Annotated in this window: 59 protein-coding genes (1 of these 59 cut by a window edge); 54 read left to right on the top strand and 5 right to left on the bottom strand. The window is 42.1% G+C overall.

The features are described 5' to 3' along the window. Positions 1-13: 13 nt before the first annotated feature. Both BN3910_RS05400 and BN3910_RS05395 read right to left on the bottom strand, forming a co-directional pair. Positions 14-1345 (bottom strand): relaxase/mobilization nuclease domain-containing protein, encoded by a 1332-nt coding sequence (locus BN3910_RS05400; RefSeq protein ID WP_066925067.1) that lies wholly within the window; start codon positions 1343-1345, stop codon positions 14-16. Between the two features lie 2 nt (positions 1346-1347). Continuing rightward, entirely contained in the window at positions 1348-1704 is a 357-nt protein-coding gene (locus BN3910_RS05395; protein ID WP_000013381.1) for a plasmid mobilization protein, read from the bottom strand. 289 nt (positions 1705-1993) lie between these two features. On the opposite strand from BN3910_RS05395, the gene BN3910_RS05390 reads away from it, so the two are divergent. From BN3910_RS05390 to BN3910_RS05240, 32 genes are all read left to right on the top strand, one after another. Then, positions 1994-2608, top strand: a complete 615-nt coding sequence (locus tag BN3910_RS05390; RefSeq protein WP_066925065.1) for a TetR/AcrR family transcriptional regulator — start codon at positions 1994-1996, stop codon at positions 2606-2608. A gap of 107 nt (positions 2609-2715) precedes the next feature. Next, entirely contained in the window at positions 2716-4485 is a 1770-nt protein-coding gene (locus BN3910_RS05385; RefSeq protein WP_066925064.1) for an ABC transporter ATP-binding protein, read from the top strand. Continuing rightward, positions 4482-6206, top strand: a complete 1725-nt coding sequence (locus tag BN3910_RS05380; RefSeq protein WP_066925062.1) for an ABC transporter ATP-binding protein — start codon at positions 4482-4484, stop codon at positions 6204-6206. Before BN3910_RS05385 ends, BN3910_RS05380 begins: the two co-directional genes overlap by 4 nt. Before the next feature lie 25 nt (positions 6207-6231). Next, positions 6232-6822 (top strand): MptD family putative ECF transporter S component, encoded by a 591-nt coding sequence (locus BN3910_RS05375; RefSeq protein WP_002836898.1) that lies wholly within the window; start codon positions 6232-6234, stop codon positions 6820-6822. Then, the gene (locus tag BN3910_RS05370) at positions 6822-7550 is read left to right on the top strand and encodes an energy-coupling factor transporter transmembrane component T (protein ID WP_066925060.1); all 729 of its coding nucleotides are present in this window, start codon (positions 6822-6824) and stop codon (positions 7548-7550) included. The genes BN3910_RS05375 and BN3910_RS05370 overlap by 1 nt, the downstream gene beginning before the upstream one ends. Continuing rightward, entirely contained in the window at positions 7547-8938 is a 1392-nt protein-coding gene (locus BN3910_RS05365; protein ID WP_066925059.1) for an ABC transporter ATP-binding protein, read from the top strand. Before BN3910_RS05370 ends, BN3910_RS05365 begins: the two co-directional genes overlap by 4 nt. 207 nt (positions 8939-9145) lie before the next feature. Then, positions 9146-9562 carry a sigma factor-like helix-turn-helix DNA-binding protein gene (locus BN3910_RS05360; protein ID WP_066925057.1) on the top strand — a complete coding sequence of 139 codons (417 nt, stop codon included), beginning with the start codon at positions 9146-9148 and terminating at the stop codon, positions 9560-9562. A 472-nt stretch (positions 9563-10034) separates the two neighbouring features. After that, positions 10035-10199 carry a hypothetical protein gene (locus BN3910_RS07800; RefSeq protein ID WP_003062685.1) on the top strand — a complete coding sequence of 55 codons (165 nt, stop codon included), beginning with the start codon at positions 10035-10037 and terminating at the stop codon, positions 10197-10199. An 86-nt stretch (positions 10200-10285) separates the two neighbouring features. After that, positions 10286-11962: a recombinase family protein gene (locus tag BN3910_RS05355; RefSeq protein ID WP_066925054.1), complete on the top strand. Its 1677-nt coding sequence runs from the start codon at positions 10286-10288 to the stop codon at positions 11960-11962. A gap of 322 nt (positions 11963-12284) precedes the next feature. Continuing rightward, positions 12285-12605 carry an ArsR/SmtB family transcription factor gene (locus BN3910_RS05350; protein ID WP_066925052.1) on the top strand — a complete coding sequence of 107 codons (321 nt, stop codon included), beginning with the start codon at positions 12285-12287 and terminating at the stop codon, positions 12603-12605. Positions 12606-12703: 98 nt separating this feature from the next. Continuing rightward, positions 12704-13744: an ACR3 family arsenite efflux transporter gene (arsB, locus tag BN3910_RS05345; RefSeq protein WP_066925050.1), complete on the top strand. Its 1041-nt coding sequence runs from the start codon at positions 12704-12706 to the stop codon at positions 13742-13744. Between the two features lie 32 nt (positions 13745-13776). Continuing rightward, on the top strand, positions 13777-14742 hold the full coding sequence (locus BN3910_RS05340; RefSeq protein ID WP_454184745.1) for a permease: 966 nt from the start codon (positions 13777-13779) through the stop codon (positions 14740-14742). Positions 14743-14862: 120 nt separating this feature from the next. Beyond that, positions 14863-15090: a thioredoxin family protein gene (locus tag BN3910_RS05335; RefSeq protein ID WP_066925047.1), complete on the top strand. Its 228-nt coding sequence runs from the start codon at positions 14863-14865 to the stop codon at positions 15088-15090. A 100-nt stretch (positions 15091-15190) separates the two neighbouring features. Beyond that, positions 15191-15586 (top strand): winged helix-turn-helix transcriptional regulator, encoded by a 396-nt coding sequence (locus tag BN3910_RS07795; RefSeq protein WP_066925045.1) that lies wholly within the window; start codon positions 15191-15193, stop codon positions 15584-15586. Positions 15587-16227: 641 nt separating this feature from the next. Continuing rightward, positions 16228-16506, top strand: a complete 279-nt coding sequence (locus tag BN3910_RS05325; protein ID WP_066925043.1) for a type II toxin-antitoxin system RelB/DinJ family antitoxin — start codon at positions 16228-16230, stop codon at positions 16504-16506. Further along, complete coding sequence (locus BN3910_RS05320) at positions 16499-16777, top strand: type II toxin-antitoxin system RelE/ParE family toxin (protein WP_066925041.1); 279 nt, start codon at positions 16499-16501, stop codon at positions 16775-16777. Before BN3910_RS05325 ends, BN3910_RS05320 begins: the two co-directional genes overlap by 8 nt. A 138-nt stretch (positions 16778-16915) precedes the next feature. Then, entirely contained in the window at positions 16916-17506 is a 591-nt protein-coding gene (locus BN3910_RS05315) for a TetR/AcrR family transcriptional regulator (RefSeq protein WP_187367692.1), read from the top strand. 85 nt (positions 17507-17591) lie between these two features. After that, the gene (locus BN3910_RS05310; RefSeq protein ID WP_066925037.1) at positions 17592-19331 is read left to right on the top strand and encodes an ABC transporter ATP-binding protein; all 1740 of its coding nucleotides are present in this window, start codon (positions 17592-17594) and stop codon (positions 19329-19331) included. After that, positions 19331-21052, top strand: coding sequence for an ABC transporter ATP-binding protein (locus tag BN3910_RS05305; protein ID WP_066925035.1), 1722 nt, complete (start codon positions 19331-19333; stop codon positions 21050-21052). Before BN3910_RS05310 ends, BN3910_RS05305 begins: the two co-directional genes overlap by 1 nt. 888 nt (positions 21053-21940) lie before the next feature. After that, positions 21941-23239: an ATP-binding protein gene (locus BN3910_RS05300; RefSeq protein ID WP_066925033.1), complete on the top strand. Its 1299-nt coding sequence runs from the start codon at positions 21941-21943 to the stop codon at positions 23237-23239. A 204-nt stretch (positions 23240-23443) separates the two neighbouring features. Further along, positions 23444-23980 carry an LOG family protein gene (locus BN3910_RS05295; protein WP_066925031.1) on the top strand — a complete coding sequence of 179 codons (537 nt, stop codon included), beginning with the start codon at positions 23444-23446 and terminating at the stop codon, positions 23978-23980. A 35-nt stretch (positions 23981-24015) separates the two neighbouring features. Next, entirely contained in the window at positions 24016-24333 is a 318-nt protein-coding gene (locus tag BN3910_RS05290; RefSeq protein ID WP_066925029.1) for a hypothetical protein, read from the top strand. A 36-nt stretch (positions 24334-24369) separates the two neighbouring features. Then, entirely contained in the window at positions 24370-24543 is a 174-nt protein-coding gene (locus tag BN3910_RS07790; protein ID WP_156469878.1) for a hypothetical protein, read from the top strand. A 291-nt stretch (positions 24544-24834) separates the two neighbouring features. Beyond that, the gene (locus BN3910_RS05285; RefSeq protein ID WP_066925027.1) at positions 24835-26367 is read left to right on the top strand and encodes a YcxB family protein; all 1533 of its coding nucleotides are present in this window, start codon (positions 24835-24837) and stop codon (positions 26365-26367) included. 45 nt (positions 26368-26412) lie between these two features. Next, positions 26413-27150 (top strand): carbon-nitrogen hydrolase family protein, encoded by a 738-nt coding sequence (locus BN3910_RS05280; RefSeq protein WP_066925025.1) that lies wholly within the window; start codon positions 26413-26415, stop codon positions 27148-27150. A 224-nt stretch (positions 27151-27374) separates the two neighbouring features. Beyond that, positions 27375-27692, top strand: a complete 318-nt coding sequence (locus BN3910_RS05275) for a hypothetical protein (protein ID WP_082790321.1) — start codon at positions 27375-27377, stop codon at positions 27690-27692. A 106-nt stretch (positions 27693-27798) separates the two neighbouring features. Next, positions 27799-28041, top strand: a complete 243-nt coding sequence (locus BN3910_RS05270; RefSeq protein WP_066925023.1) for a prevent-host-death protein — start codon at positions 27799-27801, stop codon at positions 28039-28041. An 85-nt stretch (positions 28042-28126) separates the two neighbouring features. Continuing rightward, positions 28127-28429: a type II toxin-antitoxin system death-on-curing family toxin gene (locus BN3910_RS05265; protein ID WP_197457228.1), complete on the top strand. Its 303-nt coding sequence runs from the start codon at positions 28127-28129 to the stop codon at positions 28427-28429. 25 nt (positions 28430-28454) lie between these two features. Then, a complete protein-coding gene (locus BN3910_RS05260; protein ID WP_066925021.1) occupies positions 28455-29129 on the top strand; it encodes a DNA alkylation repair protein in 675 nt (224 codons plus the stop codon). Between the two features lie 635 nt (positions 29130-29764). Further along, positions 29765-30289 carry a methyltransferase family protein gene (locus tag BN3910_RS05255; RefSeq protein WP_066926243.1) on the top strand — a complete coding sequence of 175 codons (525 nt, stop codon included), beginning with the start codon at positions 29765-29767 and terminating at the stop codon, positions 30287-30289. Positions 30290-30412: 123 nt separating this feature from the next. Next, on the top strand, positions 30413-30634 hold the full coding sequence (locus BN3910_RS05250; protein WP_231862188.1) for a hypothetical protein: 222 nt from the start codon (positions 30413-30415) through the stop codon (positions 30632-30634). Positions 30635-31117: 483 nt separating this feature from the next. Next, the gene (locus BN3910_RS05240) at positions 31118-32635 is read left to right on the top strand and encodes a DUF438 domain-containing protein (protein ID WP_066925017.1); all 1518 of its coding nucleotides are present in this window, start codon (positions 31118-31120) and stop codon (positions 32633-32635) included. Positions 32636-32769: 134 nt separating this feature from the next. Here BN3910_RS05240 and BN3910_RS05235 read toward each other — a convergent pair whose 3' ends face one another. Further along, positions 32770-33138, bottom strand: coding sequence for a DUF488 domain-containing protein (locus BN3910_RS05235; protein ID WP_066925015.1), 369 nt, complete (start codon positions 33136-33138; stop codon positions 32770-32772). Further along, positions 33131-33802, bottom strand: coding sequence for a Crp/Fnr family transcriptional regulator (locus BN3910_RS05230; RefSeq protein ID WP_066925013.1), 672 nt, complete (start codon positions 33800-33802; stop codon positions 33131-33133). Before BN3910_RS05230 ends, BN3910_RS05235 begins: the two co-directional genes overlap by 8 nt. 183 nt (positions 33803-33985) lie before the next feature. Between BN3910_RS05230 and BN3910_RS07985 the strand changes: the two genes are divergently transcribed. After that, entirely contained in the window at positions 33986-34312 is a 327-nt protein-coding gene (locus tag BN3910_RS07985) for a cupin domain-containing protein (protein WP_075967996.1), read from the top strand. Positions 34313-35722: 1410 nt separating this feature from the next. Here BN3910_RS07985 and BN3910_RS07785 read toward each other — a convergent pair. After that, positions 35723-35902, bottom strand: a complete 180-nt coding sequence (locus tag BN3910_RS07785; protein WP_148417331.1) for a hypothetical protein — start codon at positions 35900-35902, stop codon at positions 35723-35725. 173 nt (positions 35903-36075) lie between these two features. Between BN3910_RS07785 and BN3910_RS05215 the strand changes: the two genes are divergently transcribed. The 21 genes from BN3910_RS05215 to BN3910_RS05130 all read left to right on the top strand — a co-directional run. Then, positions 36076-36837, top strand: a complete 762-nt coding sequence (locus tag BN3910_RS05215; RefSeq protein ID WP_066925009.1) for an N-acetyltransferase — start codon at positions 36076-36078, stop codon at positions 36835-36837. 501 nt (positions 36838-37338) lie between these two features. Further along, the gene (locus tag BN3910_RS05210; RefSeq protein ID WP_066925007.1) at positions 37339-44238 is read left to right on the top strand and encodes a Rib/alpha-like domain-containing protein; all 6900 of its coding nucleotides are present in this window, start codon (positions 37339-37341) and stop codon (positions 44236-44238) included. A gap of 262 nt (positions 44239-44500) precedes the next feature. Then, positions 44501-44761 (top strand): hypothetical protein, encoded by a 261-nt coding sequence (locus BN3910_RS05205; protein ID WP_066925005.1) that lies wholly within the window; start codon positions 44501-44503, stop codon positions 44759-44761. After that, positions 44743-44916, top strand: a complete 174-nt coding sequence (locus tag BN3910_RS07780) for a hypothetical protein (RefSeq protein ID WP_156469877.1) — start codon at positions 44743-44745, stop codon at positions 44914-44916. The genes BN3910_RS05205 and BN3910_RS07780 overlap by 19 nt, the downstream gene beginning before the upstream one ends. Then, positions 44903-45217, top strand: coding sequence for a hypothetical protein (locus BN3910_RS07775; protein ID WP_148417330.1), 315 nt, complete (start codon positions 44903-44905; stop codon positions 45215-45217). Before BN3910_RS07780 ends, BN3910_RS07775 begins: the two co-directional genes overlap by 14 nt. Further along, positions 45207-45368 carry a hypothetical protein gene (locus BN3910_RS05200; protein ID WP_187367691.1) on the top strand — a complete coding sequence of 54 codons (162 nt, stop codon included), beginning with the start codon at positions 45207-45209 and terminating at the stop codon, positions 45366-45368. Before BN3910_RS07775 ends, BN3910_RS05200 begins: the two co-directional genes overlap by 11 nt. 100 nt (positions 45369-45468) lie before the next feature. Beyond that, positions 45469-45786 (top strand): hypothetical protein, encoded by a 318-nt coding sequence (locus BN3910_RS05195; protein ID WP_066925002.1) that lies wholly within the window; start codon positions 45469-45471, stop codon positions 45784-45786. A gap of 558 nt (positions 45787-46344) precedes the next feature. Beyond that, entirely contained in the window at positions 46345-46671 is a 327-nt protein-coding gene (locus tag BN3910_RS05190; RefSeq protein WP_066925000.1) for a transposase, read from the top strand. Positions 46672-46682: 11 nt separating this feature from the next. Then, complete coding sequence (locus tag BN3910_RS05185) at positions 46683-47537, top strand: IS3 family transposase (protein ID WP_066924997.1); 855 nt, start codon at positions 46683-46685, stop codon at positions 47535-47537. A 701-nt stretch (positions 47538-48238) separates the two neighbouring features. Further along, complete coding sequence (locus BN3910_RS05180) at positions 48239-48724, top strand: NUDIX hydrolase (protein WP_066924995.1); 486 nt, start codon at positions 48239-48241, stop codon at positions 48722-48724. A gap of 119 nt (positions 48725-48843) precedes the next feature. Beyond that, complete coding sequence (locus tag BN3910_RS05175) at positions 48844-49359, top strand: helix-turn-helix domain-containing protein (protein WP_066924993.1); 516 nt, start codon at positions 48844-48846, stop codon at positions 49357-49359. A gap of 227 nt (positions 49360-49586) precedes the next feature. Beyond that, complete coding sequence (locus BN3910_RS05170; protein WP_066924991.1) at positions 49587-50114, top strand: hypothetical protein; 528 nt, start codon at positions 49587-49589, stop codon at positions 50112-50114. 48 nt (positions 50115-50162) lie between these two features. After that, a complete protein-coding gene (locus tag BN3910_RS05165) occupies positions 50163-51695 on the top strand; it encodes a hypothetical protein (protein WP_066924988.1) in 1533 nt (510 codons plus the stop codon). Positions 51696-51785: 90 nt separating this feature from the next. Continuing rightward, positions 51786-52517: an alpha/beta hydrolase family protein gene (locus tag BN3910_RS05160; RefSeq protein ID WP_231862187.1), complete on the top strand. Its 732-nt coding sequence runs from the start codon at positions 51786-51788 to the stop codon at positions 52515-52517. A 58-nt stretch (positions 52518-52575) separates the two neighbouring features. After that, entirely contained in the window at positions 52576-53082 is a 507-nt protein-coding gene (locus tag BN3910_RS05155) for a DNA-deoxyinosine glycosylase (protein WP_066924986.1), read from the top strand. 77 nt (positions 53083-53159) lie between these two features. After that, positions 53160-53432 (top strand): type II toxin-antitoxin system RelB/DinJ family antitoxin, encoded by a 273-nt coding sequence (locus tag BN3910_RS05150; RefSeq protein ID WP_066924984.1) that lies wholly within the window; start codon positions 53160-53162, stop codon positions 53430-53432. Beyond that, on the top strand, positions 53429-53611 hold the full coding sequence (locus BN3910_RS05145; protein ID WP_231862186.1) for a type II toxin-antitoxin system YafQ family toxin: 183 nt from the start codon (positions 53429-53431) through the stop codon (positions 53609-53611). Before BN3910_RS05150 ends, BN3910_RS05145 begins: the two co-directional genes overlap by 4 nt. Positions 53612-54013: 402 nt before the next feature. Beyond that, positions 54014-54595, top strand: a complete 582-nt coding sequence (locus BN3910_RS07770) for a hypothetical protein (RefSeq protein ID WP_148417328.1) — start codon at positions 54014-54016, stop codon at positions 54593-54595. 40 nt (positions 54596-54635) lie between these two features. Beyond that, entirely contained in the window at positions 54636-56714 is a 2079-nt protein-coding gene (locus tag BN3910_RS05140; RefSeq protein ID WP_066924982.1) for a DUF3825 domain-containing protein, read from the top strand. 24 nt (positions 56715-56738) lie between these two features. Beyond that, positions 56739-57197 carry a GNAT family N-acetyltransferase gene (locus BN3910_RS05135; protein WP_148417327.1) on the top strand — a complete coding sequence of 153 codons (459 nt, stop codon included), beginning with the start codon at positions 56739-56741 and terminating at the stop codon, positions 57195-57197. A gap of 214 nt (positions 57198-57411) precedes the next feature. After that, positions 57412-57671, top strand: the 5' portion of a protein-coding gene (locus BN3910_RS05130) for a MurT ligase domain-containing protein (protein ID WP_066924978.1). It continues 1102 nt past the right edge of the window; 260 of the gene's 1362 nt are visible here — the first part of the coding sequence; its start codon is at positions 57412-57414; its stop codon lies beyond the right edge, outside the window.

Here is a 57671-nt window from a genome sequence, read left to right as displayed (position 1 = left end):
GAGGAGATAAGGATTATCTCTCCATCTCCTTACCCATATAAATTCCGTAATTTTTTCGTATCTTATAAAGCTCGTCCATAGTGGATTTTGAGGAAGAATACTCTTGCATAAGGGTGTTCTTTTTTTCTTGTAATTTATCAAGCTCAGCCAAAATATCTTTTGAATTTGGGAGCTTGGAATAGGATTTTTTAAGCTCTGAGAGAGCATTTTCATATAGGGTAATCTGAGCTTTGTACTCTTCAAAAAATGCCTTGTCAGACGGATTAGCAGTATATTCCTTGTAGCACGCTCTGTATTTTTTAACGGTATGAACTTGCTCCATAGTGGTGGAAAGCTTCTGCATTTCCTTATCAATAGCTTTGATTTTCTCTTGTATATTTTGCCTTTCATCGGCTGCTTTTTGAATATACTCGTCAAGCTGTTTAATGGATTTAATGCCATGTTCTCTGATATAAATAACAGACTCAGCCATTGTATGAAGGTTATGTTTGGTTGCCCAATATTCGTAGCCTTTGCTTTCCTTTACCTTTGCATTGGTGTTCATGTCAATAACATTGCCGATGCGTTTTTTGACGGCAGGAGTCTTGATAAACTCTCTTTCTGCAATTCGTTCTTTTAATCTTTCTTCGGTATAATCTTCTCCGATTGTTTTAGCCCTTGTAAATCTCGCCTTATTTTTTGGCTTAAAAGCAATGTGCTTACCGTATTTGATTTCATAGCCAAGATCCGCCATCTTCTTTAAAAATTCGTCCCAGTCCTTTGACTGTTTTATTATTCTATCAATGTCAAATTGAAGTTTACTTTTCCAAGAAGTTCCATGTTTTGCCTGTTCGTTTTCATACCAAGATTTACCGTTAATCTTATATTTTTTCTTATAGCTTTCGTAAAACTCGTCAATGACAGATAGGCTATTTTCTTTGCAGAGTTTATCACTCTGATAACGGATTTGGTGGTAGCTTTTCTTGTTAGACTGGTAGCACCTACCTGTTACCATATTTACATTATTGAAGATGATGTGATTGTGGATATGCCCCTTATCTACGTGAGTAGATAAGACAAATTCGTACTCACCTTTGAGTATCTTTTTACACAGCTCCATACCAATCTGGTGAGCCAATTCAGGGCTTGTTTCTCCCGGTAAAAATGATTGAATGAGATGTCTTGCAAGAACGGTTCCTTTTGTTCCTGCGTCATTTCGTGTCCTTAAAAACTGAGTGTGAGCAGTTGATTCGTGGCATTTATGAGTGCTTACTAAAAGCTGCTCGTCTGTTTTATCTCCATTTACAATGTAGTCGATAGCAAGATTAAGAGTCGATTTTATTGGGTGTATTTTTGTAATAGCCATTATTATTCACCTTCCGTTTCAGATGTTCTTTTCAGAAGTAGTGAATGAATTTGCCACAGCTCTTTTGAGAAATGTTCAATCTCTTTTTTTATATCACCGATGTCCTCTTTGTAGATTACACCTGTCGAATTTACTCGCTTTGCAATCTGATTGATGTTGTTTGTTGCATTAGAAAGTAAGCCTTGTAAATCTCTGAAAGGCTCTAAATCCACTTGATAAATTTCCTTTTCCAAAACGCATTTGCGGATGAAATGGCTCATGTTTCTACACTTCGCAAGTCTTTTTTTCTCTTCAAAAAGAGCCTTTTCTTCTTCAGTTAGTTTAATTTCAAGTCTTTCGTTTCTTATTCTATTTGCCATAGTTAGTTCCTCCTTTGAATGTATTTCGGGGTCTTAGGGTTCTCCCTAACAAGCTAAAAATTGATAAAAAAAGAAGCAGATCCCCAAGGGCTGCTTCGTCAATTTTCCGTAAGTGTCCGTACACTTACTGTGCTTGCTACAAAAGAATTCAAGCATTAAGCATATATTAAAATTATTAGTAATTATATCATACTTAAGTATGATTTTCTACTATACTCTTGACAAAACGGTTAGATGAGACTAACATATAACTATACAGAACGAGTGTCGGTCGATAGGCGGTGAGGTTTTGACAAAGAGAAATGTAAAAGATCCAGAAGAAAGAAAACAGGAGCTTATAAATATAGCATCCAGACTTTTTGAAAAGTATGGGTACGAGAAAGTTTCTGTGCGAGATATTCTTGCAGAAGTTAATGGAGCGCCGGGAATGTTTTATTATTATTTCAAATCAAAAGAAGATATTTTCTTGGCGTGTATGGAAACATACTTTGATGAAAAATTAAAAAATAAGTTAGATATCCTTCAAAGCAAGGAAATAAATTACGAAGAAAGAATAAAGATTTTAAGAGAACTTATAGTAAAAGATATCGGTCAGTTTACGACAAGATATAACTTTTCAAAAGAGAATTCAATTACAGATAACTCTTACAGGTTATGGGAATTGATTCATTACATTGGAAAATTTATAGATGTCTATTCAGAGTTTATAATTGAAGGAATTGAAAATAAAAAAATAGAAAATAATATGGGAATAAACAGAGAAAATGTGAGAAGTTTCGCAGCTTTTATTTTATACGGAGCTGTTGGCACAATATATAACGACTATATTATTAAGGGAGAAAACAAAACAAATTCAAGTGAAGCCTTTGGAATAATAAGCGAACTATTTCAAAGACCTCATTAGAGAAAAATAAAATATAAGTATTTTACGAGGGAAACATCAACAGTGTTTTCCTTGTATTAGTTTTAAGGCAAATGAACGAACTCGTTCGGTAAGGAGGTATGTTTTAGATGAAAAAGAAGAAATCAATCAAAGATATTATTTCCTACAGTGAAATAAAAAAAGGACAACTTGTAGGAGGGATATTATTTGTTAGTCTTGGTATGCTATTAAGTATTTGTCCAATTTTGGTGATATACAAAGTCATAAAATCTCTATTTTTATATGGAAAATTAGAACAAAGTACAATACAGTTCTGCACCTATGGACTTGCAGCAGTGGTATTGTCATATTGCTTAACTTACATTGGCGGTATTTTATGCCATAAGTTTTCATATGTTTTAATAGCTAACTTAAAAAAGAAGATATTATTTCATATTGGGAATCTTCCTTTAGGTTTTTTTACCGGAGACAACAAGTCAAAAATAAGGCAAGTATTAGGATCGGACATGAATCAAATTGAGGGATATTTTTCTCATCAATTACCAAATTTAATTTCAACTTTAGCACTAATTTTAGCAATGATAATTGTTATGTTGAAGATAAATTTAATATTAGGTCTTACGACTTTGTTAATTATATTTGTTGGTTTAGGAATTCAGATTGCAATCATGGCAAAGATAATAAAGTCGGGTGGACTTGAGAAGAACTTTGCGATTTTGGATCAAATTAATTCAGCAACTACTGAATACGTTAAAGGTATGCCGGAAGTGAAAATATTTGGAACAGGAGCAAAATCATTTAAAACTTTTTCAAAGTCAGTAGGAGAATATAGAGACTTTACAAGTTCGATGACATCAATGATAAGACCGGGATTTGTTTCATTTAGAATGTTTATTTTATCTGTTGCTACATTCATAGTTCCAGTAGGAATACTTTTAATGTCACGAAATAATAATTTGGACTTTGTTACAGTCTTTATTTTCTATTTGATTCTTGCACCCGCCATTAGCGTACCTGCATTAAAACTTAGAGATTTTGCAGAAGGAATGAATTTGCTAAATGAAGTTGTTTTGAGAATCTACGAAATTATAGATCAAAAAGAATTGGCAATTGAAAATATAGAGGAAGAGATAAAAGGTCATGATCTTGAATTCGAGAATGTAAGCTTTTCTTATGGAGATGAAGAGGTTTTAAAGAATATAAGCTTCTGTGCTAAACAAGGAGAAGTTACAGCATTAGTTGGCTATTCGGGAGCAGGCAAATCTACCATTGGAACGCTAATACCCAGATTTTACGATCCTTCAGAAGGCTCTATTAAAATTGGTGGAGTTAATATAAAAAATATTCCGATGAACGCCTTAATGGAGAGGATAGCATTCGTTTTTCAAGACAGTGATCTTATCACAGATACAGTCTTCAATAATGTTGCTATGGCAAAGACAGGTTCTACAAAAGAGGATGTCATAAAAGCATGTAAAAAAGCAAGATGTCATGATTTTATTGTAAAACTTCCTGATGGGTATGACACTGTTTTGGGTAAAGGGACTTATTTATCTGGAGGAGAGAAACAACGTATTGCTGTAGCAAGAGCGATTTTAAAGGACGCACCAATATTAGTATTAGACGAGGCAACAAGTTTTGCTGATTCTGAAAATGAATATCTTATGCAGGAAGCTTTGTCTGAATTGGTTAAAGATAAGACAGTTGTCATGATTGCTCATAGGTTAAATACCATAGAGAATGCAAATCAAATTTTAGTAATATCTGATGGAAAAATTGCAGAAAGAGGTAAGCATGAAGATTTAATCCTTGCAGATGGAATATATAAGCGACTCTTTGATATTTATAAGAAGACAAATATTTGGCAAATGGATATAGAAGGGAGTGAGAATGAATGATAAGAAATATTACATTAGGAAAGATGAATAATATAAGAAAATCAATTATTTTAAATGTTTTGGCATCTATTTCCAACCTTATACCATTTATTGCTTTGGCGAAAATTGTAGAAACACTATTTTTAAATAGAGGTGCAGATAGTATAGATACGAGCCTTTTATGGAAGTATTTTGGGATAATGGCAGTATTTTTCTTAATAACATTCTTATTGGAAAATTTAGCCACAAAATATACCTATGAACTTGGATACAAGACAAGTGCAGATGGAAGAATAGAGCTTGCAGACCACATAAGAAAACTGCCGATAGGTTATATTTCAGGAAAAAGTTCAGCAGAGATCTTAGATACATTAATGAATGATTTTTTCAAAGTTGAAACGGCAGTAACGCATCAATTACCTCAATTTTTCAGTGGCATATGTGTAGCGGTTCTTTGCTCAATATTATTTTTGATAATTAATGTAAAAATGGGAATAGCAACACTTATTGGATTGCCGATTTCTGTTCTACTTCTTACACTCATGCAAAACTTTCAGAAAAAAATTTATTTGAAAACAAAGAAAATGAGGATAAAAGAGGAAGAAGATATAAACGAATATTTGGATGCTATTAAGACTCTAAAAGCTTATAACAGCTTAGATGATACATTAACAAAGCTTGAAGAAGATATAGATAACTCAAGAAATGCAAATATTAAGAGTGAGAAAGGGGTTGGTTCATTAACTACTATAGCAAGTATGATTTTAAGAATAGGACTTCCTTTGATGAGTTTAGTTGGTTCCTATTTATTTATAAATGGATCTTTGGAAATTGATACATTTTTAATGTTCTTATTTGTAGGCACAAGGATTTTTGATCCCTTGGAGCTTGCACTTGTAAATTATGCAGGTCTACAAATGGCATCAGTTTCAGGAGAAAGAATCATTAACTTACTTAACGCTAAACCTATGTCAGGTAATTGCGATGTAAACGAAAGCAACAAAATTGAAATCCACGATGTTTCATTTTCTTACAAGGAATCTAAGGTTATCGATAATGTTTCATTAGACATTAATGAAAATGAATTAACTGCTTTTGTTGGTTACTCTGGATCTGGAAAATCTACACTAATTAAATTAATTTCCAGATTTTATGATCCTAATGAAGGGACAATTAAAATTGGTGGAGTAGATTTGCTAACAGCTGACCCTGATAAATTAATGGATAAATTTTCTGTTGTTTTTCAAGATGTGTATCTTTTTAAAGACACAATTTATAACAATATAAAATTTGGAAATGAAGATGCAAGTAAAGATGAAATCATGAATGCTGCAAAAATGGCAGGAGCTTATGACTTTATAGTCAAAAAAGATGATGGATTTGAAACTATGATTGGACAAGGAGGAGCGACTCTGTCTGGAGGTGAGAAACAAAGAATATCAATAGCGAGAGCAATACTAAAAAATGCACCAATAATACTACTTGATGAAGCAACATCTTCACTTGATCCTGAAAATGAACTTATTATACAAGAAGCAATATCAAATTTAATTAAAAATAAAACAGTTGTGGTTGTAGCTCATAAATTAAGGAGCGTAATGGGAGCTGATAAAATTGTTGTTTTAAACAAAGGAAAGGTAGAGGAAGTTGGGAAGCATGAAGAACTTATTAAAAATGAAGGACTATATAAAGACTTATGGAATTATCAAGAAAAGTCTAAAGAATGGAAGATTGTACAGTAACAATCAATTTTAAAGGAGGGAACTTATGAAAACACAAAAGAAATCATCAAAAAATGCAGTTACAGCTGGTGTTTTAATTGCACTTTACTTTGTAACATATGCAGTTATTGGGGCAATATCTATGCCTGTCCCTGTTTTGTTTTTACTAATGCCTATGCTTGTAGCACTACTTGCTGCACCAACCTATCATATGCTTCTTGCAAAAACAAAGTCAGCCACTGCTATTGTAATCGCAGCTATCTTACCAAGTATTTTATTAGTTGCAACTGGACATATTCCAATTGCACCATTAGTGGCAGTGCCTGCCGGAATAATTGCTATGTTCATAGCAAAAGGTGGGAATTATACAGACTTTAAGAAAAATACAATTAGTCATATGTTTTTTTCTCTAAACTTATTTGGAGGATTTTTACCAATTTGGGTTATGAGAGAAGCATTTTTTGAAAGTGTAATAAAAGGTGGCTTAGATCAAAGCTTTTGTAACACAGTAAGAGCATGGACACCAATATGGATGTTACCAGTTATGATTATAGGAACATTTATATTCTCTTTGATTGGTTCATATTTTACAAAGAAAATACTAAATAAAAAGTTGGAATCCGCAGGAGTTTTATAATGGAAAATTCAAAGTTTGTTCTGGGGTCAAAATATGACCTCAGAACAAAACTTATCTTGCTTATAGGTGCGAATATTTTAATTTTTTTAGGGTTTGATTGGATCTATCAAAGCCTTATTACATTATTTTTCCTTGTCATTATTATTAGCGATGGTTATAAAAAATCCGCTATAAGGTATATTTTATTTTTTGTAATAAGTGTAGTATTGGAAAAATCTTTAGCCTATTTTAGTATGAATTTTCTTTTGAATTTAATTTTATTTATCTTAGCAATTGGAAGAAAATTTCTGCCATGTATTATCGTGGGTAAATGGATTTTAAATTCAACATCTGTTTCCAGTGCAGTGGCAACTTTACAAAAATTAAAACTTTCAAAAGACTCGCTCATAATGATTTCTGTAATATTTAGATGTTTGCCTACTATTAAAGACGAATGGAGTCATATAAATATGGCGATGAAAACAAGAGGGATTAGCATTAGTATTTATAATTTATTTCATAGAACTGCTGCGACAATGGAATACTTTTTTGTACCCTTATTCGTAAGTGTAATAGAAATTGGGGATGAGCTATCCCAATCAGCCATTATAAGGGGGCTTGATGCTCCTGTTCAAAAAACAAGTAGACACCTAATTAAGATTAGAAAAAATGACATTGGCGTTTTAATTCTTATGATTTTAATTTTATCAATAGTAATATTTATGAAAGTATCAGGGTGGGACTTATGATTGAAATTAGAGAATTAAGTTTTAAGTATAAGGGAGGATCTGATTACTCATTAAAAGATATAAACTTGAAAATCAAAAAAGGGGAATGCATTCTTCTATGTGGTAGGAGCGGTTGCGGAAAGTCGACTCTATTAAAGCTTATGAACGGTATAATACCTGAGTTTTATGATGGGGACATTTCTGGCAGTGTTATGGTCAATGGTATGAATACATTTACCACACCAATTTATAAATTATCTAAGGATGTAGGTTCAGTTTTTCAAAATCCTAAAACACAATTTTATACAACAAACACTACAGATGAGATTGCTTTTGGTTTAGAAAATTACGGAATAGAAAGAGAAGTAATTAACAAAAGGGTTAAAGAGGTCGAAAAAGAGCTTCATCTTAAAAACTTGATGAATAAAAATATATTCAATCTTTCTGGAGGAGAAAAGCAAAAGATTGCTATAGCAAGCATTTACGCATTAAACCCTGAGACATTTATTCTTGATGAACCATCTTCAAGCTTAGACATAAAGTCAATGAAAGAACTATCGCTTACAATAAAAAAGCTTAAATCTTTAGGAAAAACTATTATTATTGCAGAACATAGGTTGTGGTATTTAAAAGACATTGTTGATAGAGCAATATACTTAGAGGATGGAAAAATCATCAGAGAATATAGTATGGACGAAATTGAAAATCTAAGTGAAGATGAACGAATGAGAACAGGACTTAGGCATTCTGATTATAAAGCTATTAAAGGATTTGATGATTTTGAAATTTCAAATAAAGGGACTTTATTAGAGTTAAAAAATCTGATATTCAAAAGAAATACCAAAATAATTTTGTCCATTGAGGATCTTAAATTTTGCTATGGGAATATTATTGGGATTGTTGGAGAAAATGGAATTGGGAAGTCTACATTAGCAAAAATTATATGTGGCTTATACAAAGAAAATAAAGGTAAAATTTTAAAAGATGATGAGAATTTAAATATAAAAAGTAGGCTAAATGAGAGCCTGCTTATTATGCAGGAAGTGAACTGTCAGTTATTCACGGACACTGTTAAAGATGAAATAGTATTAACGTCAAATATTAAAGATGATAATTCTTTAGATACTTGGTTAAAAGATATGGAGTTGAAAAATATCAGTGATAGGAATCCTCACACCTTGTCAGGAGGACAAAAACAGAGAGTAATTATCTTATCCGCTTTACTATCCGACAAGAAAATTCTATTTTTCGATGAACCAACCAGTGGATTGGACTATAGAAATATGAAAATAGTAGCTAAAAACATAAAGAAAGTAAAGGAAGAAGATAAGTTGATTTTAATAATATCCCATGATGTTGAGTTTTTAGAGTCAGTTTGTGATAAAGTGATTGATTTCACGTATTTATGAAAATGCATATATTAGTAAATTACAAGAGGGACATATGATAAAAATGCAAGAAAAACGAGAAGTTGTGAATAGTATTTTTTATAATATTCCATAAAATAAATTTTGTAATAGATTTTTTTCATTTTAGAGGACTTTTTATGCCTATGTGCAGAAGTCCTCCTTTTTTTGTCTAAAAACGCAGACAAAAAAAGAAATGGAGGAAATTAAATGCCAAAAGAATATTACCTTTATGTCAACGGACAAAGGGTTAAAGTCAGCGAGCAGATATATAAAGTCTACTGGCGAGAAAAAGAACACGAAAAGTATTTAGAGCAGGTGGACAAGAAAAACCACTTGCTCTTTTTTTCATCATTGGATCATGACGGGAATTTTGTAGATAACCTTGCTGATGAAAGTGTGGATGTAGAAAAAATAATTGAAACACAGATCTTAATTGAAACAGTCAGAAAGGCTATGTCAGGGCTGAATGATGAAGAAAGGGACATCATAGAGCGTTTGTATTTTAATGATGAAACATTATCGAGTGTAGCAAGAAGTAAGAAGGTGAGCTATCAAGCTATACAATGGCGAAAAAACAATATTCTTAAAAAGCTAAAGGTGCTTTTGAAAGAATTTATAAAGTAAACGCCTTGTAAATGGGGGCAGATTTTCCTTTATAAATTGAAGGGAGATCTGTCCTTATATTTTATTTAAGGAAGTGATGAAAACCATAAAGTTGAAGAGAATCTCTCTTAAAGCCGTTAGGCTATTGTTCCTTGAAAACTGAATAGACCAAGGTAGGACTTTATCTACTTGTGGAGGATTATGACTTACGCCATGACCTTTCTGCTGAGAACAATTTCGGTTTAATGAATACTGAGTAAATCAAGGAAACAAGAAAGCGAGCGATAAATAAGAATACATAAAAAACAGAATTGGCAACCTGTTCAATGAAGCAAGTAGTGATAATGATACTTCAATAGTTTAAGCCGGCTCGTCTGGAATAAGAGGCGGAGGTGAGATTCCTATGTTGCTGCCAAGCACCTATCAATGTCGTAAAACTTAATTAAACAAATAATTATTAGATATAAAACTTTAAAAAGAGAGGAGGAATATATTGGACAATGACTGGAATGGATTGGCTGATTTAATTGCAAATCTGATTACAAAATATGCTGGTGTTTTAGATTTAGATAATCTGCCCGATCCAACGCCAGCAAAAAATCAAGAGATGAAAAATAGTTTTGACATGGCAAAAACACAAATTGAGAAAAAGCAATAAAAGTGCTATAATATACTTGATATATAAGTCCAAACCATAATTGGTAAAAATATAAAGATATAAAAAAGGATATTGAGGTTAATGCTATGTCAAAAGAAAAAATAAAAGTATACCTCTATACTAGAGTATCTACATCAATACAGATAGACGGTTATTCTTTAGAGGCACAAAAATCAAGAATGAAGGCTTTTGCTCTCTATAATGATTATGAGATTGTTGGTGAATACGAAGATGCTGGTAAGTCTGGAAAATCTATAGAAGGTAGAATTCAGTTTACTCGTATGATGGAAGATATAAAATCCGGAAAGGATGGAGTGTCTTTCGTTCTTGTATTTAAATTATCGAGATTTGCAAGAAATGCTGCTGATGTACTTTCGACTTTGCAAATAATGCAAGATTTTGGTGTAAATCTTATTTGTGTTGAAGATGGAATTGATTCATCTAAAGATGCAGGTAAATTGATGATTTCTGTTTTATCAGCAGTGGCTGAAATAGAAAGAGAAAACATCCGTGTCCAAACAATGGAAGGTCGTATTCAAAAGGCAAGAGAGGGTAAATGGAACGGTGGATTTGCTCCATATGGTTATCAACTGATTGATGGAAAGTTGTTAATAAATGAGGAAGAAGCAATTGCAATAAGAACTATATTTGATCAGTATGTAAATACAAGTATTGGAGCTAATGGTCTTTCTAAGTATTTAGAAAACCATGGTATAAGGAAAATACCAAGACAAAATGGAAAAAATCCATTGTTTGACGCAGGTCTTATAAGAAAAATATTAAAGAATCCTGTGTATAACGGGAAAATAGCATTTGGAAGAAGAACTTTAGAAAAAGTTCATGGTACAAGGAATGAATACAGACAAGTAGAGCAGGACGATTATTTAGTAGCAGAAGGCATTCATGAAGCAATAATCCCAGATGAATTGTGGCAGGCTGCACAAGTAAAACTGAAAGCACAAGCTAAAAAGTATGAACATGTAAATAAGGGCAAGAACATGAGGACACACTTATTATCAGGAATAGTAAAGTGTCCGATATGTGGAGCTGGAATGTTTGGAAACAAATCTATAAAATATAAAAAAGATGGGACGAAGTATAAAGACTTCTATTACTATGGTTGCAAGCATAGACTTATGAATAGAGGTCATAAATGCACCTACAACAAACAAATTAGAGAAGAATTGTTAGATGATGCTGTTGCTGAGGTAATAATCAAGTTAGTTAGCAATCCTAAATTTGCGTCTATGATGCAGGAAAAAATCAACATGAAAGTTGATACATCAGCGATTGAAAATGAGATAGATAATTATCAAAAAGAGCTAAGGAAAAGTCATTCCACAAAGTTTAAGCTTATTGAGGAAATAGATAATTTAGATGTTGATGATAAGCACTACAAACGAAGAAAACAGGATTTAGATGATAGACTTTATCGTATGTACGATAAAATTGAAGAATTAGAAGGTCAGTTAATAGAAGCTAAGGCAAAGAAAGAAACAATAGAAGCTGAAAAACTTACTGGCGATAATATATATAAGGTTTTGATTTATTTTGACAAACTTTATAAAGTCATGAACGATGTTGAACGCAGGCAGCTAATAGAAGCACTCATTTCTGAAATTCAAATTTATGAAGAAAAGCAGCCTAATGGACAATGGCTAAAATCCATTACTTTTAAGCTACCTATCATTGATGAGGATCTAAATATAAGTTTGGACAATGATGAACAAGTTGAGAGTGTGTGTTTGATGTCAAGGGTGTAAGAAAAATAGCCGCGAAAGCACGGTGATACTGCGGCTTTCGGGCAATCGGGCAAATTTAGCATCGGGCAGGATGAACGCTTCTTGGCAACTTATCCAAGGGCAAATCGGGTCAAAAAGTGTGAGAGTTGCATTGCCCTGATAGATGTCGCTATATTCAGTCGCCGAGTTAGATGTTTTGGGGGTGGCTGTGAGATAGATGTCGGGAAAAAGGCTCCCACACTGCCATCAGAGGTGGGGAGATTTTTGAAACAATATTATATTCATGCATTGACAACTGTAAATGTGATGAATATAATATGTACATCTCTCGGAGGTGAAAATCATGGGATGCAGAGAAGATGTAAAAAGAATAAAGGCGCTGACAAATGAGAACCGTCTTTTGATCATGCTTGCGCTCCAGCATGGGAAGAAGTGCGGATGTGATCTTCTGGAGGAACTGAATATCACGCAGTCGACTCTTTCGCATCACATGAAAATTCTTGCAGACAGCGGTCTTGTTGATTACTACAAAGAGGGAAGATGGATGTACTACTCCATTTCCGCAGACGGGGTTAAAGAGTTCCGGAAAATGATCGGTTCCTACGCAAGATGTGACTGCGAACTAGACGCCAGCGTATCCTGCGGATGCAAGGAAAAGAAGTAATCGATAGCGATTATTCAGGGGCAGTCCTTTGGGATTGCCTATATAAAGACCACAAACATTGATACATTTGAATGTATCGAACTAATGGAGGCGAAGTAATGAGCAATCAAAGTAAAGGCATTAATACATTTCAGCGGTATCTTTCTGTGTGGGTACTAATCTGCATGGCTATAGGCGTACTGATTGGGCATTTTGTCCCGGCAATTCCTGCCACAATTGGTAAATTTCAGATTTCCGGCATTTCGATTCCGATCGCTGTTCTCATTTGGGTCATGATCTACCCTATGATGATGAAAGTGGATTTTCAAAGCGTAAAACAGATTGGGAAAAACCCGAAAGGGCTTCTGGTCACGTGGGTGACGAACTGGCTGATCAAGCCCTTCACTATGTACGCCATCGCATATCTGTTTTTGTTTGTCGTATTCAAAGCCTTCATATCTCCGGGACTGGCAAAGGAATATCTTGCCGGAGCCGTGCTTTTAGGCGCTGCTCCATGCACGGCGATGGTGTTTGTGTGGAGTGAGCTTACAAAAGGAAATCCTGCTTATACGGTCGTACAGGTGGCGACAAATGACCTTATCATCCTTGTGGCTTTTGTTCCGATCGTAAAATTTCTTTTAGGCGTTTCTAATGTAGTTGTTCCCTACGGCACGCTGTTCGTCAGCATATTTCTGTTTGTCGTGATTCCGCTTGCAGGCGGCATCCTGACTAGGTTGTTGGTCGTGAAGCAAAGAGGCGCTGATTATTTTGAAAGTACGTTTATCCACAAGTTCGACAACGCGACAACGATAGGACTGCTGTTGACGCTGGTTATTATATTCAGTTCACAGGCAGAGGTGATTCTTTCCAATCCGCTTCATATTGTTTTAATAGCGGTACCGCTGACTATTCAGACTTTTTTGATATTCTTTATTGCTTACGGAGCAAGCAAGCTGCTGAAATTACCGCATGATATTGCGGCTCCTGCCGGGATGGTCGGCGCATCAAATTTTTTTGAACTTGCGGTCGCTGTGGCGATTGCGCTATTTGGCGCGACAAGCCCTGCGGCTCTCGCAACCACAGTAGGCGTTTTAACGGAGGTGCCCGTCATGCTCCTGCTTGTGCGAATAGCAAATAAAACGAAAGCGAGGTTTGCGTAATGTGGACTTTTATTCAGGATCAGGTCCTTGGGATGAAGTGGCTGAATGCACTGATCGGGAGGCTGCTGACAGCAGTAGGGCTTGATGTCAATACGAGAATCGGCGGAAGCGTGCAATTCTTTTTTTATGACGTAATCAAGATAACCGTGCTGCTCTGTGTTCTGATATTTCTGATCTCTTATATCCAGAGCTTTTTTCCACCGGAGCGTAGCCGAAAGATTATGGGCAGGTTTCATGGGGTTGGTGCGAACATTGTCGGAGCTTTGTTGGGCACGGTAACACCTTTCTGCTCTTGCTCTTCCATTCCAATCTTCATGGGTTTTACGAGCGCAGGACTTCCGCTTGGAGTGACATTCTCGTTTCTGATTTCCTCTCCGATGGTAGATCTGGGCAGCCTTGTTCTGCTGATGAGCATTTTCGGCCTGAAAATCGCTATCGCCTATGTGATTTTGGGATTAGTAATCGCAGTGATAGGCGGGACGCTGATCGAGAAGTTTAACATGGAGGATCAGATCGCAGACTTCATCCGAAACAGCAATAGCAGCGTGAATATTGACGCTCCGGATTTAACGGTAAGGGATCGTTTGGTTTATGCAAAGGATCAGGTCACTTCAACGTTTAAGAAGGTGTTCCCCTACATCCTGATCGGGGTTGGCATCGGTGCTCTCATCCACAATTGGATACCGGAGAGTTGGATTCAGACTATTCTTGGGAGCAGTAATCCCTTCGGTGTTATTCTTGCGACGGTCATAGGGGTTCCAATGTACGCGGATATTTTTGGAACAATACCGGTGGCCGAGGCGCTTTTGGCAAAAGGAGCCTTGCTTGGTACGATTCTCAGCTTTATGATGGCAGTTACCACACTCAGCCTTCCTTCTCTCATCATGCTGAAAAAGGCGATTAAACCAAAGCTGCTTGGAACGTTTATAGCCATCTGTACAGTGGGTATCATTCTTGTCGGATATGGCTTCAATGCCATTGCGCACCTACTGGTTTGATGAAGCTTTTATCAAGACAATTCGAGAAACACACACGAAAATTGCAGAGCTTTCACAATATCGGACACAATAATTTACGTATACAGTTAAAACATTTTTCGCTAAAGGAGGATAAGAAAGATGAATATTAAGGTTTTAGGCGGTGGCTGTAAAAGTTGCGAGGCACTTTTGAAGTCCGCAAAAGAGGCGGTAGCAAACAAGGGCATCCATGCTGAGATTGAGTACATCACCGACATGGAAAAAATCATGGGATATGGGGTGATGAGTATGCCTGCCCTTATGATTGATGATAAAATTGTCTCTGCTGGAAAAGTGCTGAAGGCAAAGGATGTAGAGAAACTATTATAAACCAAAAAAGATAAGGCTCCTCACTACGGATTAAGTTCAGTAGTTGGGAGCCTTGTTTCTGCCTCATGATCAGGTGATAAAAGTAGAAAAAGGCGATCAAATGGTGCAGATTGCCGGATTAGATGATCCTGACTTTACAGACAGATACTCTGCGCTTCAACAAAGTATGCTGCAAACAAAGCGAAATCAGATGAACGTATTAGAGAAGTATTGCATATTGTTGTCTCCTCGTCCGGAGAGATTTGAGGCTTCTGGAGTTGGCACTACTAGGGGCACTAGTGCCAACATGAAGGAGCTTGATCCATTCTTGACAGATACGCAACAGGCCGTTTTATTGGAACCGGTCAGAAGACCGAAAGCAACCTACAATGGATTGGCTGCCGAGATTGGCGTTTCTAGAAGAACAGTGTCTCGTGCGATTGCTGCTTTAGTCGATAGGGAATACATTGAGAGAGTAGGCAATAACATATCTGGATTTTGGGAAATCATACGATGAGTTAAAGTAGTTTTTCAGATGATAGGGCTTTTAGGGTTTTAAATGAAATCGTAAAAGCCATTTTTGATTTGAAAAACACCTAGAATTGTTACGAAATACTTGTACAAAATCAGAATAAACATTTGAATGGAAAAAATAAAAACTAATTTCAAAATATGTCCGTTATGGAATTATTTCTAAATAGATTGAACTAGATGATCCTTTAGTTATGGACAGATTCCGACATACAAGGCTTTCAGGTTTGAGGCGGTTGAATTTTCCAAAGAAAGAGAATTCGTGATTAAAAAGTGCAGAAAGAAGAAAAGAAGATGATTGGGGCAATCATAGGAGACATTGTGGGATCGAAATTTGAATTTCAGCCCATCAAGTCCAAGAAGTTCCTTAGGGGCTTATGGAAGTTCCTTTTCACAGTGGTTAGTGATAAAGAATCCTGAGCCTCATAATAGCTGGGGAAATGGCTCCGTCATGAGAGTTTCCGCCTGCGAAGTGGTTCGACCGTTCCTTGGTGGAAAGGCGTCTGAGATTTGACCCGTTCCTCAAAAGACATATAAAACGGCGTGTTATATGCCTATTACGCATATATCTATTGATTTTTTGCCTTTTTACGATTATGATATTCATGAAAGGCAGGTGATTGATTCATGGCGAAAGTAAGTACAAATATTAACCTTGATCCGGTTCTTAAGAAAGAGTCTCAAGCTTTATTTAAAGATCTCGGAATGGATCTCACAACGGCAGTCACCATTTTTCTAAGACAATCTGTCAGGGAGCAGGCGATTCCGTTCGCCATTAAGCGTGATGTGCCGAACGATGAAACCGTTGCGGCACTTGATGAGTACTACGATATGAAAGCAAATCCTCAAAACTACAAGCGCTACGATTCTTTTTCGGATGCACTAAACGAGGTGCTCAATGCTTAAAGTCGTCCTATCCAACCGCTTCAAGAAAGATTTGAAGCTTGCCAAAAGAAGAGGACTGGATCTTCGCATGCTCAAGGATGTAGTGGATTTGCTGGCGCAAGAAAAACCGCTTCCTGAGAGCAACAAGGATCACGCCTTAACCGGCAAGTATGCTGCATTTCGAGAATGCCATATCAAGCCGGACTGGTTGCTTATTTATCGCGTGGAAGAGGAGGCACTAGAACTCATGCTCTTTAGAACAGGTTCTCATGCCGATCTCTTTCATCTCTAAAGCCACTCCTTGCGGGGTGGCTTTAATTGCGAAAAGATATTTTCGCATTAGAGTCTCCATCCTGTTGACAGGATAAAAACTAAGAGTTAGCATTAGCTAACGAAATAGACGGAACCGTCGATGGAGGAAATGATGCGAGTGATTAAATCCAAAAGTGAGCGTAAAAAGGAAATTATGGAAGCGGCTAAGTCTGTCTTCTTAGAAAAAGGCTTTGAAAAAACCACCATGGAAGATATCATCGCAGAAACCTCCCTTTCCAAGGGCGGTTTCTACCACTACTATGCCTCTACCACCGATATCCTTCACGACCTCATGATTGAAGGTATCGCCTACCGCATTAACATCATAAAGCAGACGGTCGGTCAAGCCTCTGCATGGGACGACGAAAGTGTAGTCAATATGATGGTGGATAAGGTTTTGGATGAAAGCGACCTCATGAGCCTTTATGTTATCTATCTTCAGGCCTCCCAGAGAAACCAGACTCTGAGGGATCTTTTTCAGGAATTGAAGAAGGATAACCGTGCTATGTTTGAAGAAAGTTTTGGAACGGAATCGCAAAAAGGTATGGAATATTTCTATTCCGACCTCCTGCTCCATTTCATGAACACCATTATGTTGGGATCAGAAATATTAGGTGCCCGGGAAATCTTCCGTAAAAATCGGCCGCTTTTTGTGGCTATGATGAAGCTTGCTTTGGACTATATGCGGGAGGGTAAGATGGTTCCCTAAAAATTTTTGCCCAATTGTTAGCATGAGCTAACTAATAAATCGTTTTTTGATGGCGTATTTGAGCCTAACGAGAAAGGAGTTTTCTATGTCTGTTTACAAAAGATTGAAACCCTACGTGCCCGACATGGGAGGCATTCTCATCTTGGCCTTCTTACTTATTATCGGATCTTCTGTTGCCCTCATTGCCGAGTACCAGGCGATTTACTTATTTTTAGAAAAGATTTTGGTTGCATCCGGCCTGGAGGGCCTGACCCATTTGGTCACGATTCTTTGCCTTTGTGCCCTAGCCTACACCGTAATTTACTTTATCGGTTGCATGGCCACCCATCGGATCGCCTTCCGCCTGGAGGCAAACTTAAAAAAAGCCGGCATGGATGCCCTTTTGGAGGCCCCCTCGGCCTTTTTTGACAAGTATCCGTCCGGGAAAATCCGCAAGATGCTGGATGACAATACAGCCTTAACCCACACAAGCGTGGCCCATCTCTTGCCGGATTTGGCCGCGGCCTTCTTTGTCCCCCTCTTTGGCCTCGTTTTGGCCGGCATGATCGACTGGCGGCTCTGCGTCTTTATGGTTTTGACCATCGTTGTCGGGGGCTTTATTGGCAGCAAGATGATGGGGGAATCCGCCTTCATGGGCGAATATATGCAGGCTCAGGAGGCTATGGGAGCGCATGCGGTGGAATATGTTCGCAATATGGGTGTGGTCAAGATTTTTAATGCCAACGTCAAGTCCATGAAGAATTTTTATGATTCCATTGCCAGCTATGGAGAAAAGGTGTTGGCCTACAGCATGTCATGCCGCGTTCCCTACGTGACCTTCCAAACCTTTTTTAACGCCGTTTACCTTTTGCTCATCCCCTTGGCTTTCTTTTTCCTGGCGCGGGGGGAAGATCCCGAACTCTACCTGACCAAAGCCATCTTCTATGTCCTCTTTTGCGACATAATTTTCGTGGCCTTCATGAAGATTATGTATGTGGGCATGCATTCCTACTTGGCCTCATCCTCCATTGATAAGATCGAAAGCCTGATTCAGGAAATGCAGACCGGCAAGCTGGCCTCCGGCTCCGTTAACCAAGCTGTGGATGGTGCTATCGACTTCAAGCATGTCTCTTTTGCCTATGAAAAAGACAAGGTTTTAGATGACTTGAGCTTTCATCTGGATGGGGGAAAGACCTACGCCTTGGTTGGCTCTTCCGGCGGAGGCAAGTCCACCTTGGCTAAGCTCATTGCCGGCTTCTATCCGGTTCAGGAGGGGGAAATCCTCATTGGTGGCAGGGATCTGTCGGATTATTCGGAATTTGCTAGAACTCAGATGCTGGCCATGGTCTTTCAAAATGCCAAACTCTTTAAGACCACGATCTACGACAATGTCAAAATCGGCAATCCGGCGGCTTCTTGGGATGAAGTCATGGAAGCCATGAAGCTGGCACGCTGTGAAGAAATTTTGGACAAGTTCCCTGACCGAGAAAAGACCCGGATCGGCTCCAAGGGCGTCCACCTGTCCGGGGGTGAGATCCAGCGCATCGCCATCGCCCGAGCCATCCTGAAAAATGCCCCCATCATCATTCTGGATGAAGCTTCGGCAGCAGCCGACCCGGAAAATGAATATGAAATCCAGCAGGCCTTCAGCAATCTTATGAAGGGAAAAACCGTTATCATGATTGCCCACCGGCTCTCTTCCATCCGCCAGGCGGATGAAATTCTGGTCGTGGATGAAGGTAAGATTATCGAGCGCGGTAGCCACCGGGCTTTAATGGAAAAAAATGGGCGTTATGCCTATCTGCAGGGCCTTTATGCCCAAGCCAATGACTGGAGGGTAGCCTGATGAAACGTAAATTACAAGAAACTTTTGCCCTTACGGAAAAAGGGGCGAGGGGCATGATACGAGCATCGATCGCTTCCTTTTGTGTAAACATTACCTACATGGCGGCTATGATGACCTTTTTTGCCTTTGCTAAGGACCTTTTGGCGGATGGAAAGCTAAGCCATCCGGCCTTTTATCTCGTGGCCATGGCCGTAATCGTGGTTCTCATGTATTTGGCCTTGGATTTTGAGTATCGGGCCACCTACAACACGACCTACGCGGAATCCCGGGACATGCGTATTGCCATTGCCGACACCATGAAAGAACTCCCCTTGGGCTATTTTGCCAAACATGACTTGTCCGACCTGGCCCAGACCATGATGCAGGATGTGTTGGATATGGAGCACGCTTTTTCCCATGCGGTACCCCAGGCTATCGGAGCGGGGATCTTTTTAGTCATCATGCTCATCATGATTTTAATCAGCCATTTTTGGATTGGCCTGGCCATTCTTATCCCCACGGCAGTTGGCCTTACCATTATCTTGCTTTCCAAACGCTATCAAAAAAGCTTTGTGAAAAAGTTCTTTGACCAAAGCCGAAAAAATGTGGAAATTATCCAAGATGCCATCGAAATGCAGCAAGAAATTCGCTCCTACAATCTGGTGAGCAAGAAAAGACGGGAAATTCACCAGGTCATACGGGCAGCCGAAAAAATGCACATGCAAGCCGAAGTGGGCCAGGGCATCCCGGTCATGTCGGCCACAACCATTGTCAAATTCGCGGTAGCCAGTACGATCCTGACGGTGGCCTATTTTATGCTCAAGGGCCAGATGACGGCCCTCTATGCCATTGGCTATATGATTGCCGCCACCCGCCTGACCTCCGCCATGGAAGGCGTCAGCATGAACATCGCTGAACTCTTCCACATCGATGTTCGGGTAGATCGTATCAAGGAACTCAAAAACACACCGGTTCAAAAGGGACGGGAAGTGGAACTGAAAAACTTTGATATCGAAGTGAAGGACCTCTCCTTTGCTTATGGAAAAAATCCGGTTTTGAATGGGGTAAATTTCTCGGCCAAGCAGGGAGAAGTAACGGCCTTGGTTGGACCTTCCGGGTCGGGCAAAACCACCATGATTCGTCTCCTCTCACGCCTCTACGATGTTGACCGGGGAGAAATTACCATTGGCGGTCATTCCCTAAAAGACATCGCTCCGGACTGCCTTTATCGGCAGATTTCGATGGTTTTTCAGGATGTGACCCTCTTTAATGGAACGGTCATGGAAAATATCCGCATTGGCCGCAAAGACGCCAGTGATGAAGAAGTCATGGAAGCGGCTAGGAAGGCCCACTGCGATGACTTTATCGTAAAACTTCCCGAGGGCTACCAAACCTTGATCGGCGAGAACGGCAGCAAGCTTTCAGGCGGTGAAAGGCAAAGACTATCCATCGCCCGGGCCTTCTTAAAGGATGCACCCATCCTCCTCCTGGACGAAATTTCCGCTTCCCTAGATGTGGAAAATGAGATGGCCATTCAAAAGAGTTTGAATACATTGATGAAAAACAAGACCGTGGTCATCATCTCCCATCGGATGAAGTCGATTGAAAATGTGAATCAAATTGTCGTCTTTGAAGACGGCCGGGTGAATGGCATAGGTCGTCATGAGGAACTCATGACCCGCTCCCAGCTTTATCGGAACTTGGTGGAGAAGTCGAGTTTGACGGAAGCGTATGTTTATTAGTTTGATGTATAGTAATAAGTAGTTGCACATGTGACGTAAAAAAATTCTGTATATGAGGCTGATGAATATGACTTTGAAGAAGAAACTGACGAACATAAAAAAGCCTGTGAAATAATCGATGCTTGGGGGACAACTGATGGGCCTTAGGAAGAAAAATTGATCCAAAGTGCCAAGTCAGAGGGCTTAATGGATCAGGACGAGGAACACCCACATTCCTTTTCGCTACAGGCAGATAAAGACTGATGTCCATGGGATGGAAATGATCAAACATCTTATGGATGTAGACACTTCGTTCATGAAAAAGGACGATTCTTATTCACCGCGATCCTGCAAACTATAGGAATGAACCTTCCCGCTTTTGCAGGGTAATTTCACTGTGTTTGGCCTGGGGAAAGAAAAATATGTGCGAAGATTATGAGAAAATTATTGAAGAGGCTGCCTGTTAGTACTATGACTTGTTCGGTCATACAGTTATGGCCCATGATATTTTCGGTTGAACCGATGACTTCAATGGTATTTTCTTGAAGCATGTGGAAACTATCTGTTTGATGTCAAGAAAATGAGATGATAGGTTGTAAAACCGTTGAAATCAATGGTTTTTAGGATTTCAAATGAAATCGTAAAAGCCATTTTTGATTTGAAAAACACCTAGAATGGTGTACTATCACAATTAACAGTACCCGACACACTCGTAATACGGTGTTAGTCGGGTCTTTTGATTGCAAAAAATGCCCCACCACTGAATGAAAAAGGCCAAAATCAATTTCAAAATATTTCCGTTATGGAATTATTTCTAAATAGATTGAACTAGATGACCCTACGCGGTACAATATATTTAGATTAAATTCCGAAACGGAAATAATTCTAAATAGACAGGGGTGTCAGCGTATGGAAATAAAGCGTGATTGTTATTTAGATAAATTAATACGAAAAAAAGACAATGGGTTCATTAAGATTATTACCGGAATAAGAAGGAGCGGAAAATCGTTTTTGCTTAATAATCTATTTTATGATCATTTGACCCAAAGCGGCGTTGATGAAAACCATATTATAAAATTTGCCTTTGATTCAGGAAGGGATTTATTAAAAATTGGCGAAGATTTAATGGATTTAGATGTACTAAGCGGTGAAAGATTGGTAGATCCTAAAAAGTTTTTAGACTATATCATGAGCAAAACGAATGATAGAGAAAAATTTTATATCCTTTTAGATGAGGTCCAATTGCTTAAATCTTTTGAGCAAGTCTTAAATGGATTTTTGCGTCAAGAGAATTTTGATGTTTATGTTACGGGAAGTAATTCCAGATTCTTATCTAAAGATGTCATCACTGAATTCGCAGGTAGAGGTGATGAAATCCATGTTATGCCTTTCGTTTTTTCTGAATTTGTTCAAACTTTTCATGGGGATAAAGAAGATGCTTTTGCAGAATATCAAGTATATGGAGGCTTACCGGCTGGGGTTTTAATGAAAAGCGATGAAGATAAGATGAATTATCTAAAGGGGCAACTCGAAAATGTATATTTGCGAGATATTGTTCAAAGGTACGACATACGCTTAACTGCTGAACTGGAAGACTTACTCAACATTTTAGCATCCGGTATTTCAAGTCTTACGAATCCAAGTAAAATAGCTTCAACGTTTAAGTCCATAAAGAAATCTAAAATTTCTGCAAATACAATTGATAAGTTCATTGGCTACTTTGAAGACTCGTTTATGTTAAAAAGAGTATATAGATATGATGTTAAAGGGAGAAAATATATAGGCACGCCTTATAAAATATACTTTGAAGATGTAGGGCTTAGAAATGCAAGACTAAATTTTAGGCAGATAGAACCAACCCATCTAATGGAAAATATTATTTATAACGAATTAAGATATCGTGGCTATATGGTTGATGTAGGAGTGGTCATGAAAAGGGAAAATGTTAATAATAGAGATATAAAGAAACAGCTGGAGGTTGATTTCATCGCCAACCTTGGAAGTAAAAGATATTATGTTCAATCTGCATATAGTCTTCCATCCATCGAAAAAATAAATCAAGAAAAAGCGTCCTTGTTAAATATTGATGACTCATTTAAGAAAATTATTATCGTGAGAGATCGAATAAAACCGTTTTTAGATGAAAATGGAATACTCACTATTAATCTCTTTGACTTTTTGTTAAACAAGGAAAGTTTAGATTTATAAGGAATAGCCTAACTCATCCGTGGTACTTATGGCAGCTCCTTTTCAAAGTGGTTAGAGACAAAGAATCCGTAGCCTTTTAATAGCTGGGGAAAAGGAGCTCTTCGAAAGTTGGTGGCTTTCGGCGAACGGAAAAGAGAGAGAACAGGGAAAACACCTATTATTTTAGAATAAAATAGCTTCCCAGAATTTTTCGGAGGAAATTTCATGAATATTACCGTTTATCTTGGTGCAAACGAAGGAAATGATCCATGCTTACGAAAAGCCGTTGAGGAATTGGGAGCATGGATCGGAAATAGCGGACATGCACTGATCTATGGTGGTTCCAAATCGGGACTGATGGGGATCCTTGCGGATAGTGTTTTGAGGGCCGGAGGTGAGGTAACCGGAGTTGAGCCACAGTTTTTTATCGAAAACGAATTGCAGCATGAGGGCTTAACCCAGTTAATCGTGACCAAAGATATGTCGGAGCGCAAAAACAAAATGATTGCGTTAGGCGATGCATTTATTGCCTTCCCCGGTGGCACGGGAACATTGGAAGAGATGGCCGAGGTGATGTCGAAGGTATCCTTGAAACAACTGCATGCACCCTGCGTTCTCTATAACCTGAACGGGTACTACGATGGTTTGAAAGCCCTGCTGCATCATATGATTGAAAAAGGCTTGTCCTCAAAAGAGCGACAGGAGGGAATCTATTTTGCCGAGAATCTTGACGAGATCAAACGAATTTTGAAATGGGCATAAATTCTTATTGATAAGGAAAGAATGGGAAAAGGGAAATGAATTTCCAGAAAGCAAGTGAAACGGATTTTCGTATGATTCAAAAGTTTTACTGGGATGTAACGGATCATATTCACGAGAATAAAACAAAAAATGAAAAACTCGGGTGGGAGAAAGGCGTATATCCATTGGAGGCGTATATTCAAAGCAGCATTTCCAAGGGGCTGTATACGTTGACCGAAAATGATGTTTTATATGTCTGCGTAATCTTGGACAGTAACCAAAGTGAAGGATATGAGGGATGCTCTTGGAGCATTCTCTTTGATAACAGCGAAGTCCTAATACCTCATTCTCTTGCGGTTAATCCGGTGTTTTAACGAGAAGGTCTCGGTAAAATCGTCGTAGAAAATATTGTGAAGGTAGCGAAGAAGGTGAAGAAAAAGACGGTTCGGCTGGATGTTCTCTATGCCTGTAAAGCAGCAGCAGACCTCTATACCCGCTGTGGATTTGATTTTGTCGAAGTCAAAGAGTTGTATTATGACGACACCGGGTGGACAGCGTGTAAACTGTTTGAACGGATTCTGTGAAGACCATCGTCTTGCACTTTATCAGGGTCACCGCGCCCTGGCTGAAGTCGCAATTCGTCGTTTGCCAGGGACGGCTAACCCTGACTGGAACTGGAATTCACCATTTATCAGGGTCGCCGCCCCTGACTGAAGTCAAAACTGATCATTTACCAGGGACGGTGCACTGGATTCCTATTGATGCACCGGATAGGGATTGCTTGAGATAAATCCCTTAGTTTAGGATAGAATTCTCTTAACGAGCGATTCAAATTTTTGTTTGGCGCTTTATATATGCGAACAGGGGAAGGCGAAATGTCGGAGTCATTGACGAAAGAAAAACAGAACCGGATTCCTAAGGATCGAATTTCCATGGATGGAGAAAAACCACTCTATTGTGCATCGTATGTTCAGACATGGGAAAACTATCGCAGGATGAACGAGGAATTATACCGGCAAAAGGTCCGGCAACTGGCAGCGTCAATCTTTGCCATGATAACCGTTGTTGGAACGGTCTTTATGGCCGCGGATAACCTACAGGTCTTCGGATGGATCAGCTATGGTGTTGCCATTCTATTTCTTGTTGCGATTCCTCTTGTCTGGAGATACCGGCTCCGCGCTCAATTTCGGAGTGCCCATATAGAGAGCGACAACGAATGGGCGTATGCCTTCTATACAGATTTGTTTACGCTGAATTCCAAAAACACGACAACCGTGCGCAACTACGCGGATCTGTACCGCATTATTGAAGGTGTGGAATATATTTATCTGCTACGGGAAAAGAATCATGCGCTTCCGGTTCCGCGCGATCATGGAGAGCGTGACAAACTGCTTCTGCGCCGGGGAATGAAACAGGATAGAAATAAAACTACACCGATCCTTTGCCGGCTTTATGTACTCAGCGGGATTCTGACGGCATTTTTCGGGATGACTGTGGGACGCCTTCCGAACCAATGGCTGCTGCAGACCTGGGTCTTTGCACTCTGCGCGGCGATGCCGATTGTCTGGATGCTCACGACCGTTCTGACCGGCATTTCCTGGAATCGGTATTCCATTCCTTCTATCCGGAAGAAAGGCGGGAGAATTGCACTTCGCGTTCTTTCCGTGCTGCTTTGTGGCATTCTTTTCCTGAGCCTTGGCTTTTTGGACTTTCTATTTCTACTTTTCCGCTATCCGGTGAAACAAAATGAGAATGGAACCTACACCGAGCACGTGGATGATCCGTATTCGTCTTTTGAATATTATCTCTATGAGCCCGAAGGACCGTTTTTCTTGCGCTATCTTCGCCCCATGACGGATGCAAAAGATACGAATCCGAACATTAGTGAATCCGAGTGGTATCAAGGATGGGGCAGTGACAGCAGTGCAGAGACCGGGTCGGATACCGCAGGATCCGTAAATGGGGGAACGCAAGGGGAACACACCAGCGATTCGGAAAATCCGGGAAGCGAAGAAAATTCGGGTAGACCGCATTCTGTCGGCCCGAATTCCGAAGCAGAGCGAAACCGAAACGGAGCGCTGAAGATATTTGATGTGTATTTTGCAGCGAAAGGCTCTACCTTCCGTGAGAACTATACGGCCAAAGGAAATATGTTCTTTATCCTGCAGGAAAGTGATGCAGACATTACGTACTTGCAATATGATCGGGATTCGCAGAATGGACGCTGTGGCCTTTATGTTTTGTGGAAGGCTTCAAAGTCTCCGGATGGAAGCTGGTCGCCCAATGATGCGCAGATGCAGAACACCTATGCCTTTGAATACCGGACAGGGGCCATTGCCGAGAGCGGTAAGACGGACTGGTCCGACACGGGAAGCGAAGAGTACCGGACACTTACGGGAGAACCGTGAGAAAATCGAAAATCTCGGTCAGCAGCTTATTGATAAGGAGTTTAGATGAGATTTGTACTTGCCGCCGTCGGCTTCGTGAATGAAGATACAGAGCACAACAAAAAAAGAATTATAGACAGCATGGCTAAATATGCCGGCAGAGCCGATATGGTAATCTTTGGAGAAGCTTTTCTTCAGGGCTTTTATGGTGTAAATTTTGAGCCTGACCACGATAAAGATATAGCGGTAGAGAAAGACTCCGCCCTTATTTCCGACATATGTTTTGCGGCAAAAAAGAATTCGATAGGAGTATCTTTCGGCTTTATAGAAACAGAGGAGGGATTTTTCTACAGCTCGCAGATGACGATAGATAAAATGGGGAATGTAATCGACCTGTATCGAAGAGTTTCTCCGGGCTGGAAAGAAAAGACAGCAGGTGACTTCTATCGAGAGGGGCAGAATTTCCATAGTTTTGAATATTTGGGCAAAAGAATAGCGGTCGCCTTATGCGGTGACCTCTGGTATGAGGAAAATGTTCAAGAAATAAAAAAATTAAAGCCTGACTTTGTCTGGTGGCCGGTCTATACGGACTATAATTTTCAGGATTGGAACACTTCCATTAAGTTTGCGTATGTAGACCAGGCTGCTAAAGTCGGAAGGCCTGTCCTCTATGTGAATTCCGTTTGTCTTGACAAGGCGGATGAGCAGGAGATTGCAAAGGGCGGCGCTTCGTATTTTGAAAATAGGAGAATAATTGTAGAGACCCCGGCAGGACTTGAAAGTGAACTACCGGTAGAATTGTGAATTAAATGATAAGCCTGCTCCGTTTCCGGATCCGGAAATTTTTCGTGACTCCGCTTTAATACAAGGTATATTCAAGGGTCGGGTCGTGGCGGCGAAGGATGTATGAAAGCAGGTTTGATATTAATTTGCCTTAAAGAAAATGAGGTAGGGAAGACTTTATAATAGAATAAAGCATAGAAGACGAAAAATCAGTTTCATAAATTAGAAGTTGAAAGGGCACTGGCATGATGGAAAAAGTAAAAAAGAACATGGTTTTCTATTTACTGTTGCTGATAGGATTTTATATCATTCCTTCGTTTATGAAAGACACAGGAAGTGCCATGATTGTTATGTTAGTACTTATTCCCCTACTATGTTTAATAACTTCTGTTTTTTATGGAATTAGAAATGGGCTTGATTTTTGGTATATTTTGAGTGTAGCAATTCTGTTTATCCCATCGATATTTATATTTTATAACGCAAGCGCATGGGTTTATGCCGTGGGATATACAGTTATTGCATTGTTTGGAAATTTAATAGCATTACCATTAAGAAAACGATAAGTCTTGATTTGCCGATCTGATGCATTTTAACGATAACTCCGGCATAGAAAATAGGATTGTAAAATCCTACAATACAGCCTATAATCAAGAAAAAAGGAGGCTTTCAATGAAGGTAAATACAAAGACCATGGTGTCCATTACGGAAGCGAATCAGAATTTTTCTAAGGTGGCTCGGCTGGTAGATCAATATGGTTCCGCATTAATTTTAAAAAATAATAAACCACGGTATATTATTACCGAATTTTCTCAGGTGGAAGGCATCAAGACGCCTACAGATGACGAGATTCGTTCTGTTTCGGATTACCTTATTAAGCAAAATGCCAAAGTCTATGAGGAATTGGCAAAATGAAGTATCCAAGCAAGGAACAGATTGTATTTCTTCATCAGGAACTCATTCGCACGAGCGGAGGTCTTAATGGTATTCGTGATGAGGGGTGCTGGATTCCGCCGTTTTGTCCCCTCTTCAAAGTTTTGAAGGCCAAGATCTTTATCCCGGCCTTATTGATAAAGCGAGTCGCTTAGCTTTCGGTTTAATCAGCAACCATCCCTTTATCGATGGAAATAAACGAGTAGGAACTCATGCGATGCTATTGCTTTTGTACCTAAATGACATGGAGTTGGCCTATGAGGATGAGGATTTAATTCAAATAATTTTGCGGATAGCGGCAGGTGAAGCGGAAGAAGAGGACCTACATGACTGGATTACAGGGCATATTATCGATGATAAAAGAAAATAATTAAGCCCAACGGAGAATAGAAGAAGTGAATATCACAGAAGAATTATTTGTCTTGCAGGATGTTTCCTATGCTGCTTTTCAGGCAAAATTGACGCCGAATATTCCAAGAGAGCTATTTATTGGGGTTAGAGTTCCGGCAGCCAGAAAGCTTGCCAAAAAGCTTTCCCAGAAACCGGAAGCAGCATCTTTTCTTAGCGATTTGCCGCATACCTATTATGACGAAAATATACTCCACAGCCTCCTCCTTTCGGAAATGAAAGACTATGATGCCTGTGTTGCAGCGGTTGATGCGTTTCTTCCCTACGTAGATAATTGGGCGGTTTGCGATATCTTGTCTCCCAAGATTTTCAAGCAGCATAAAACAGCGCTTTTGGAAAAAATCAAAGAGTGGTCCTCATCGGAAGAAACGTATACTTGTCGCTTTGGCATGGAGATGCTAATGTCTTATTTCCTGGATGAAGATTTTAAGCCTGCCTATCTGGAAATACCTGCTTCGGTTCATCGTGAAGAGTACTATGTTCGCATGATGATGGCGTGGTTCTTTGCAACCGCTTTGGCAAAGCAATGGGGTGCGACCATAGAATATTTGGAAGATCGTCGCCTTGACACATGGACGCATAATAAGACAATACAGAAAGCCCGGGAAAGTAAGCGCATTACCCCGAAACGAAAAGAGTACTTGAAGACGTTGAAACGATAATAAAGTTCAATTTATTGAAGTCGGTCAGTCGGTCGGGTAGCCATCTTGGGTGGCTTACCCTTTTACTATTTGGCGGGGGCACCGCACCCTGGCTGAAGTCGGAATTTATCATTTACCAGGGACACGTACCCTGGCGGAAGTCAAGATTTATCGTTTACCAGGGTCTGCGCCACCCTGAGAGAAGTCAGAATTCACCATTTATCAGGGTAACGTACCCTGGCGGAAGCTAAGAATAGTTATTTACCAGGGCCTCTGTGCCCCTGGCTGAAGTCAGAAATTATGCTTTACCAGGGACGGCGAACCCTGGGAGAAGTTAAAATTCCCCATTTACCAGGGTCACGTACCCTGTCTGGAGCCAAAATACGGCGTTTGTCAGGGCCGAGGCGCCCTATCCTAAGCTAAAACACACCATTTATCAGGGACATTCATGCGATGCTATTGCTTTTGTGCCTTTTGCGAGGACAACAATAATAGAGCACGTAGACATCCATAGCAGAGCAAGAGGAAGAGCATTTTTTGAAGAGCATTTTTTAAAGAGAGTATTGGTTCGTCAGTTTTCCTATATTCTATTGAAATGGAATAAAATCAGACATATTATGTTAGCATCAACTAACAAAAGAAAGCGGGAACAGGCAATGAAAAAATATGACCATTTACCAATTTTCGGGGTAGGGCCTGTGTATGTTGTTTCCATTTTATTGCCGACGCTTGGGGCGGTGCTTTTAAGGGATCATCCTGCATTGGCATCAGGAAAACTAAGCGCTCAGCGAATCCCGCTCATGAGCATTACCGTGCTTTTCATCATTTTGTCTGTGTTTATATGGATACAGGCGGTCATCGTATCAAAACTGGATGAGAATATTAAAAAGAATCATCTCGTGACCTCGGGAGTGTATGCCTGGGCCAGGCATCCGGTTTATTCTGCTTTTATGCTTCTTTGCACCGGAATGCTTTTTATTGTTGGCAATGCTTGGTTTTTCATTCTTCCTTTTGTTTACTGGGGGCTTCTGACGGTGCTTATGAAACATACCGAGGAAAAATGGCTGGAAGAGCGATACGGAAAGGCCTATAAAGAGTATTGCAGACGCGTTAACCGTTGTTGGCCGTGGATGCCGAAAAAATCAGAAAAGAATCGAAGAAGAGGTTCTGAGGATTCATAAAGGTAGACAAGAAAAGAGACCTTTCAAATAAATAGTTATAAAAAAACCGGAGATGCAGAATGCCTTTGACTTATAAAGTCACGGATCTATAAAGTCGTGGCATGCATAGTAAGACTTTTGAGCGTGAAAAAAAACATTCAAATTCCCCCAAGACTTATTTTTATTACGGTGAAAAATGAATGCCTGTATGCTTTTGCGGAGTATTTTGAAAACGCGATGGATAAATACGATGCCCCACATGAGAGGATTGTAGGCGAGGGAATGTGTCACTGCTATTCGTTGCTGCGCTTCTTTAGAGAAGGCAGAGAGGCGCAGGATAAAATGATTGCATTGTTGCAATTCTAAGACAGGTACGCAAAGAAGGGATGGGAAGCCTATGCTTTTACTGGAAACCGTCATTTTGTGTTCTGCATTTTTCGTGTTTTGTTTTTTAGGCACCGGCACGGACGAGAAAAATTTGAGGAATTACATATCCTATCCGGATGCAGTTCAAAAACGAATCCGAAAGATCGAAGAATATCGAGGAAAATATAAGGGAACAAGCAGATTTGCCACATGGATGGCCAATTTTCTAATCTTCATCATTGTCGCACTGCTGGACGGATATCTTTTAACTCTGTTTTGATCAAGCATCAAAATAATGCAATCGGATATCACACGTCACCGTCCTCGCTTTTAAGAAAAGTTTCCGCTACGCTGGTCCAACGTGATATTCGTGACGCTCGTTAATACAGAAAGGGTACTATTTGCAAAATATGTTGTCATAGCAACATAAAGGAACGTGTGTAAAGGATAGGATAAAATAAAAAAGAAAAGGAGTCTGTCATTATGGCAAAGAAACTGGATTTGAATAAAAGTGTTTTTATACTGACGCAGGAATACCCGGAACTGATTGATATTATGGCTGAGCTCGGTTTTACCGAGATCACGAAAAAGGCCATGCGGCATTCGATTGGTAAGGTGGTGACCATTCCAAAGGGCGCCAAGATGAAGAACATTCCTATGACGAAGATCGTGACGGCCTTGATGGAGCATGGCTTTGAACTTGTCGGTGAGGGGGCGGAGATACCCTTTGCAGTATCGGCTGAAACGGAAGAAACGGAAGAAACAGCAGCAGGCCATTCTTCCGAGAACAGAACAGAACAACTCAAAGCCTATTTGAAAAGGCTGGGCGACGGAGAAGATCTGGAAGAGGTAAGGGCAGACTTCGTCCGTGCATTCCGCGAAGTCGAAGCTTCAGAGATCATGCAGGCGGAACAGGAGTTGCTGGCGGAGGGCGCGCCACTTTCCGAGGTGCAGCGCCTATGCGACGTCCATTCGGCCCTTTTCCATGGCGCAACGGTAGAGGAGAGAATCGCCAATGCCGAAAAAGAAGTGGAAGCCTCGTTAGAAAGGAAGAAGGCTCGGGACAAGAGTGCCCCTGCTCAAAACGGCACCGACAAAGAAATGCTCGCTGCCGTGATGGGAGAAAAAATCGGGCATCCCTTGTACACGCTGACGAGGGAAAACAATGCGCTTTCCCAGTTGCTTGCGAAATTTAAGAAAAAGCGTGATGGCTCTCTCCTTCCCTCCATTCGTGAACTTTCCATCCACTATGCAAAGAAGGGCGATCTGCTCTATCCTCTGCTTAAGGTAAAATATGGAATATCCGGCCCCTCCGATGTGATGTGGACGGTGGACGATGAAATCCGTGACGAGCTGGGGATACTTGCGAGAGAAAAAAAGCATGACGAAGAGTGGAATGTCCGGCTTGACGCCGTACTGGCTCGCGCAGAGGAAATGATTTATAAAGAACAGAACATTCTGTTTCCCATTTGTGCAGCGCATTTTACGGTAGAAGAATGGTACGGTATTTATCGGGATTCTAAGGATTATGCGGCCTGCTTTGGTGTAGAAAAGGAAACATGGGAAGAGGCTGAAAACGCAGGAACGATTCCATCTGCTGTCACAGAGGGCGAAATTGTCATGCCGGGCGGACACCTGACCATGGAACAGCTTACTGCACTTTTGAACACGATCCCGATGGAAATTACTTTTGTCGATGCCGACAACATCAATCGCTTTTTCAACGAAGGATCAAAGGTATTCAAGCGTCCCGTTATGGCGATTGACCGCGAGGTATTCTCCTGCCATCCGCCGAAGATTGAACCGATGGTACGACAGATCATTGATGATTTCCGAAATAACCGTCGCGACGAGGTTTCGGTTTGGATGAAGAAAGGCGGACGAACCATGCTCGTCCAATATTTGGCGGTAAGAGATGCTGCCGGCAAGTATATAGGCACGGTGGAGCTTGTGCAGGATATGGAATTTGCCAAGACCCATTTTCTTGGAGAAAAGGAATAAGCCCGCGTTAAAACAGAAGGTTCCCTGCTGCGATGATTCAGTGGGGAACATTTTGTTGCAGGGATTGCGTGTTCAGTGAGAACAACTGCGTTAGAGAGTTTCCACGAGGTCGTCGATTTTGCTTTTCCTGTTTTTTAATCCTGGATCTGTTCTTCTAACCATTCTTTTATTACGACGGCTTGATTGTATTGTTCGTTTTTTGCGGCATAAAGAAGGGTTATGTTTTGATCTTGTATCTTTCGTAGACAGAGATTGCTTAATTTTTGTGATGCCGGATTACTGGTCAATTCCTGTCTGTATCTTTTTTTAAACGCATCGAATTTTACCGGATCATGAGAGAACCATTTCCGAAGTTCGTTTGAAGGGGCAATTTCCTTAGCCCATAAATTAATATGGGCTTTTTCTTTTTTGATGCCCCGCGGCCATAGTCTGTCCACCAGAATACGGAAACCGTCTGTTTCGTTGGCCGGCTCATAAATCCGCTTGCATTGTAATTTATTCATAAAGGCGAGGCTCCTTCAATGTAAATCTATTTTTATGATACGTAAGTAATCCCTCCTCCTGCATTCTGGACAGCTCTTTCGACATAGAACTGCGATTGACAGCGAGGTAGTCCGCAAGTTGCTGACGATTAAACGGGATGGTAAAGTGTGGTGTTCCATTTTCCAGTGCTTGCTCGGACAAGTAGGATAGTAGCCTTTGCCGCAGAGAATAGGGAGCTGTGTGCATCATGCGAGCTGATAAATTCAGATTTTTCTGCGCGGAAATCCGAAGCATATTCTTTATGAGGCGGGTATGGAAGGTACAAGCGCGAGTGCAGGTTGTCAGTATGTTCTGCATATTTAAAAAAAGCACTTGGGTTTCTTCGCAGGCAACGACCTCACAGAGGAGCTCTTTTCCGGGAATAGCGGCATAGTTTTCTGCAAACACCTGTCCTGCTCCAACATGGGCAAAAATATTGCAATTTCCCCAGTAGTAATTAACGACGATATTGACACTACCGGATTCCACAAGCCCGATCTGGTTGACGGGCAATCCTGCCCGGAAGATGATCTCTTCCTTTTGAAATTTACGCTCATTTGCTCCCAGACAGGGGAGAAGCTCCTCGATTTCGCTTTCATTGATGCCATAAAAAAGTTGCGTCGTGGTCAGAAAAAAAGTATTCATGCAAACCTCTATTCCGTTGCCAAAGCAACGTATTTGTTGCTTTCATTCTACTATAATCAAAGCGGGAAATCAAAATAAGAAGAAGCTTATGGTATACAAAAAACGATCACATGAAATGAGAACCGAAGAGGGTGTGGTCTATACGTGGCCTATGCGGAGGCATTAACAAGAAAGGATGATCCTATGAACGAAGGAATCAAAGCAGGCGAAGTTTTCAAATTGGTCGATCTTGTTCCGTATGCGGAAGGAAAGATCATCAAACTCGATGTGGCGCACAATGACAAGATGAAGTGTATCCTTATGGCCTTTGATGAAGGCACGGGACTTCCCGAGCACGCCGCTCCTGGCGAGGCACTGCTTTTTGCTTTGGACGGCGAAGCGGTGATTGCATACGAGGGAAAAGATCATCCGATCAAGGCGGGCGAAAATTTCCACTTTGCAAAAGCCGCTCTGCACGCGGTTAAAGCAACGAAGAAGTTTAAGATGGCGCTTCTTCTTATATTTGAATAGCGATATCCGCTCTGGTTTATTGTGAAGAGTACTATGTTCGAAGGATGATGGCGTGATTCTATGCGAGCACTTTGGGAAAGCAATGGTATGCGACTATAACATACTTGAAAGATCATCGCCTAGACACGTGGACGCACAATAAGACAATGCAGAAAGCCCGGAAAAGCACGCGCCTGACACCGACACAAAAGAGCATTTAAGACACGGAAACAATAACAAAGTTCCGTTTATTGATGTCGGTCAATCGGGTGGCGAGCTATTCCGGGTGGTTTTACCTTTTCACCATTTGCCAGGGTCGGTAAACCCTGGTAGGAGTTAAAATTTATCGTTTATCAGGGCCATCGTGCCCTATCTGGGGGCAAAACTCGTCATTTCCCAGGGACAGCGAGCCCTGTCTGGAGCTAAAAATCGTCGTTTATCAGGGTCACGCACCCTGATTGAAGTCAAAATTCGTCGTTTATCAGGGACGACGACCCTGTCTGGAGTTAAAATTCGTCGTTTATCAGGGGCAGCGTGCCCTGTCTGGAGGCGAAATTTATCTTTTATCAGGGACGACGGACCCTGGCTGAAGCTAAAATACACCATTTATCAGGGCCGGCAGACCCTGTCTGGAGCTAAAATTCGTCGTTTATCAGGGACGACGACCCTGTCTGGAGTTAAAATTCGTCACTTATCAGGGTCACGCACCCTGGCTGAAGCCATAATTCACCATTCATCAGGGTCATCGAACCCTGGTCGAAGTCAGAATGCATCATTCACCGGGGTCACCGTACCCTGGTTGGAAGACGAAACTCCTGTTTGCCAGGGTCGTGCAGCTTGAAATCGCCCCTGGCTGCGCGTTGAAAATGTTGTTTGCCAGGGTTAGCGGTGTCCTTATGCCCCCGGCAAACGTGTGATTTTGAGATTTGCCAGGGTTGAAAAGGGGATGGCTACCCCGGCAAACGCCAAAAAACGCCATCAGCCAGGGTCGAATACCATGAAAGCACCCTGCAGCGCGTCGAAATTGATGTTTGGCAGGGTTAGCGGTGTCCTTATGCCCCCGGCAAACGTGTGATTTTGAGATTTGCCAGGGTTGAAAAGGGGATGGCTACCCCGGCAAACGCCAAAAAAAGCCATCAGCCAGGGTCGAATACCATGAAACCGCCCCTGGCAGCGCACCGAAATTGTTGTTTGCCAGGGGCATATTCCATGAACACCAAACGGCAGTCGTCGGCACATTATTTCATGCGATTGAATGGCTCTTTTTGCGATTTGCTTCGGCTGCTTTCTTTGGTGCGGTTATGGGGATAATGTTAACGAGACCGAGAAAGTAACGACGTTGGTACAGGCGCTTTTGTTTCCGGCTTGCCCCTTTACTTTTCGCAAAGCGCCAAACCGGGAAACAAGAGCCGGCGAAAAAGTGAGCGTATTTTAGACAAGAGCGTGCAGAAACTCCTGAATCGCCAGATAGACGGCGCCAAGAATCACCGAGCGGTGATGAAAAACGGAGGGGATAATTTCTATATTTTGTTTGTAGGTGGTGTTCATATCGATGAGCATTTTCGTGTAGGATGCGATATGGTAGGCGAGGATCACATTGGCAAGGATCATATGGGCGAGGATCACATTATTGTAGGTATAGGTTTTTTCATCCGATCGCGTAATGGTGTGTCCATTTCCTAAGAGGGTATAAGTTCCCTGCCGGTCCGTTTAGTAGAAGAAATTCCGTTGTTGCGCACGGAAAAAACAGAGGCGATGTTTCTGCGCGGAAAGAGGCAAAGGATATGGAATATATACGAATAACGAAAGACAATTTGGAAAACGAACATATCTGCTGTGCGCTAAGCGGCAATTCGGACGTACAGGTTTCTTCCAAAAAAGCGTGGTTAGAAGAACGGTTGGAGGAAGGGCTTGTTTTTTTGAAAGCGTCTGAGCGGGGGAAATGCTTTATTGAGTACATTCCGGCAGAAAACGCCTGGGTTCCCTTGAATGCTGACGGCTATATGTATATTGATTGCCTTTGGGTCTCCGGCTCGTTTAAGGGGCATGGGTACGCTCAAGATTTGCTCGGCACGTGCGTAGAGGAAAGCAGGCAGAAGGGCAAGAAAGGTCTGTGCATTCTCTCTGCAAAGCGGAAAACACCGTTTCTGGCGGATCCGAAATTTCTCACCCATGTGGGGTTTACGGTATGTGACGAAGCAGATAACCGCATTCAACTCTGGTTTTTGCCCTTTTTGTCGGATGCCCAGCCTCCGACGTTCAAGCTCTGCGCCAAGCATCCGCACGTGGATTCCGTTGGGTACGTTTTATACTATACCGACCAATGCCCCTTTAACGCCAAGTATGTGCCGATTATGGCGAAGACGGCAAAAGAGGAGAACATCCCATTTCAAGCGATACATTTGACAAGCAAAGAAGAAGCACAGAATGCGCCTACGCCGATTACCACCTTTGCCTTGTTCTTCCATGGCGAATACCAGTCCAATGAACCCATGAGCGAAGGTCGATTCCGCAAATGTATTTCGGCTGGCTCCATCAACACGTAAACGAATTCGTTATTTTTCTAAGTGACATGATTTCCTATGTGGTAGAATAGTCCAACTAAAATTTTGATAGACCGACACCGTACAGCAAAATGGCGAAGAGGATACAAAAGAGGAAACAAAGGTTGCGTTGACGAGTGGGAACGATGGTCGATGCGTGGGAACGATGGTCGATGCGTAGGAACGATGGTGGCGTATACGTCAGCTTTGTCGCAGTAAGGGATTGAAAAAACAACATTCAGTCGATACAATAGAAATTAAATTGGACGAAATAGGTCGATTTTTTGTGGGGGGGGGAGAAATGAACAGTAGGAACATACACAAAGTAAAAGAAAGATTGCAATGGGGGTTGAGCGGTGTTTTGGCAGCGGTCAGGCTATTATAGAATAATAGGCATGTTATTTTAAGATTTTATATATAATTTCTATATACAGCCTATGAAATAATATAGTCAAATAAATGAATTATAAGCTTGAGCAAAAAAATAATAAGAGGAGGGAAAACATGAGCACCAAGCAGAGAATATTTATTTTTTTTCTTGCCATTGTGATGGTAATTACTTCTTTGCCGGCAAGCATATTTGCAGCAAATGATTTTAACTATGACAATATTTCCGAAGAAAAATCAAAATTCTTGAATAAGGAAAAGGCTTCAAATCCTGCTGAGCTTGGAGATGATCCAACCACAACGGAAGAAGCAAATGCTCAGATAAAGAATTCTGAAATGCCCCGTATTTTTGATATCAGGGCTGAGTATAAGGCGATGAAAGATGGTGCCGATGTTCATCTGTTTCAGCCATATGAGGCAACAGTAGGTGATGACGAGTATACTTACAAGGATTCTAAGGGCAATCCCCGCAATGTAATTTCTGAGGAAGAGAAAAATAAAATAAACAAACAGGTCGATTTGCCCGATATTGACGGATATACTAAACCTACTCCTACTACAATAATCAATTATGACTATATAAAGACTAAAGCACGTTTAGGGAATAAAAATGGTAGTCGATATACATTTTTACATCCTTATATCTACACTGCCAAGGAGGGTGAGATTAAGGTTAAACATATTTTCCAAGCTCTCTATGATAAGAATAAATATGGGTTTAAGGACGGAGAGAAAGAAGATATCTATACGACAGCTAATGGTTTTGTAGGTCAAGAAATTACTGTATCTCCACTTTCAGAAAAAGAAAGAAGGGGATATGTCCCAGAAAAGACTGTGATTAAAACCAGAGTGCCAGATAGTAGGGATGAGTATGTTATTGAATATAGATATAACAGAGATTCATTTAACGTCAGCTATGATATGGATGGGGGGACACCCATACCATCTCAGACGCTTTACTATGGGCAAACAATACCTAATCTAAATGTAAAGCCTAAGAAAATTGGTGGTATATTTCAAGGCTGGAAGTCAGATACCGACTTAAATTACAAGGATGAAAATGGCAATATTAAAACCATTCATAAGGACACGAAGTTCGACATGAAGGATTTTAAGGACGGTATCAAGGATGCTATGCCTGCGCACAATGTTAAGTTTACGGCATTATGGAAAGATGAGCCTAAGGCAAATTATACGATTCAGTTCTGGACAGAGAAAGCGGATTCTGCTGGATATGATTATATCGGAGCAAAGGTCGTCAAGGATGCAGATACGGGAAGCAGACCGGATCTATCTCTTATGATGCCTTCTGGAATTAAATTTCCAGAAATTGAGAAGTCTTTGACTGAAAACGCAAAAGTAAATGAATTAAACAAATATTTTGTTAGAAATGAAAAAAAGATAAAGAAAGAAAACACGGAAACGGTTAAGCAGGATGACGGAACCAATGTTTTGTTAACAAAGAAGGTTCAGCCTGACGGCAGCACCACATATAATATCTACTACGATCGTCAGACATATACAATGCTATTTGAAAAATTCTGTATAGATGAACCTAACGCAGGTTTCCCAGCTAAAGAAGCAAAGATGGTGCTTCCGGATGGAACAAAATACGATTCTACTAAGGAAGTGAATAAACCATATAATTTTGTTGCGAAGTTCGGCGAGAGAATGAAAAAATGGCCTAACGATATGTGGCTCATAGGGCAAGGTGGAATTGACTTTGAACCAAATCAAAGCTTTATAGGCTGGCAGTTAAATTCAGAAAATAATGGAAATCTCGACCAAAGTCTATATCTTGACACTCCGCCGTACTGGCTAACATCAAAGGATTTTATAGATAGAGATTTTACTGATCTAGACCCAGCTGTAACGCCTGCGACTCACTCAACTTCAACAGGAAAAAAATTACCTGCAAGAACTATTTCTCTTGGACCTTGTTCAAGTGCAGAGTATCAATTCGCTATCTATTATATGGAATATTTGTTCGAGGGCTTTGACGGCAAGCTCCACTATAATCCAGATATGTCATATACAAAAATTGATACAATCGTTTCATACGAATATCCTGCTCCGGGAATTGTAGGATTTAAGCCTAAGCATGATGGAATTAATCCTGTTGAGGATGCAAAGCTGCGCCCTGCTAAGAAAATAGGTTATACGGAAGACCTCTCGCAGCTTACTTTTGATGAGCTTGGTAAGCAGTTAGATAAAACTGAAGAAAAAAGAAAAAATAATGAGAAGTCATTCTTTGATCCTATTGCTGAGAAGGGAATTAACGGAGTTCCTTTCAAAGATATTCCTAAGTATCGATTTGCATTTACCTATGAGCGTGAGAAATACAAGATATACCTGGATACGGATTCGTCAGATATAAATGAACAATCTGAACTTGCAAAGAAAAAGCTTGCAAGTGGTAAAGATGCAACTGTATCCGATGTTAGTTATGAAATTCCTCTTCGCAAATTAAATCTTGACGAAGAATATAAGCTTACTGAGGCGGATAGACCTGCCAATGTGCCAGATGATTTCGTTTTCAAGGGCTGGGCGATGGACCCTCAGGGTAGCAAGCTGATTAAAGATACAGTGAAGAAATCTGAAGAACTTGAGGCTAAGCTTGCTGATAAATATGAAGAATTAGCGAAGAATTCTAAGGACAAGGATAAGAAATACAAAATACAGAATGAAATAAAAGAATTAAAGGCTAAGCTTGCTGATGCGGATGCTAATATGCCTAATTATGATATAGTTCTTTATGCAAAATGGGGTGAGCCTGATAAAACATATAAGGTTAAATTTGATCCTAACCAAGGCAATCTTTTAGATATAGACCCTATGGATATTGCAACCTTCAAGGACGGTGAGTTAATTCAGACATCTGCGGACAAGACTGTCTACCAGCTACCTGAGAAGCTTCCAAACGAAGGTGATGTACAGGTTTTCGATGTTAAAAGCAGAACAAAAATCAAGCAACCGAAAGAGCCTAAGCGAAAAGGTTATGACTTCCTTGGCTGGGAGCTAATAAGGCATAAGAATGACGGCTCTGTTGACACATCCTATATGGATAAATATGGTGTGCCCGAGCTATATGCTTTTGACAATGAGGTCGTAGAAGACGCATATTTGAAGGCAATATGGGTTAAGAACGATTTGGTTGATATTCCATCAACTCATGTTTTCCTTGATCAGGACTTCAAGGAAATAAAAAGAAAAGAGACTACTTTATATAACAAAAGAGTTGGTGAATATGCGGAGGCTACTGCTAAACACCAAGGCGAAGATTATCTAACTATACCTGAGGCTGAATGGGATAAGCTTGCCGAAAAATCCACCGATTATAAAGAATACCTAGATAAGACAAAGAGAACAAATAGATATTCACAGGTATTAATGGTGGAACCAGAAAAGATAAAGGAAAATGGTGCTTTGGTGGACAATCCTAAGGCTGAAAATAATTACTTCATGTTCTTCTACAGAGAATTTACCAAGAGGCATTACAAGGTAAACTATCTAAGTACTACAGAAGAAGATGCTGATAAATTACCTGGAATTGGCAAGAAACCAAATGATAGCTTCAAGATAATAGACACTGAGGAAGTAACGAGTGGAGCTACCGACTATGATGCAGTGAACTACAGAGAGATACCAGGCTGGAAGATTATTAGCACTCCTCAAAGACAGCTTTTCTATGATGTCAACGAAGATGGCGAAATGACTGGAATCAATGGAGTTAAATCTAATGAGGTTAACTTCTATTACAAGGACATCAGGGTAATTAAGCGCAAAACACCTGACGCAAAAACACCAGACGGGTATCACAGGGTTGTATTCAAAGCAGGCCGGGATGGTTCATTCGGGAAGGATGCAGACGGCAATCCAATCAAGCAAGTCATCTATGATGTAATTGACGGACTGGACTTCCGCAACATTCCCGTTCCTCAAGGGCAGGATGCCCAGGGATCGCTTCTGCCCCCGGTGATTACACCGGATCCGAATTGTGAGTTTGTCGGTTGGCAGGACAGTTCCTTGCTCGATGGCAACACCGCTATCCGGAGGGACTACACCTTTACGGCTACGTTCAAACCCTTGAAGGACGTCATCGAGATTACTACGGGGAATGAAGACTTTCCTGACTACTTTGTTGATGTCTATCTTGATACAACGGATAAGGCGGATGCGTCAATTACGGGTAATCAGTTTACCGGTAAGAGCAAAAAGCACTTTAAGGTCAATCCCGAGAAAATTGTGGAAATTCCTGCTGCTGCCCCGCAAGGTGGCGGGGTAAAGGACGAAGACGGAAATCCGGTAAAGGATGCAAAGGGCAAGGAGGCAAAGTGGCAATTTAAGTCCTGGCAGGTAAAGGTTGGTGCCCCCAAGGTCTGGAATAAGGAGGAAACGATCAAGGGTAAATTCACCGTGAAAGAAACGACGATTGTTGCCCAATATAACCTGAAGTGGTCGGACGTGGAGCACGTTCCGGAAACCGACATAGGTGAAATGTGGGTATTTGAATCCCTGAAGAAGGATGACGGGACCTGGGTGAATAACTTCATGCCTAAAAAAGACCAGTTTGATCAGGCTTTGAAAAAGGTAACCGATCTTCCGGAGTATCAGAGTTATCGAATCATCACGAGCGAAGAGGATATTTATAACCGGGTTAAGGAGGAAGGTGGACCGGTGGGCGACAGCCAGCCGAGGACCGTTCAAATCCAAGCAGAGGTCACCTTTAAGAACGGAACAAAGAAAGTCGTCAACATTCCGGTTAAGGTATTTAAGAATATCTATCGTGCCTTGAATGATGAGGATAAGCCAAATGTTGTGAAAAATAATCCGGAGCTTTCCGATTACGTCAAGGTGACGGTGAATCCAACGGATAAAGCGGTGGATAAGCAGCGAAGAGTTTACTATGTCAATCCGCTTGCCCAAGTCCTTATTCCGGAAAAAGATCCGAATCCAATCGGAAATTACACTTTTGAGGGTTGGTATTACAAGGATCCGGCTCAAGTTAGCGAACAAAATCCCCAAGGCCGGGTGACGGTGGACTTTGCGAAACGCATGATGATTCAGCAAGAACGGGAAATCATCGCTGCGTACGGCACGCCGACGCAGCCCATCCTTCCCTTGGAACCGACGGCAACAAAGATAATTAAGAGCGTCGGCGATCCGTTGACGTTGGACGACTATGAAGCGGCGATTACACCGCCGAAAGACGAGCAAGGCAAGGATTTACAGACCATTCGTGTTCTCAAGTTTGATAAGCCGCAAGGGGAGCGTGTAACGACCGCGCAAGACGGGACGTACAAAGAACCGATTGAAGTCATCTATGAAGATGGTTCAAGCTATATCATTGACGTCGATGTCATCGTGGTTCCGATCAAGGAGATTTCCGATCCGCCGACGCCGGACATCGTTAAGTACGGCGAAGACAAGATTACCGGAAATGGCATCCCCGGTTCGACGATCACGGTGACGGATGAAAACGGGGATCCCTTGAAAGATAAAGACGGAAACGTCATTGAAGTGCCTGTTGATCCACAAGGAAAATTCGAGATTCCGACGAGTTCATTGCCGGAAGGAAAAACGCCCAAGGATATCTATCTTACGCAAACTGAAAAGGATAAACTTCCGTCCTATGCAGTGGAGGTTAAGGAACAGGGCCCGAAATATATTGTATCCAAGAATCCTGACGATCCGGGCGAGGTGCCGGATGGCTACGTTCGCCTGACGTTTGACGCGACGACTGACGGCACGGTTGAGGGACAACGCTACAAGGTAATTGATGTCCGTGAGGACGTCTCTTATAAAGACGCCGACTTGCGGAAGGAGTTCCCGCGAAGTGCGATCTATAAGGACGGGACAATGAAGTTTGATGCTTGGAATCCCTTGGTTCCGGAAACCGGGAAGGTTGAGACGCAGACCTTTGTCGCACAGTACGCCGAAAATCCCAAGGTGATCACACAAGATCCTGAGAATCCGGGCGAGAAACCGGACGGTTATGTCCGTCTCATCTTTGATGCAACTGTTGAGGGTACGGTGGACGGCTATCAGAAGAAGATTATCGATGTCCGTAATGACGTCACTTATGCGGATTCGGATTTGCAAGAAAAATTGCCCAGGACAGCGGTTTACAGGGATGCGACCAAGCGTTTCGACAGGTGGGATCCGGTGGTGCCGACAGAAGGTACTGTCGTGGAAATGACGTACACCGCACAATATGTCGATAACCCCAAGGTGATCGTCCGCGATCCGGAGAATCCCGGCGAGAAACCGGAAGGCTATGTTCGACTCATCTTTGATGCGACGTCAGAAGGAACCGTCGAAGGTCACCAAAAGAAGATTATCGATGTTCGCAACGATGTCACCTATGAGGACGAGGATTTGCGCAAAGTGTTGCCCGAAACGGCGACGAACAAGGATAGCGCAAAGAAGTTTGATCAGTGGTCGCCGGAGGTTCCGGAAAAAGGTAAGGTGATTGATCAAACCTATACCGCAAGATACAAGAGTAAGTCCGTCGGTCCGAAACCGGATCCGAATCCGGATCCGGATAAGCCCAATCCGGACAAACCGAATCCGGATAAGCCGAATCCGGACAAGCCGAATCCGGACAAGCCCAATCCGGACAAACCCAACCCGGACAAACCGAATCCGGACAAGCCGAACCCGGAAGGCAAGGATATCGTGGTAAATACGGGCGAGACGCCGAATCCGGAAGATGGCATCCAGAACAAGGACAAGCTGCCGAAGGGAACGACCTATAAATTTAAGGACAAGGTCGATACTACGAAACCCGGTGAAAAGAAAGCGGTCATCGTGGTGACGTATCCTGATGGTTCGGTGAAAGAAGTGACCGTGACGGTAAAGGTTATGGCAAAACATGGCGCGACTTCTAACAAGGGTGCGACGCCGAAAACCGGCGATACCGTTCTTCTGGGAACGGTAGCCATGGGAGCGGTGGCAATGGGTCTTTATGGTGTTACCCTCGTTGCCGGGAAAAAGAAGAAAACAGAAGAAAAGTAGACGAGACATTCCAACGCGCGGAAGTAGCGCGAGAGAAAGCTCGTGACAAAAGCAGAAAGGAGCCGCCTTGCGCGGCTCCTTTTGTTTTCCTCCTTAAAAGTCTCCTGGTCATGACCTTGTTGCTGATTGCCTCATCCTTCGGATACAGATAACGGCGATTAATTACGATATTCTCAGGTACTTACCACAAAACCTGCAATCCATACAAGGACAGAGAATTCTGGATGAGGAATTTCATAATGCCTCTATCGGAAGGCTCACCTTGGAGGGAACCGATCAGGATACGGAACAGTTGCGCAAGAAGATGCTGGCGATTGACGGCGTAAAAGAAGTAGGAGACGTAGAAGAAGTAGAAGGCGTAGAAGACGTAGAAGACGTTCTTTCCAAGTCCTCGGTGGTGGGCGAAATGTTGCCGAAGGAAATTTTGCCGAAGGAAATGTTGCCGAAGGAAATTTTGCCGGTGGATGTGCATATTGACTATACGCTTAATGGGCAAAAGATCAGATGCTCACGAAGGTGTTAACATCGGGCATTCGTGATATCTTCCGTTCTGTTTTAGATGCCGATCAGTTGGTGGAAGCCTCCGGAAAGTTAACGGATGCACAGAAGAAGTTGACGATGGGAATCACGGCGATCGGCGAGGGAGTGCGGGAACTCCTCGCCGGTGCGCAGGAGTAGACGTGAAAACCGGTCTTTTCGAAGAGAAGCGTCTCCGGCTTTAGAACCGGTTGCCGATCTTCCCGACTATGCGCAACAGATGGCGCAGGGAGGCAACCAACTGGATGCATTCTCTAAACTTGGCGATACCCATGTCGAGGAGGCGCTGACGAGCATGGGGACGATGTCGCCGCAGTGGGCAAGGCATCCCAAGCGCTGGCAGACCTTTCCGGTCGGCTTCCTAATGCGGAAAAAGTTAGGCGTTCAAAGAAGGCATGAAGCAAAGTGCGGTGGCTTCCAACGGTATCACTGTGGCATTTAGACAGTTAGCGGACGGGATGGATGCCCATTCTACGGCATTGAACGAAGGTGCGGAGGAGCTTGCTGAAGTACTTTCTGCGGCATTGAATGAAGGAGCGGAAGAGCTTGATGAAGCAATTTCTGCGGTGGAAGAAAAAGCACGGGGCCTTTGAACTGACCCTCTAAAGTTGGATTTTTTGGCCCAGTTTTAGGGGGTCACTCTATCTTTCAGCGTTTTCATCCCTTCAGGAGCAAGGAATTTCTTCTCTTCATGTGGGCATTCGCCATCTAACAGATGGTTTGGGCGAGTTGGCACAAGGCAGTGCCACCTTGCGGGCGGGCAGTGTCGTTTTCCGCGATAACTTACAGGCTTTTGCAGCTAAGATGGGCGAATTTAAGGAAAAGGACATGGATGAAATCGATAAAAAAGCCGGCTCTTTACCGGAGGTGAAGACCATTCCGGACACCATGTCGGATCTTGCAAAAAAGGATGCTTCCTTTACCGATGTCGGCGAAGACTTTCGGGCAAAATACCGGATTGTGGAGAAAATTAAGTTGCCGAAAGCCGGGGTTTCCCGGATATCAAAATAGGATAGTACTGTTTTGTCGAATACGGCTGCGCTGCTTTTCAGCGCAGCCGTTTCTTTGCTTGGGATAGGGGCTGGGGTTGCTGGGAGTTGGGGATGAGGCGAATCGGTGGTAGGTAAAGAGGGGAACTGGGTCGGAATGGGCGTAGCTGCCCCTGGCAAATGAGTGATTTTGGGATTAACCAGGGTCGAAAGAAGAAAGCCGCTCCTGGCAAACGGGTGATTTTGGGATTAGCCAGGGGCGAATACCACGAAATCGCCCCTGGCAAATGGCATGTTTAGTATTTAGCCAGGGTCGAAATGGGGCGGCTACCCCTGGCAAACGAGTGATTTGACATTAGCCAGGGTCGAAAGAAGAAAGCTGTCCCCGGCAAACGTGTGATTTTGAGATTTGCCAGGGTCGAAAGAAGAAAGCTGCCCCTGGCAAATGGCATGTTTAGTATTTAGCCAGGATCGGAATGGGGCGGCTACCCCTGGCAAACAAGTGATTTGACATGTCCCCCAAAAAGTAGAGCCTTAAAGAACAAAAAGATACAATGAAGAAAGGCTTAAGGAGGATGACATGACACGACGGAGATACACGAAATCTTTTCGAAAACGCGTAGTGGAAGAGGCATTAAAACCGGAATTCGAAGGCAAAGAATTTCTTGTTGCAGAGAAATACCATATCCAAACCTCAACGCTTTTGCGCTGGATGGACTTGTTTAACAACTATGGGGAAATGGGCTTAGCAGATAACATCCAACAGTTTCGTAAGAAAGAGAGCACGTTCACCCGTACGCAGAAGCAGAGGGAAGCCGCTAAGGACAAAGAAATCGCGGAATTAAAAGAGGAGATTGCCATCTTAAAAAAAGCCGCGGCCTTTCTAGCCAAGATGCCCCGAGACTAAAATTTGCATTCATGTATCGCTTTCGTCATGAACATGCAATTGCTAGAATGGCCAAAGTTATCGAAGTCTCTGAAAGTGGCTATTACAAGTGGAAAAACGCGCAGAAAGCGCAGACACTGCGTCAAATTGAAAACATGCAGCTCTCAAAAGAGATCGGAAAAATTTACGATCAGAGTAAAGCCGTTTATGGGATACGAAAGGTCACGGCGGAGTTAAATTCCCAGCGACAAAAGGTAGGAAAACCGCCTGTGAATCACAAGCGGGTGGAACGCATCATGCGGGAAAATCATTGGCATTCCAGAGTGCGACCAAAATTCATCGTCACCACCGATTCCTCGAAAACAAGAAAACCAGCGGAGAATCTCCTTCAGAGGGATTTTGTTGCCAAACAACCAGGGGAAAAGTTCGTCAGTGATACCACCTATGTCCCAACGCCGCAAGGAACGCTCTATGTTGCTGTGATTTTAGACCTTTATGGACGATACCCGTTGGGTTTGGCCATGAGTACAAAAAACAATAAACAATTAGTGATGGAATGCCTGGATGATGCGCTGGCAAGGCATACCTTAAAGCCTGGATGCATTGGGCATTCCGATCGTGGATCGACCTATGCTTCGGAAGACTACCAAAAGCTTCTCAGAGAGAACGATATTCGCTGTAGCATGAGTAAGAAAGGAGACTGTTGGGACAATGCAGCAATGGAAAGCTTTTTTGGTAAGATGAAAACCGAGTGGCTCTACCAGATGCCACAAACCATTCGAGAAGCAAGAAAACGGGTCTACGAATATGTATGGGCCTTCTATTCGAAAGAAAGAAGGCATGCAGCAAATGGCTACCAAACCCCTTTTGAGGTTTATTACGGATGAGGTAGAAATAGCAAATCTACACTCTACCATTTGGGGGACAGTTCAATTTTGAGATTTGCCAGGGTCGAAAGAAGAAAGCCATCCCTGACAAATGGTATGTTTAGCATTTAGCCAGGGTTGAAATGGGGAGGGCTACTCCTGGCAAACGAGAGATTTTGAGATTAGCCAGGGTCGAAAGAAGAAACCTGCCCTGGCAAACGGGTGATTTTGGGATTAGCCAGGGGCGAATACCACGAAATCGCCCCTGGCAAACGAGCATTTTAGTATTTAGCCAGGGTCGAAAGAAGAGAGTCGCCCCTGGCAAATGGCATGTTTAGTATTTAGCCAGGGGCGAAAGAAGGAAGTCGCCCCTGGCAAACGAGCATTTTTGTATTTAGCCAGGGTCGAAACGGGGATGGCTGCCCCTGGCAAACGGCAAAAAAAGCCATCAGCCAGGGGCGAATACCTTGAACCAACCCTGGCTGTACGCCGAAACTACCATTTGCTGGGGACATACGCAGAAAAGGCATCAATCAACCATCGAAGGCATCAATCAACCATCAAATAATGAAATTCGCTCCCTTCTCCATATAAGGAAAAACAATTGACTCGTTTGCACGATGTAGACTACACTCGTTGATAACCGAAATTCACAAAGCAAAAAAATAAGACAATTTCCAAGCAGCAAATCCCTATATCAGAAAAAGGAAAGGACAAAAACAATGCAATACGATTGTGCTATTAGGAATAAAAATCAGGCCTTTCGATATCGAGCGGCAGCCATTATCGTCGAAGACAATTGCGTCTTGTTTGCAGGAAATGAAACAGATGATTATTTCTACTCTGTAGGCGGAGCTGTCCACATCGGAGAGACAGCCGAAGAAGCGGTGAAAAGAGAAGTTTTGGAAGAGACGGGCGTTTCCTATGAAGTAGATCATCTGGCCGTGATCCATGAGAACTTTTTCATGGGAAGCTCCGGCTTGCAAGGCGTCGAGTGCCATGAGCTTGCCTTCTATTACGTGATGAAATCTATGGGGAAAAGGGTGGTTACAAGTCAAAGCCGCACCATGTCCGGGGTAAAAGAGACGATGCATTGGATACCGATTGATGAACTGGATAACGTTAAGGCGTATCCATCCTTTATGAAAGAATTTCTTCAAACACCACATACAGGCGTTGCGCATATCCTTACGGATGAAAGGGTGTAAATTGCGTTTTAGAGGAAAGAATAAGATACTTTAGGCGCTTATGTTATTCTACGTTGCTTGTAGCAACGGCCTGTCGTACCTACACTGAGGATAACAACGAAAGAAAGGAGGTTATCCGTATGCTTAGCGAGAACATTCGATCGATAAGAAAAGCGAAAGGGCTGTCACAAGAAGAATTTGCCATCAAGCTCTATGTGGTGAGACAGACCGTGTCCAAATGGGAGCGGGGCTTATCGGTTCCGGACGCCGAAATGCTGATCCATATCGCAGAGATTCTCGAAACACCGGTGAGTGTATTACTTGGTGAAACGCAGATGGAGACAGAGCTGCCCACTAATGATTTGAATGCCATTTCTGAAAAACTGGAGGTTATTAACCTGCAGCTGGCACGCAGCAAGAAGGCGAAACGACAAGCTTTACACTGGCTATTTATCCTATTCTGTGCACTACTTGTGCTCATCGCTGCCGTTCTGCTTGCACAAGACAGCTCCTATTTAGGATGGGATTTTTATGATCCCGAAACGGCAGTCGCCGGCACATTCTTTCATGCGTTTGAATGGCTCTTTGTCCGATTGGCTCCGCTTGCTTTCATCGGCGCTGTTGTTGGCATAGTGTTAACAAGACCGAGAAAGTAAGACAGTTTAAGGCTTGTTATTGCCGGTTTGGTTCAACAACAGAGCGTGTTATACGAGTGGCGTTCTTCCACTTCTACTTCACAGAAGCTACTTAGCAGTCAAGGTCTGTAATCATCCTTTTGAATGATTACAGGCCTGTCTTGTTTTGCTACCATCATAATACAGAAGGGCTTTGTGATGCTAAGGTCTCTATAAACAGAGAATGACTGACAAGGAGGTTAAGAACAATGAAAAAAACATACCGCATAGTAGCTTTGATTTTTGTTATCGCCTTGATCACCTTTTTGTCCTCCTGCAACAAAGACAGTAAAGATAGCGAAGAGGGAAAAAAAGCCGGGCAAACGTCGGAGAAAAGGCAGAATGATGTCTATGAAACGAAGCTGCTTTCCGTAGAGGTTCCGAAAGGATGGAAAAGCATAGATAATCAGGAGAAAGCCGATTCGGCATATATTTATAAGGGCGACAAGGAGGCCACGGAGAGCCCGGCTGTGGTTATCACTTATTGTGATCCGGATACGCAGATGCTTTCACCCAAGGAAATGTATAAAGATGCTAAGGATATTGATCCGGTTAAGATTGGGGACTACACCTGGGAAGGCTTTACAGCAGAAAGTTTCGACTATCCCATAACCGTTTTATTGTTGAAAGAACCCCACCAGTTGCAGGTACTACTCTTTAATGAAGTGGAAGGTCAGAAAATTAGCCTGGAAGATGACGACGTGCAGGCCATCATCCGCAGCATAACTATAAAATAAGACAACGCGAATCGACGGACGTGCGGAGGATTACTGTGGAGGGATATCATGAAAACAAAGACGAAAATCTTGTTTATTTTTATGATGGTGGCGGTTCTTCTTTCCGGGTGCAATAAAGAAAACCATTCAACGAATGCCGGAAAGGAAAAGGCGAATACGGAAAATTCCGTAGTGGAAGAATCGAACAAGATAGAATCTCAAGGGACAGGAGAATCGGACAAGACGGCACCTACAGTGGTGAACGAGGCGAATAAGAAGGGCTCGAAAGGGACAGATACGCTAAAGCCGGTTGATGGGGCAACGATCGGCTCCATGTCTTCGTATGTTGAGGATCGAGAGATTTGGAAGGACTTCATCGATACAAAATACATCGATTCGGCAAAAAGCGAACCGCTCGGCATCCACGTGCCAAGAATTCTTTTGGATTCTGCGGACGCAAAGGCGGCAAACGCGGAGATTGACGGTTTGGTCAACAATATGCGGGAGCAATACGAGACGAATAAGAAGGATATAGAAGGCCTTGATATCGGAATCTATTCTTCTTTTTCCGTATATCAGGATGAGAGGGTGCTAAGCGTCATGGTGACGGACTCCAATATCTGGGAGGGCAAGACTCCTCAGTATACCGTATTTAATTTTTCGCTTCCCGAAGGCAAGCGTATGGATGATGACGCGCTCATGAAGCATTTTGGCGTGGAGAAAGACGAGATCCTGGGCGTGCTTGAAGACAGTTTGCGAGAGGTTCAAGAAGCAGACACGAACACCTACTACAGAACGACCACCGATTTATCGTATCTCTACAATCCAAACAACTGCACCGGGCTGATTCTCAATGATCTATGGGATAATTTCGAATCGAAGAGTCGCCAAATCTATATCGACGAAGTGGGCACACCCACCTTTATTTTTGCTCCCTATACCAGCACAATGATGGCGCGTAGTCCGGCGACGTTGAAACTACGAGCGGACCGATTTGATTCCGACCCGATTTCTCCGACCTATCTGCGAATGGCGAGGCGTCTTGGCATCAATCCCACGGATGAAAAACACAAAGCATTTGTTATCTATCTCGGCTCTGCCTTCGACAAGAATAGCTTGAAAGAGCCCCTTGCCAAACTGGATGCCTGGACGGGCGTGTTTACCAACTATGAAGATCCGCGGATGCTCCTTGCGATCAAAGAGAGCGAAGGCGGCAATAAGCCTTACCTCATTGGCGAGGAGTGTTACCTGATCATTCCGAAGTATGAGAATGCCTCGATTTCTCTCAAAGAATTGGAACCGACGGATGAGGGCAAATTAAAAGAGGTGGGGAATATTCATCTGGACAACCTCTCCGCTACGGGAAACACGTTTATCTGTCAAAACATAAGCGACATCGCACCAAATGCGAAAATCACCATCCGCTATAGAGATGATGTCTTGGAATTTTCCCCTTCCATCAGTCTAAAAGACGGCAGCTTGCTGTTACCGGAAGAAGTGACGGACGCAGAGGATATCCTCGACTGGAATCGATTCGTGCAAAAAGACGTCTATTCACATAATCTATTTGAACGCATCCTCTCCATAATGGGAGAGGGCTGATCGTGCCCGATGACGCTGATTGGCCTTGCTTTTTGCAACCTCCATGCTTCCGACGCCTTGGCCAGAGTAAATACGTTTAAATAAAGAGTATTGAATCGAAGCAAAAGGGCATGCTGTAATATGGGCGCATGGTATGCGCAAAGTCTCTGCGCGAATTCCGTTGTCGAAGACAGTGGGAATTTTCCGGATTTACCGATTGGTTTGTTTGGACATAGCTGGGGCGGCTATAGCGTTTGCAGCGTACTTACGTATCACCCTGAGGTGAAGGCAGTTATTGCATGTTGTGGAACCAACAGCTCTTCCGATATTTTTGAAGTCGGAGGAAAGGAAGAGGTGGGCAATGGTATTTATGCGATGATGCCGTTTGTGAAGATCCATGAATGGATGAAATATGGGAAGTACGCTACGAACGCAGCAATAGATGGCTTTAAGGCGAGTGATGCAGCCATATTGATTGCACATAGCGAGGATGACGAGACGGTTCCCATACAGTATGGATACGATTTGTACTATGAAAAATATAAGAGTGATCCGAGATTTACTTTCCTCCGTTTTCAAGACAAAGGGCATAGTTATTTTTTCGATGATAAAAACAACACGTACCGTGAAGAGTTCAACGCTACATTTAAAAAATGGGCAGATTCTCTGGACTATGCTTACGAAGCAGAGGAAAACAAGCATCGTTTTATGAAGGACAAGGCGCAGTATATTGAAGACCTTCTTGATAGAGAACGATGGAGTAACCGGCTTGATATCAACCTGTTTGAACAATTTGTTGCCTTTTATGATGAAAACTTAGAAAATGTGGAGTCCGGAAGCTGAATACTATGCTTTCACCGGATAATGTAAATATCATTTAATGGGAAAGGAAAAAATATCAATGTCACAAAAAGAGCAGGCCGGTTCCCAAACGATCATCCACCCTCTGGAGCCTGTTTATAGAGCGGATTCAAGACTCCTCATTCTGGGCTCTTTTCCCTCAATAAAAACACGGGAATACGGTTTTTATTATGGTCATCCTGCAAATCGTTTCTGGCCGCTTATGGCAGCCCTTTTTGAGGAAAGTGTCCCCATGGAGATTCATGAGCGGAGAGATCTTCTCCTTCGTCACAAAATTGCCGTTTACGATAGCATCTATCAATGCGATATTATCGGATCCAGCGATGCCAGTATTCAAAACGTCATTCCCACCGATTTGCAAAAGATTTTTGCTGCTGCCGATATTCGCCGAGTTTATTGTAACGGGGCAACGTCCTATTTTTATTATCAGAAGTATCATGCGAAAGACAGTGGAATTTCGGGAATCAAACTCCCTTCTACCAGTCCTGCCAACGCCAGGTATCGTCTGGACGATTTGCTGAAGGAATGGAAAATAATCGTGGACTAATGTGTGCAAAATAATGACAATATTTTTACAGTGCACGAAAATTTGCACATACTATAGATGAAGCGGAGGTGTTATGTATGGCGACGACGAATCTAAATATTCGAACGGATAAAGAAGTTAAAGAACAGGCAGATGCTGTTTTTGCTGCGCTTGGTTTGAATATGACTACAGCCATTAATCTGTTTTTACGAACGGTAATTCGTGAACAGGGGATTCCTTTTTCGCTCAAACTGGATGTTCCTAATGATTTGACCGCTTCGGCTATTGAAGAAGGCAGACGTATTGCTTCGGATAGTAGCGTGAAGAGATATCGCAATATGGAAGATCTTAAGGCAGCCCTTGAATCATGAAATACGAAGTAAAGTTTAGTAATCAGTTCAAAAAAGATTTAAGGCTTGCAAAGAAGCAAAACAAGTTGCTGGATAAGCTCTATAGCTTGATTGATATCCTTGCTGGTGGCGGCACGTTGGAGGCTAAATATCGCGATCATGCTTGTTTTAATGCTATACCGTTTGGGAACGCATTCTGAACTGTTTAAAAAATAGAATTTACCTCGTGTTTGATGTGATTGGTTGGGCGCTGATCAAGCACCCTTGGAGGTTGTCCATTAAGGAATTCTATATCGATTACCAACCTTGGATTTCTCTTATTTATCTCGCAATATTTTTAAGCCCTGTGATGGAGTTCCTTATTCGAGGATTAAAATACTTGAAGGCTTTATATTATCTGTTTTTAGAAGAAGGAGTTTCTTCCGGCATGAAGAGTGGACAAGCTTTTCGTCGCACGATTATTCACTCATCAACTATGCTATTGAAGAAATGTGACACAAACGGCAAAAATCTTCATTAGCTGCTCTACGCGAATACGAAGAGATGAAGGCTCATCCCGAAAACTATAAGCGTTATGCAAACTTCAACAAAGCTATGGAGGATTGAAGAGTATTATACCGTCATCATCCATTTTTAATGGCAAGGATGGTGAACCTAATTTTGCTTGTTACTTCCGCGCACCTTTCTGTAGAGTGGATTCGCCAAAAACAGAGAACACCCTCTACGTCGACGTGTGTTCCTGTAGAGCGTTTTTGCCGGAAACGGGAAAACCCCTCTACATCTATCCACGAATAAGTAGAGCGTTTTTGCCGGAAACCGAAAAACCCCTCTACACCTGTCCTCGCACCTGTAGAGCGTTTTTATCGAAAACGGGAAAACCCCTCTACATCTGTCCACGAATAAGTAGAGCGTTTTTGCCGGAAACGGGAAAACCCCTCTACATCTATCCACGAATAAGTAGAGCGTTTTTGCCGGAAACCGAAAAACCCCTCTACACCTGTCCTCGCACCTGTAGAGCGTTTTTATCGAAAACGGGAAAACCCCTCTACATCTGTCCACGAATAAGTAGAGCGTTTTTGCCGGAAACGGGAAAACCCCTCTACATCTGTCCACGAATGCTGAAAAAGCAAATACTTAAAAAGACGAGCGTTGCCGTCTCGTGCCCACATAAAAATCATGTATAATCAAGGTATTCACTGATTTCAAAGAGCACAGGAGAAGATTATGCGCGGCACCATTCAAAAAATTGAAACGAATAAAAACAAAGAGCTCGTATTTTTTGGCGAAATACGTGGAGAAGATGGACGGACATACCGTTTTGATCTGCGAAATTGGACAGACAAGAGCCTTACCCTTGCAGACATTCCTCGTTTTGCGGAAGTGGAATTTGATCTGATGGAACCGAACCTCAGCGGCTGGATTTATCCCAAAAATATTGCGTTGACAAAGACGTCTGAACAAGCGACCGGATGGACGCCGGAACAAACGACCGGATGGGCATCGAAACAAGCGACCGACCGGATAGCGGAACAACCGTCAGAGAAAATGGGAAAAATCGCGATTGGGCAAGCGGTGAGCCGGGCGATCGACAGGGACGGAGATTGGGCGACCGGCCGGGAAAGTGGACGAGCGTCCGCGCAAACCGCACCGCAAAAAAACTTCATGCCCACCAATCATCATCATGGTATGCTGCAAGAATTTGCCTATATCAAGCAAAATTTTATTCGTTTGGCGCTCATGGAAATCATTCCGAATTTTGTCGACACGGAATTTGCCTCCGAGAGCAGCGTGTTCTGGAAAATTGCCACCACTTATAATGCGCTCCAGGATGAGGATTTCGTTTTCTCCGGAAGCGGAATAAATGAATCGGTGACGTTTCCCAGCGGTTTTGAAACGCCGGAAGGGGAACCGATTCTTTTGCTTTGCAAGAGAAACAAAAACAATGCGCAGCCATGGGTTTCCGATCAATTGGTCATCGGAGAAAAGAAAGTTGCCTCCATATTCAACGTATTTTATTTTAATTGGTACGATGTGGAACAATCTGTTGCGGAAATGATTCCGGAAGCTAACCGTTCGGCACAGGACATTGTTCGGAGCATGGAAATTCGCTATCTGAATGCTCCGCAGGATCTGGTTTATTTGCAAAACGGCGTGGTTTCCTCTGCCGAGGAAGCAGACGAATTATATGTTCCGATCGGCATAAATATGCCCACCGGAGAGGAAATTTATTTGCTTTGTCGTAAACGCAACGGAAAGATGGGGTATGGCTGGTATTTCTACTCGGCAACCCATGCCAATGCCGGCTTTAAGGTGTTTGATAAGAAGCTGTGGCTTGAAAAATGGTCCGGCCCCTTAGACAATGATGTTCTTCGGGAGCTTGCCAACCAGACGATGGAGGAGCGCTGGTCGTTCGGTACGAAGGAAAACTTCGGTATTTTGCGCAGCTATTTGCAATATACATTTTCGCATCAGGTACAAAAAAATAAAATGGATTACGATGCCGACGGACAGTATGCAGCGTTTAATACCGGCTTGCCGGATCGCAACACGTATAAATATCTGCATGCGATCTTTTCCCGTCTTCCCGAAGAGCGGCAGAGAGACGTGCATCCGCTCTATTGTCGACAGGAGTATCATTTGGAAGGTTTTGTCGTTTCGGGTCGTGGGGGACTGGGAAAAATCCTTTCTGAAAAAATCGGCTTACCGGCACCGCCGACCTATTTCCAAACGAGAAACGAGACGGTGTGGCAGCTCGGCTTTAACGAAAGCAATCAAATTACCATTCCGGAATACGACGATACGCATATTTTAATTCAGCGCTGCGAGCGCATTCCGTTGGCGTTTTATCGCAACCAGGCGATGAATTCGCCACAACTTTTGGCGATTTTGGATTCGTCGGATACGGATGCGGAAAAGTACAAAAAAATAAGGGATCTGTTAAAGCCCGTCGTGATCGACAATCAACCCAATGACGAAATTACGAATTTCTATCGCCGCTTACAAAATGCCTTGGAAAATGTCATCAGCATTGCGATTAAGCGCCTGGCCTGGAACTGGCGAGCGGTGGTTCCCTGCTACAATCCGGAACGGGAAGAATCATGTTTTCTTTTGCCGGTGTCCTTTTCCGAGGATGACCGCACCGATCGAGCCATGATTGCTTCTTGCAATGAGATGAATAAAAACAACATTTACACGATTCACACGGTCATTTTTTTGAACTGGGCTTACCTGGACGCGCGCCTCATTTGTCGGCCGGAATCGGAATGGCTGATTGCTGACCATATCGACGAAGAAGAAGAGTGATTATGATAAGGACAGGACGTGAATATGTTTGCGTATAAAAAGGTTACGGTTTCCCTAAAAGACAACGTCATTGAGGAATTGGTAGCCCTATCAAAGGCGTGGGCGGAGGAATACACCTGTCCTGCTTATAACGCAAATGATCCCGGTGAATTTGTAAATCATGATGTCTATCTTGTTACCGATGAGGGAAAAGCTGTTGCCTATGCGTTAGGGCATGTTTACGTAATGGAAGAGAAGCACACTTACAATGAAATTGGAGAAACGGCGTTTGAGCTCGATGAAATTGTTGTGGCAAAATCCTATCGAAATAGAGGGATTGGAAAAACGCTGTTTCGATTTATTGAACAAGATGTTTCGGATCGTGTAGAGGTGATCCGCCTGGTTGCTACATCCTTTCAATATGAACGGTTATTGCATTTCTATGTTGAGGAAGTAGGCATGACTTTTAATCATGCGGTATTGGTAAAAAGAACATCCTTCTAAAAATCCCCCTTTGCCAAGATAAACGGCAAAGGGGGTAATGTTTACTTCATCCACTTCTTTATAATAAGTGGTACGTACCGGTCAAATGAACCGATGAGCGAAGCCCGGTTTCGCCAATTCCTTCGGTGGGGAAATTGACAACCACAAGCCTGTTCAATATAATGCATAGGCACATTTTGCCTGTTGTATTGCATTTTGCGAGGGTGTTATCCATATGAAGAATAAAGTCTCCCTGCTGTTAGGGAAAGCGGTTAAGAAAGCGGTCAATCTTGTCGGGAAAGAGGGTTCCGATTTTACGGGAACGCTGATTTCGCGACTTGATCCGTCCCTCAAATATCGAATAGCCAAGCCGGAAAAAATCATTTGCGTATCCGGAACGAACGGCAAAACGACAACCGTCAATATTTTAGCGGATAGTGTACGCTTATTAGAGGGAAAGGTTTCCTCCAATTTTCACGGCGCTAACTTGGAACA

Source organism: Murdochiella massiliensis (assembly GCF_900059565.1).
Lineage (GTDB): Bacteria > Bacillota > Clostridia > Tissierellales > Peptoniphilaceae > Murdochiella > Murdochiella massiliensis.
The sequence above is the reverse complement of the archived record's forward strand: the minus strand, read 5'-3'. Positions and strand labels throughout refer to the sequence as shown.

What these genes read in the sequence shown, in the direction of transcription:
- BN3910_RS05400 (WP_066925067.1), bottom strand. Translation starts at nt 1,345, where the DNA reads ATGGCTATTACAAAAATACACCCAATAAAATCGACTCTTAATCTTGCT.
- BN3910_RS05395 (WP_000013381.1), bottom strand. Translation starts at nt 1,704, where the DNA reads ATGGCAAATAGAATAAGAAACGAAAGACTTGAAATTAAACTAACTGAA.
- BN3910_RS05385 (WP_066925064.1), top strand. Translation starts at nt 2,716, where the DNA reads ATGAAAAAGAAGAAATCAATCAAAGATATTATTTCCTACAGTGAAATA.
- BN3910_RS05380 (WP_066925062.1), top strand. Translation starts at nt 4,482, where the DNA reads ATGATAAGAAATATTACATTAGGAAAGATGAATAATATAAGAAAATCA.
- BN3910_RS05375 (WP_002836898.1), top strand. Translation starts at nt 6,232, where the DNA reads ATGAAAACACAAAAGAAATCATCAAAAAATGCAGTTACAGCTGGTGTT.
- BN3910_RS05370 (WP_066925060.1), top strand. Translation starts at nt 6,822, where the DNA reads ATGGAAAATTCAAAGTTTGTTCTGGGGTCAAAATATGACCTCAGAACA.
- BN3910_RS05365 (WP_066925059.1), top strand. Translation starts at nt 7,547, where the DNA reads ATGATTGAAATTAGAGAATTAAGTTTTAAGTATAAGGGAGGATCTGAT.
- BN3910_RS05360 (WP_066925057.1), top strand. Translation starts at nt 9,146, where the DNA reads ATGCCAAAAGAATATTACCTTTATGTCAACGGACAAAGGGTTAAAGTC.
- BN3910_RS05355 (WP_066925054.1), top strand. Translation starts at nt 10,286, where the DNA reads ATGTCAAAAGAAAAAATAAAAGTATACCTCTATACTAGAGTATCTACA.
- BN3910_RS05350 (WP_066925052.1), top strand. Translation starts at nt 12,285, where the DNA reads ATGGGATGCAGAGAAGATGTAAAAAGAATAAAGGCGCTGACAAATGAG.
- arsB (WP_066925050.1), top strand. Translation starts at nt 12,704, where the DNA reads ATGAGCAATCAAAGTAAAGGCATTAATACATTTCAGCGGTATCTTTCT.
- BN3910_RS05340 (WP_454184745.1), top strand. Translation starts at nt 13,777, where the DNA reads ATGAAGTGGCTGAATGCACTGATCGGGAGGCTGCTGACAGCAGTAGGG.
- BN3910_RS05335 (WP_066925047.1), top strand. Translation starts at nt 14,863, where the DNA reads ATGAATATTAAGGTTTTAGGCGGTGGCTGTAAAAGTTGCGAGGCACTT.
- BN3910_RS07795 (WP_066925045.1), top strand. Translation starts at nt 15,191, where the DNA reads ATGGTGCAGATTGCCGGATTAGATGATCCTGACTTTACAGACAGATAC.
- BN3910_RS05325 (WP_066925043.1), top strand. Translation starts at nt 16,228, where the DNA reads ATGGCGAAAGTAAGTACAAATATTAACCTTGATCCGGTTCTTAAGAAA.
- BN3910_RS05320 (WP_066925041.1), top strand. Translation starts at nt 16,499, where the DNA reads ATGCTTAAAGTCGTCCTATCCAACCGCTTCAAGAAAGATTTGAAGCTT.
- BN3910_RS05310 (WP_066925037.1), top strand. Translation starts at nt 17,592, where the DNA reads ATGTCTGTTTACAAAAGATTGAAACCCTACGTGCCCGACATGGGAGGC.
- BN3910_RS05305 (WP_066925035.1), top strand. Translation starts at nt 19,331, where the DNA reads ATGAAACGTAAATTACAAGAAACTTTTGCCCTTACGGAAAAAGGGGCG.
- BN3910_RS05300 (WP_066925033.1), top strand. Translation starts at nt 21,941, where the DNA reads ATGGAAATAAAGCGTGATTGTTATTTAGATAAATTAATACGAAAAAAA.
- BN3910_RS05295 (WP_066925031.1), top strand. Translation starts at nt 23,444, where the DNA reads ATGAATATTACCGTTTATCTTGGTGCAAACGAAGGAAATGATCCATGC.
- BN3910_RS05290 (WP_066925029.1), top strand. Translation starts at nt 24,016, where the DNA reads ATGAATTTCCAGAAAGCAAGTGAAACGGATTTTCGTATGATTCAAAAG.
- BN3910_RS05285 (WP_066925027.1), top strand. Translation starts at nt 24,835, where the DNA reads ATGTCGGAGTCATTGACGAAAGAAAAACAGAACCGGATTCCTAAGGAT.
- BN3910_RS05280 (WP_066925025.1), top strand. Translation starts at nt 26,413, where the DNA reads ATGAGATTTGTACTTGCCGCCGTCGGCTTCGTGAATGAAGATACAGAG.
- BN3910_RS05275 (WP_082790321.1), top strand. Translation starts at nt 27,375, where the DNA reads ATGATGGAAAAAGTAAAAAAGAACATGGTTTTCTATTTACTGTTGCTG.
- BN3910_RS05270 (WP_066925023.1), top strand. Translation starts at nt 27,799, where the DNA reads ATGAAGGTAAATACAAAGACCATGGTGTCCATTACGGAAGCGAATCAG.
- BN3910_RS05255 (WP_066926243.1), top strand. Translation starts at nt 29,765, where the DNA reads ATGAAAAAATATGACCATTTACCAATTTTCGGGGTAGGGCCTGTGTAT.
- BN3910_RS05240 (WP_066925017.1), top strand. Translation starts at nt 31,118, where the DNA reads ATGGCAAAGAAACTGGATTTGAATAAAAGTGTTTTTATACTGACGCAG.
- BN3910_RS05235 (WP_066925015.1), bottom strand. Translation starts at nt 33,138, where the DNA reads ATGAATAAATTACAATGCAAGCGGATTTATGAGCCGGCCAACGAAACA.
- BN3910_RS05230 (WP_066925013.1), bottom strand. Translation starts at nt 33,802, where the DNA reads ATGAATACTTTTTTTCTGACCACGACGCAACTTTTTTATGGCATCAAT.
- BN3910_RS07985 (WP_075967996.1), top strand. Translation starts at nt 33,986, where the DNA reads ATGAACGAAGGAATCAAAGCAGGCGAAGTTTTCAAATTGGTCGATCTT.
- BN3910_RS07785 (WP_148417331.1), bottom strand. Translation starts at nt 35,902, where the DNA reads ATGATCCTTGCCAATGTGATCCTCGCCTACCATATCGCATCCTACACG.
- BN3910_RS05215 (WP_066925009.1), top strand. Translation starts at nt 36,076, where the DNA reads ATGGAATATATACGAATAACGAAAGACAATTTGGAAAACGAACATATC.
- BN3910_RS05210 (WP_066925007.1), top strand. Translation starts at nt 37,339, where the DNA reads ATGAGCACCAAGCAGAGAATATTTATTTTTTTTCTTGCCATTGTGATG.
- BN3910_RS07780 (WP_156469877.1), top strand. Translation starts at nt 44,743, where the DNA reads ATGCTCACGAAGGTGTTAACATCGGGCATTCGTGATATCTTCCGTTCT.
- BN3910_RS05190 (WP_066925000.1), top strand. Translation starts at nt 46,345, where the DNA reads ATGACACGACGGAGATACACGAAATCTTTTCGAAAACGCGTAGTGGAA.
- BN3910_RS05185 (WP_066924997.1), top strand. Translation starts at nt 46,683, where the DNA reads ATGTATCGCTTTCGTCATGAACATGCAATTGCTAGAATGGCCAAAGTT.
- BN3910_RS05180 (WP_066924995.1), top strand. Translation starts at nt 48,239, where the DNA reads ATGCAATACGATTGTGCTATTAGGAATAAAAATCAGGCCTTTCGATAT.
- BN3910_RS05175 (WP_066924993.1), top strand. Translation starts at nt 48,844, where the DNA reads ATGCTTAGCGAGAACATTCGATCGATAAGAAAAGCGAAAGGGCTGTCA.
- BN3910_RS05170 (WP_066924991.1), top strand. Translation starts at nt 49,587, where the DNA reads ATGAAAAAAACATACCGCATAGTAGCTTTGATTTTTGTTATCGCCTTG.
- BN3910_RS05165 (WP_066924988.1), top strand. Translation starts at nt 50,163, where the DNA reads ATGAAAACAAAGACGAAAATCTTGTTTATTTTTATGATGGTGGCGGTT.
- BN3910_RS05155 (WP_066924986.1), top strand. Translation starts at nt 52,576, where the DNA reads ATGTCACAAAAAGAGCAGGCCGGTTCCCAAACGATCATCCACCCTCTG.
- BN3910_RS05150 (WP_066924984.1), top strand. Translation starts at nt 53,160, where the DNA reads ATGGCGACGACGAATCTAAATATTCGAACGGATAAAGAAGTTAAAGAA.
- BN3910_RS05145 (WP_231862186.1), top strand. Translation starts at nt 53,429, where the DNA reads ATGAAATACGAAGTAAAGTTTAGTAATCAGTTCAAAAAAGATTTAAGG.
- BN3910_RS05140 (WP_066924982.1), top strand. Translation starts at nt 54,636, where the DNA reads ATGCGCGGCACCATTCAAAAAATTGAAACGAATAAAAACAAAGAGCTC.
- BN3910_RS05135 (WP_148417327.1), top strand. Translation starts at nt 56,739, where the DNA reads ATGTTTGCGTATAAAAAGGTTACGGTTTCCCTAAAAGACAACGTCATT.